58 protein-coding genes (2 of these 58 cut by a window edge) are annotated in these 57,671 nt (G+C 32.8%); 34 read left to right on the forward strand and 24 right to left on the reverse strand.

All coding sequences use genetic code 11. The features are described from left to right. A protein-coding gene (gene gldA / locus P8K68_RS05065) for a gliding motility-associated ABC transporter ATP-binding subunit GldA (protein ID WP_300248584.1) crosses the window boundary here: on the reverse strand, positions 1–172 show its beginning. Its footprint begins 725 nt before the window's first position; only the first 172 of its 897 coding nucleotides appear in the window; its start codon is at positions 170–172; the stop codon falls past the left edge of the window. Between the two features lie 338 nt (positions 173–510). Between gldA and P8K68_RS05070 the strand changes: the two genes are divergently transcribed. The 4 genes from P8K68_RS05070 to P8K68_RS05085 all read left to right on the forward strand — a co-directional run bounded on the left by P8K68_RS05070 (position 511) and on the right by P8K68_RS05085 (position 4,782). Further along, entirely contained in the window at positions 511–1,338 is an 828-nt protein-coding gene (locus P8K68_RS05070) for a prephenate dehydratase (protein WP_300248585.1), read from the forward strand. Next, complete coding sequence (locus tag P8K68_RS05075) at positions 1,335–2,480, forward strand: aminotransferase class I/II-fold pyridoxal phosphate-dependent enzyme (RefSeq protein ID WP_300248586.1); 1,146 nt, start codon at positions 1,335–1,337, stop codon at positions 2,478–2,480. The genes P8K68_RS05070 and P8K68_RS05075 overlap by 4 nt, the downstream gene beginning before the upstream one ends. Positions 2,481–2,581: 101 nt before the next feature. Further along, on the forward strand, positions 2,582–3,433 hold the full coding sequence (locus P8K68_RS05080; RefSeq protein ID WP_300248587.1) for a prephenate dehydrogenase: 852 nt from the start codon (positions 2,582–2,584) through the stop codon (positions 3,431–3,433). Positions 3,434–3,699: 266 nt separating this feature from the next. Continuing rightward, on the forward strand, positions 3,700–4,782 hold the full coding sequence (locus tag P8K68_RS05085; RefSeq protein ID WP_300248588.1) for a bifunctional 3-deoxy-7-phosphoheptulonate synthase/chorismate mutase type II: 1,083 nt from the start codon (positions 3,700–3,702) through the stop codon (positions 4,780–4,782). A gap of 70 nt (positions 4,783–4,852) precedes the next feature. Here P8K68_RS05085 and P8K68_RS05090 read toward each other — a convergent pair whose 3' ends face one another. Next, positions 4,853–5,305 (reverse strand): hypothetical protein, encoded by a 453-nt coding sequence (locus tag P8K68_RS05090; RefSeq protein ID WP_300248589.1) that lies wholly within the window; start codon positions 5,303–5,305, stop codon positions 4,853–4,855. Between the two features lie 86 nt (positions 5,306–5,391). On the opposite strand from P8K68_RS05090, the gene rsgA reads away from it, so the two are divergent. The 7 genes from rsgA to rlmN all read left to right on the forward strand — a co-directional run bounded on the left by rsgA (position 5,392) and on the right by rlmN (position 11,646). Next, the gene (gene rsgA, locus P8K68_RS05095) at positions 5,392–6,342 is read left to right on the forward strand and encodes a ribosome small subunit-dependent GTPase A (protein ID WP_300248590.1); all 951 of its coding nucleotides are present in this window, start codon (positions 5,392–5,394) and stop codon (positions 6,340–6,342) included. Between the two features lie 123 nt (positions 6,343–6,465). Continuing rightward, positions 6,466–6,918, forward strand: a complete 453-nt coding sequence (gene dtd / locus P8K68_RS05100) for a D-aminoacyl-tRNA deacylase (RefSeq protein WP_300248591.1) — start codon at positions 6,466–6,468, stop codon at positions 6,916–6,918. Beyond that, positions 6,918–7,433, forward strand: coding sequence for a metal-dependent hydrolase (locus P8K68_RS05105; RefSeq protein WP_300248592.1), 516 nt, complete (start codon positions 6,918–6,920; stop codon positions 7,431–7,433). Before dtd ends, P8K68_RS05105 begins: the two co-directional genes overlap by 1 nt. Continuing rightward, positions 7,430–7,756: a nucleotide pyrophosphohydrolase gene (locus P8K68_RS05110; protein ID WP_300248593.1), complete on the forward strand. Its 327-nt coding sequence runs from the start codon at positions 7,430–7,432 to the stop codon at positions 7,754–7,756. Before P8K68_RS05105 ends, P8K68_RS05110 begins: the two co-directional genes overlap by 4 nt. Before the next feature lie 123 nt (positions 7,757–7,879). Then, positions 7,880–9,103, forward strand: a complete 1,224-nt coding sequence (locus P8K68_RS05115) for a 3-phosphoshikimate 1-carboxyvinyltransferase (protein ID WP_300248594.1) — start codon at positions 7,880–7,882, stop codon at positions 9,101–9,103. 90 nt (positions 9,104–9,193) lie between these two features. Then, on the forward strand, positions 9,194–10,243 hold the full coding sequence (gene queA, locus P8K68_RS05120; protein ID WP_300248596.1) for a tRNA preQ1(34) S-adenosylmethionine ribosyltransferase-isomerase QueA: 1,050 nt from the start codon (positions 9,194–9,196) through the stop codon (positions 10,241–10,243). 362 nt (positions 10,244–10,605) lie between these two features. Then, positions 10,606–11,646 (forward strand): 23S rRNA (adenine(2503)-C(2))-methyltransferase RlmN, encoded by a 1,041-nt coding sequence (gene rlmN, locus P8K68_RS05125; RefSeq protein WP_300248597.1) that lies wholly within the window; start codon positions 10,606–10,608, stop codon positions 11,644–11,646. 51 nt (positions 11,647–11,697) lie between these two features. Here the strand turns inward: rlmN and P8K68_RS05130 are convergent, their stop codons facing one another. Beyond that, positions 11,698–12,729, reverse strand: coding sequence for a T9SS type A sorting domain-containing protein (locus P8K68_RS05130; protein WP_300248598.1), 1,032 nt, complete (start codon positions 12,727–12,729; stop codon positions 11,698–11,700). A 178-nt stretch (positions 12,730–12,907) separates the two neighbouring features. Here P8K68_RS05130 and P8K68_RS05135 point away from each other — a divergent pair, with 178 nt between their 5' ends. After that, positions 12,908–13,885: a polyprenyl synthetase family protein gene (locus P8K68_RS05135; RefSeq protein WP_300248599.1), complete on the forward strand. Its 978-nt coding sequence runs from the start codon at positions 12,908–12,910 to the stop codon at positions 13,883–13,885. A 78-nt stretch (positions 13,886–13,963) separates the two neighbouring features. On the opposite strand, the gene P8K68_RS05140 is transcribed toward P8K68_RS05135, so the two are convergent. Genes P8K68_RS05140 through P8K68_RS05150 form a run of 3 tightly spaced genes read right to left on the reverse strand, consistent with a single transcriptional unit; the run spans position 13,964 to position 17,282 of the window. Further along, complete coding sequence (locus P8K68_RS05140) at positions 13,964–14,920, reverse strand: transglutaminase family protein (RefSeq protein WP_300248600.1); 957 nt, start codon at positions 14,918–14,920, stop codon at positions 13,964–13,966. Between the two features lie 12 nt (positions 14,921–14,932). Further along, on the reverse strand, positions 14,933–15,856 hold the full coding sequence (locus P8K68_RS05145) for an alpha-E domain-containing protein (RefSeq protein WP_300248602.1): 924 nt from the start codon (positions 15,854–15,856) through the stop codon (positions 14,933–14,935). A gap of 16 nt (positions 15,857–15,872) precedes the next feature. Further along, positions 15,873–17,282 (reverse strand): circularly permuted type 2 ATP-grasp protein, encoded by a 1,410-nt coding sequence (locus P8K68_RS05150; protein WP_366143729.1) that lies wholly within the window; start codon positions 17,280–17,282, stop codon positions 15,873–15,875. Positions 17,283–17,566: 284 nt separating this feature from the next. Here P8K68_RS05150 and P8K68_RS05155 point away from each other — a divergent pair, with 284 nt between their 5' ends. From P8K68_RS05155 to dnaG, 4 genes are all read left to right on the forward strand, one after another. Further along, positions 17,567–18,142, forward strand: coding sequence for a sigma-70 family RNA polymerase sigma factor (locus P8K68_RS05155; protein ID WP_300248604.1), 576 nt, complete (start codon positions 17,567–17,569; stop codon positions 18,140–18,142). Further along, on the forward strand, positions 18,129–18,878 hold the full coding sequence (locus P8K68_RS05160) for a hypothetical protein (RefSeq protein WP_300248605.1): 750 nt from the start codon (positions 18,129–18,131) through the stop codon (positions 18,876–18,878). The genes P8K68_RS05155 and P8K68_RS05160 overlap by 14 nt, the downstream gene beginning before the upstream one ends. A gap of 55 nt (positions 18,879–18,933) precedes the next feature. Beyond that, complete coding sequence (locus tag P8K68_RS05165) at positions 18,934–20,013, forward strand: hypothetical protein (protein ID WP_300248606.1); 1,080 nt, start codon at positions 18,934–18,936, stop codon at positions 20,011–20,013. A gap of 159 nt (positions 20,014–20,172) precedes the next feature. Next, positions 20,173–22,131: a DNA primase gene (gene dnaG, locus P8K68_RS05170; RefSeq protein ID WP_300248607.1), complete on the forward strand. Its 1,959-nt coding sequence runs from the start codon at positions 20,173–20,175 to the stop codon at positions 22,129–22,131. 3 nt (positions 22,132–22,134) lie between these two features. Here the strand turns inward: dnaG and P8K68_RS05175 are convergent, their stop codons facing one another. Then, on the reverse strand, positions 22,135–22,764 hold the full coding sequence (locus tag P8K68_RS05175; RefSeq protein WP_300248608.1) for a response regulator transcription factor: 630 nt from the start codon (positions 22,762–22,764) through the stop codon (positions 22,135–22,137). Positions 22,765–22,862: 98 nt separating this feature from the next. Next, positions 22,863–23,651: an NAD(+) synthase gene (gene nadE / locus P8K68_RS05180; protein WP_300248610.1), complete on the reverse strand. Its 789-nt coding sequence runs from the start codon at positions 23,649–23,651 to the stop codon at positions 22,863–22,865. A 93-nt stretch (positions 23,652–23,744) separates the two neighbouring features. Here nadE and gldB point away from each other — a divergent pair, with 93 nt between their 5' ends. Both gldB and gldC read left to right on the forward strand, forming a co-directional pair. Continuing rightward, entirely contained in the window at positions 23,745–24,713 is a 969-nt protein-coding gene (gene gldB / locus P8K68_RS05185) for a gliding motility lipoprotein GldB (protein ID WP_300248612.1), read from the forward strand. Further along, positions 24,713–25,051, forward strand: a complete 339-nt coding sequence (gene gldC / locus P8K68_RS05190) for a gliding motility protein GldC (RefSeq protein WP_300248613.1) — start codon at positions 24,713–24,715, stop codon at positions 25,049–25,051. Before gldB ends, gldC begins: the two co-directional genes overlap by 1 nt. A 13-nt stretch (positions 25,052–25,064) precedes the next feature. Here gldC and P8K68_RS05195 read toward each other — a convergent pair whose 3' ends face one another. The 8 genes from P8K68_RS05195 to purH form a co-directional block, all read right to left on the reverse strand. Then, positions 25,065–25,541, reverse strand: coding sequence for a hypothetical protein (locus tag P8K68_RS05195; RefSeq protein ID WP_300248615.1), 477 nt, complete (start codon positions 25,539–25,541; stop codon positions 25,065–25,067). 81 nt (positions 25,542–25,622) lie between these two features. Then, positions 25,623–26,249, reverse strand: coding sequence for a peptide deformylase (gene def / locus P8K68_RS05200; RefSeq protein WP_300248616.1), 627 nt, complete (start codon positions 26,247–26,249; stop codon positions 25,623–25,625). Positions 26,250–26,286: 37 nt separating this feature from the next. Beyond that, positions 26,287–27,564: a rod shape-determining protein RodA gene (gene rodA / locus P8K68_RS05205; protein ID WP_300248617.1), complete on the reverse strand. Its 1,278-nt coding sequence runs from the start codon at positions 27,562–27,564 to the stop codon at positions 26,287–26,289. Then, positions 27,564–29,501, reverse strand: a complete 1,938-nt coding sequence (mrdA, locus tag P8K68_RS05210; RefSeq protein WP_300248618.1) for a penicillin-binding protein 2 — start codon at positions 29,499–29,501, stop codon at positions 27,564–27,566. The genes rodA and mrdA overlap by 1 nt, the downstream gene beginning before the upstream one ends. Then, the gene (locus tag P8K68_RS05215; protein WP_300248619.1) at positions 29,498–30,004 is read right to left on the reverse strand and encodes a rod shape-determining protein MreD; all 507 of its coding nucleotides are present in this window, start codon (positions 30,002–30,004) and stop codon (positions 29,498–29,500) included. The genes mrdA and P8K68_RS05215 overlap by 4 nt, the downstream gene beginning before the upstream one ends. Then, positions 30,005–30,820 carry a rod shape-determining protein MreC gene (gene mreC, locus P8K68_RS05220; protein WP_300248620.1) on the reverse strand — a complete coding sequence of 272 codons (816 nt, stop codon included), beginning with the start codon at positions 30,818–30,820 and terminating at the stop codon, positions 30,005–30,007. It lies immediately after the preceding gene. A 17-nt stretch (positions 30,821–30,837) separates the two neighbouring features. Further along, positions 30,838–31,866 carry a rod shape-determining protein gene (locus P8K68_RS05225; protein WP_019388210.1) on the reverse strand — a complete coding sequence of 343 codons (1,029 nt, stop codon included), beginning with the start codon at positions 31,864–31,866 and terminating at the stop codon, positions 30,838–30,840. 351 nt (positions 31,867–32,217) lie between these two features. Further along, on the reverse strand, positions 32,218–33,750 hold the full coding sequence (gene purH / locus P8K68_RS05230; RefSeq protein ID WP_300248621.1) for a bifunctional phosphoribosylaminoimidazolecarboxamide formyltransferase/IMP cyclohydrolase: 1,533 nt from the start codon (positions 33,748–33,750) through the stop codon (positions 32,218–32,220). 275 nt (positions 33,751–34,025) lie between these two features. On the opposite strand from purH, the gene P8K68_RS05235 reads away from it, so the two are divergent. After that, positions 34,026–34,454 carry a UPF0158 family protein gene (locus P8K68_RS05235; protein WP_300248622.1) on the forward strand — a complete coding sequence of 143 codons (429 nt, stop codon included), beginning with the start codon at positions 34,026–34,028 and terminating at the stop codon, positions 34,452–34,454. 81 nt (positions 34,455–34,535) lie between these two features. Here P8K68_RS05235 and P8K68_RS05240 read toward each other — a convergent pair whose 3' ends face one another. After that, entirely contained in the window at positions 34,536–34,991 is a 456-nt protein-coding gene (locus P8K68_RS05240; protein WP_300248623.1) for a GAF domain-containing protein, read from the reverse strand. Between the two features lie 68 nt (positions 34,992–35,059). Here P8K68_RS05240 and xrtF point away from each other — a divergent pair, with 68 nt between their 5' ends. The 7 genes from xrtF to P8K68_RS05275 all read left to right on the forward strand — a co-directional run bounded on the left by xrtF (position 35,060) and on the right by P8K68_RS05275 (position 40,383). Continuing rightward, positions 35,060–35,611, forward strand: coding sequence for an exosortase family protein XrtF (gene xrtF / locus P8K68_RS05245; RefSeq protein WP_300248624.1), 552 nt, complete (start codon positions 35,060–35,062; stop codon positions 35,609–35,611). Beyond that, complete coding sequence (locus P8K68_RS05250) at positions 35,604–36,032, forward strand: exosortase F system-associated protein (protein WP_300248625.1); 429 nt, start codon at positions 35,604–35,606, stop codon at positions 36,030–36,032. The genes xrtF and P8K68_RS05250 overlap by 8 nt, the downstream gene beginning before the upstream one ends. A 108-nt stretch (positions 36,033–36,140) precedes the next feature. Further along, positions 36,141–36,491, forward strand: a complete 351-nt coding sequence (locus P8K68_RS05255; RefSeq protein ID WP_366143730.1) for a hypothetical protein — start codon at positions 36,141–36,143, stop codon at positions 36,489–36,491. Between the two features lie 67 nt (positions 36,492–36,558). Next, positions 36,559–37,281, forward strand: a complete 723-nt coding sequence (locus P8K68_RS05260; protein ID WP_300248627.1) for a MauE/DoxX family redox-associated membrane protein — start codon at positions 36,559–36,561, stop codon at positions 37,279–37,281. Continuing rightward, positions 37,282–39,555 carry a TonB-dependent receptor gene (locus P8K68_RS05265; protein WP_300248628.1) on the forward strand — a complete coding sequence of 758 codons (2,274 nt, stop codon included), beginning with the start codon at positions 37,282–37,284 and terminating at the stop codon, positions 39,553–39,555. An 83-nt stretch (positions 39,556–39,638) separates the two neighbouring features. Continuing rightward, the gene (locus P8K68_RS05270) at positions 39,639–39,992 is read left to right on the forward strand and encodes a heavy-metal-associated domain-containing protein (RefSeq protein ID WP_300248629.1); all 354 of its coding nucleotides are present in this window, start codon (positions 39,639–39,641) and stop codon (positions 39,990–39,992) included. Between the two features lie 40 nt (positions 39,993–40,032). Next, positions 40,033–40,383, forward strand: a complete 351-nt coding sequence (locus P8K68_RS05275; RefSeq protein WP_300248630.1) for a ribose-5-phosphate isomerase — start codon at positions 40,033–40,035, stop codon at positions 40,381–40,383. A gap of 137 nt (positions 40,384–40,520) precedes the next feature. Here P8K68_RS05275 and groL read toward each other — a convergent pair whose 3' ends face one another. The 7 genes from groL to miaB all read right to left on the reverse strand — a co-directional run bounded on the left by groL (position 40,521) and on the right by miaB (position 47,500). Continuing rightward, a complete protein-coding gene (gene groL, locus P8K68_RS05280) occupies positions 40,521–42,152 on the reverse strand; it encodes a chaperonin GroEL (RefSeq protein WP_300248631.1) in 1,632 nt (543 codons plus the stop codon). 104 nt (positions 42,153–42,256) lie between these two features. Then, entirely contained in the window at positions 42,257–42,532 is a 276-nt protein-coding gene (locus P8K68_RS05285; RefSeq protein ID WP_271560433.1) for a co-chaperone GroES, read from the reverse strand. A 145-nt stretch (positions 42,533–42,677) separates the two neighbouring features. Then, complete coding sequence (gene secG / locus P8K68_RS05290) at positions 42,678–43,040, reverse strand: preprotein translocase subunit SecG (RefSeq protein ID WP_300248632.1); 363 nt, start codon at positions 43,038–43,040, stop codon at positions 42,678–42,680. A 2-nt stretch (positions 43,041–43,042) separates the two neighbouring features. Then, positions 43,043–43,984, reverse strand: coding sequence for a hypothetical protein (locus P8K68_RS05295; RefSeq protein WP_300248633.1), 942 nt, complete (start codon positions 43,982–43,984; stop codon positions 43,043–43,045). Between the two features lie 16 nt (positions 43,985–44,000). Next, positions 44,001–44,510 carry an LptE family protein gene (locus tag P8K68_RS05300; protein ID WP_300248634.1) on the reverse strand — a complete coding sequence of 170 codons (510 nt, stop codon included), beginning with the start codon at positions 44,508–44,510 and terminating at the stop codon, positions 44,001–44,003. Between the two features lie 130 nt (positions 44,511–44,640). Then, a complete protein-coding gene (locus P8K68_RS05305) occupies positions 44,641–45,912 on the reverse strand; it encodes a sigma-54 dependent transcriptional regulator (protein ID WP_300248636.1) in 1,272 nt (423 codons plus the stop codon). A gap of 142 nt (positions 45,913–46,054) precedes the next feature. Further along, positions 46,055–47,500, reverse strand: coding sequence for a tRNA (N6-isopentenyl adenosine(37)-C2)-methylthiotransferase MiaB (gene miaB, locus P8K68_RS05310; RefSeq protein ID WP_300248637.1), 1,446 nt, complete (start codon positions 47,498–47,500; stop codon positions 46,055–46,057). Positions 47,501–47,807: 307 nt separating this feature from the next. Here miaB and P8K68_RS05315 point away from each other — a divergent pair, with 307 nt between their 5' ends. The 8 genes from P8K68_RS05315 to gldM form a co-directional block, all read left to right on the forward strand. Further along, complete coding sequence (locus tag P8K68_RS05315) at positions 47,808–49,043, forward strand: hypothetical protein (RefSeq protein ID WP_300248638.1); 1,236 nt, start codon at positions 47,808–47,810, stop codon at positions 49,041–49,043. A gap of 107 nt (positions 49,044–49,150) precedes the next feature. After that, entirely contained in the window at positions 49,151–49,921 is a 771-nt protein-coding gene (locus tag P8K68_RS05320; RefSeq protein ID WP_300248639.1) for a hypothetical protein, read from the forward strand. 28 nt (positions 49,922–49,949) lie between these two features. Continuing rightward, positions 49,950–50,708, forward strand: coding sequence for a hypothetical protein (locus tag P8K68_RS05325; protein ID WP_300248640.1), 759 nt, complete (start codon positions 49,950–49,952; stop codon positions 50,706–50,708). 135 nt (positions 50,709–50,843) lie between these two features. Next, positions 50,844–53,372 (forward strand): type I DNA topoisomerase, encoded by a 2,529-nt coding sequence (gene topA / locus P8K68_RS05330; RefSeq protein WP_300248641.1) that lies wholly within the window; start codon positions 50,844–50,846, stop codon positions 53,370–53,372. A gap of 3 nt (positions 53,373–53,375) precedes the next feature. Then, complete coding sequence (locus P8K68_RS05335) at positions 53,376–54,542, forward strand: formimidoylglutamase (protein WP_300248642.1); 1,167 nt, start codon at positions 53,376–53,378, stop codon at positions 54,540–54,542. A 158-nt stretch (positions 54,543–54,700) separates the two neighbouring features. Next, entirely contained in the window at positions 54,701–56,071 is a 1,371-nt protein-coding gene (gene gldK, locus P8K68_RS05340; protein ID WP_300248658.1) for a gliding motility lipoprotein GldK, read from the forward strand. Positions 56,072–56,157: 86 nt separating this feature from the next. After that, complete coding sequence (gene gldL, locus P8K68_RS05345) at positions 56,158–56,796, forward strand: gliding motility protein GldL (RefSeq protein WP_300248643.1); 639 nt, start codon at positions 56,158–56,160, stop codon at positions 56,794–56,796. Between the two features lie 61 nt (positions 56,797–56,857). Further along, positions 56,858–57,671: the 5' portion of a gliding motility protein GldM gene (gene gldM, locus P8K68_RS05350; protein WP_300248644.1), read on the forward strand. It continues 749 nt past the right edge of the window; only the first 814 of its 1,563 coding nucleotides appear in the window; the start codon lies at positions 56,858–56,860; its stop codon lies beyond the right edge, outside the window.

The raw sequence follows: 57,671 nt of genomic DNA on the forward strand, positions 1-57,671 counted from the left end.
GTCCTTCATTAACCTTTAAGTAGGTGGTTAAAATCTTCATCATTGTTGATTTTCCTGCACCATTCGGACCTAAAAAACCAACAATTTCTGGTTTGTCAATTTTAAAAGATACCTTGTTTAAGGCTCTTTGATTGCCATAAATTTTTGATACCCCTTCAACTTCAATAGACATATTTAAAATAATTTGTTCAAAAATAAATGATTATCCAATGTAATATAAGATTTACTATAGAATCTTTAAAACTTTTCAGAAAATAAAAAAAAAGGTTTTATTGTATTTTGATTTCTTAAAATAATAATTACTTTAGCCACTCAATTATTACAATGACAAAAGGTTATACATATTTTAGCAATTGGTTTTATTTCTTTTTTAGCAAAAGGATCGAGACATTGTATGTGTAATTTATAACTATAAATTAAAATATGAGTCTCGATGAAAATCGAGACTTTTTTTGTTTTACTGGTAATACATTGAATTTATATATAAAAAATAGGATTAAAAGTTAAATTTTGATAAAAACAGTAGCTATACAAGGTGTAAAAGGATCATTCCATCACATAGTGTCTCAGGAGTTTTTTAATAAACCTGTTGATTTTATTGAGTGTATGACGTTTGATAGGGTTGTAGATTCTTTAATTACTAAAGAGTGTGATGCTGCTATTATGGCTTTAGAGAATTCTATTGCCGGTTCTATAATCCCTAACTATGCATTAATTGATAAATACGATTTACATATTGTAGGGGAACATTATTTAGATATCCAGCATAATTTAATGGTATTACCAAATCAAAGTATTGCGGATATTAAGGAAGTGTATTCGCACCCCATGGCGTTATTGCAATGTAAAGAGTTTTTTAAATTGCACCCGCACATTAAATTAGTTGAAGATAAAGATACTGCCGAAGTAGCACAACGGATTCAACAGAAACAACTTAATGGTATTGGCGCTATTGCTAGTGTTGCTGCTGCTGAGATTTTTGAGTTAGATATTTTGGCTCGCAGTATTCAGACGATTAAGCATAATGAAACCCGTTTTGTAATCGTTAAACGTACAAATTCTGAAGTACCAGAAAATGAAATAAATAAGGCTTCAATGAAATTTGAAGCGAACCATAAACGCGGAAGTCTCGCTACTATTTTAAATGTAATGAGCGATTGTAAGTTGAATTTAACAAAAATTCAATCGTTGCCAATTGTTGAAACACCATGGAAGTATGCCTTTTTTGTTGATGTTACTTTTGAAAGGTATGAAGATTTTAAAAAAGCAAAATCGATTATTGAAATTATGGGAGAAGGTTTTAAAGTTTTAGGAGAATATAAAAATGCAAAGTTATGATTGAGGCAGCTAACAGATTGCAAACGGTGGAAGAATACTACTTTTCAAAAAAATTAAGAGAAGTAAATTTGCTTATTGCAAGTGGTAAGCCTGTTATTAATTTAGGTATTGGTAGTCCAGATATGCAACCACCAAAAAAGGTGTTATCTGCTATTTCAGCAAGTTTTGAGAATCCTATTGCTCATAAATATCAGAGTTATCAGGGGCTTCCAGAACTTAGAAATGCTATTGCTCGTTTTTATAAAACACATTTTTCTGTAAACCTAAGTGCAGGTACAGAGATTTTACCTTTAATGGGAAGTAAGGAAGGTATTATGCATATTTCTATGGCTTACTTAAATGAAGGCGACGAAGTGCTAATTCCAAACCCAGGATATCCAACATATCAATCGGTAACCAAATTGGTTGGTGCAAAAGGAGTACTTTATGAATTGGATGCCGCGAACAATTGGATGCCAGATTTTAATGCTTTAGAAAAATTAGATTTAAGTAAAGTTAAGTTAATGTGGGTTAATTATCCGCATATGCCAACAGGAGCAAAACCTAATAAATTTGTGTTTGAAGAATTGGTTGCTTTTGGAAAACGTCATAATATTTTAATTGTAAATGATAATCCATATAGTTTTATATTAAACGATGCGCCTAAAAGTATTTTAAGTGTTGCAGGTGCTAAAGATGTGTGTTTAGAATTGAATTCTTTAAGCAAAACGTTTAATATGGCAGGTTGGCGTGTAGGCATGGTAGTGGGAGCAAGCGAGCATATTAATAATATTTTAAAAGTAAAAAGTAATATGGATTCGGGTATGTTTTATGGCATACAAAAAGGCGCTATTGAAGCTTTAAAATGTTCAAACATGTGGTTTGCTACATTAAATAATGTGTATCAAGAACGCAGAAAATTAGTATGGCAATTAGCCGATGCACTAAATTGTACTTACGATAAGGAAGCTTCGGGACTTTTTGTTTGGGCAAAATTACCAGCATATTTAAAGTCTGAAGAGTTTATAGATTTAGTACTGAAAGAGAACCATATTTTTATTACACCTGGAACCATTTTTGGAACTAAAGGTGAAGGTTATATTAGGTTTTCTTTATGCGCATCAACAGAAGCTTTGGAGGAAGCGATAGCAAGAGTTACATAGAGTTGGCAGTTTCAGTTTTCTGTAGTTATGAATAAAAAAGTAAAAAAACATTAAAAACACCCGAGTAAGAGTTTTCCCTTTTGGGGGGCTAGGGGCTTGTTATGAAAAATATATACGCCATAGGAGTTGGATTAATAGGAGGAAGTCTTGCTATTGATATCAAAAAGAATAATCCGGATGTTATTATTCATGGTATTAGTAGAAAAGATGCTACGCTTAATACGGCTTTGGAGTTAGGTTTAATTGACAAAAAGGCGACTTTAGATGATCTTGGACAAGCTGATTTGGTGATTGTTTCCATTCCTGTTGATGCAACGGTGAAATTATTGCCAACTATTTTAGATAAAATATCTGATACAGGTTTGGTGGTTGATGCAGGGTCGACTAAAGAAGCTATTTGTAAGGCTGTTGAAAATCATCCTAAAAGAAGAAATTTTTTAGCGATGCATCCTATTGCTGGAACAGAACATTCTGGACCAACAGCGGCTATTGAAGGTTTGTTTAAAGGCAAAACGAATATTATTTGTGAGGTTGAAAAAACAACATTTAAGCTTCAAGAAAAGGCATTAAAGTTGTTTACAGATATTGGGATGCGTATTCGTTATATGAATCCTGTAGACCATGATAAGCATATTGCTTATGTTTCCCATTTATCACACATTAGTGCATTTATGCTAGGAAAAACGGTAATTGAAAAGGAGCGAAACGAACGTGATATTTTTGATATGGCTGGTAGTGGATTTGCTTCTACGGTGCGTTTGGCTAAGAGTTCGCCCGAAATGTGGACACCAATTTTTAAGCAGAATAAGGCTAATGTTGTTGAAACCTTAGAAGAATATATTAGTAATCTTACTCATTTTAAGGAGTTAATGAAAAATGATAACTTTGACGCGATTTTTAATGAGATGAAAAACACCAACCATATAAAAGATATTTTGAATGGTATAATATAGAAGGCTCCACCTAACCTCTCCAAAGGGGAGGAATGGTTTGCGCAAAATTACTCTGAATATGTTTGGAGTATGAGTTCCCCTCCTTGGAGGGGTTAGGGGTGGGTTTTTGCGTTAGGGATTGAACGGCATGTTTGAGCTCCCCGACTTTTTAGGAGGGAGCGAGTAGTGAAAGCCCGACCCTTGTGGTAACGCCCAAATTAAGAGAAATAAATAGTAAAAAATAAATAGTAAACGTAATAGCTTTAGTGGCTTAATATTAAGTAAAAATGGAAAACACAAAAAAAATGAGAACCTGGTTAGATGATTTAAACTTAGATCATCCGTTAGTAATAGCAGGTCCGTGTAGCGCAGAAACTGAAGAGCAAGTATTAAAAATTGCTCACGAATTGAAGGATACCGATGTAAGCTATTTTAGAGCTGGGATTTGGAAACCAAGAACACGTCCAGGGAATTTTGAAGGTGTTGGAGCATTAGGCTTAAAATGGTTGCAAAAAGTAAAGGCAGAAACGGGAATGAAAGTGTGCACGGAAGTTGCCAATGCCGCCCACGTAAAATTAGCTTTAGAGCATGATATTGATTTATTATGGATTGGTGCACGTTCTACAGTGTCTCCTTTTATCATGCAAGAGATTGCTGAAGCTTTAAAAGGTACAGATAAACCTGTTTTAGTTAAAAATCCAGTGAATCCAGATTTAGCCTTATGGTTAGGTGGTATTGAAAGAATTTATAGTTCTGGAGTTAAAAATATAGGGGCTATCCATAGAGGGTTTTCTACTTATGCAAAAACAAAGTATCGTAATACTCCAGAATGGCAATTAGCAATTGAGTTTCAAAATAAATATCCTGATATTCCTTTAATTAACGATCCGTCGCATATTACTGGTAAGAGAGATATGATTCACGAAGTGTCTCAGGAGGCTTTAGATTTAAATTTTGATGGCTTGATGATTGAAACACATTACGATCCGGATAATGCTTGGAGTGATGCTGCACAACAGGTTACACCTGCTACTTTAGTTCAAATTATGAAAGATTTAAAAATTAGAAAAGAAAGTAATTCTGAGGAGGAATATACAAAAACGTTGAATACCTTAAGAGCTCAGATTGATGTAGTAGATAATCAGATTATCGATTTACTAGGTAAGCGTATGCAAGCTGCTGATGGAATTGGCGAACTCAAGAAAAGTAAAAATGTTGCTGTTTTACAATCTAAACGTTGGAACGAGATATTAGGTAAAATGGTTTTAGAGGGAGAGCAACATGGCTTAAGTGAAGAGTTTATCTTGAGAATGTTTAAAGCGGTTCATCAAGAATCGATTAATCATCAAGAGAAAGTAATTAATGGATAGTAGCTATTAATTTTTTGACATAAAAAAGCCTCGCAATTGCGAGGTTTTTTTTATTTCAGAATAAGAAAAACTATTGCTTATTTCTTTTAAAAAGGTAACGTGTTATAAAAATACCTTGTCCGTCTCCTTTTCCACCTTCGCTTTCAACACCGCTCGTTACAAAAGCTAATTCCCAGCCTTCTTCAATCATGGTATTTATTTTGGATTCTATTATCGCATCATTTGCTGCAATATTTTGAAAACGGATACCGCCAATATTATAAAAGTTTAATAATTTGGTTTCGTCAAAACCTTTAACTCTTATTTCTCCACGTTTAGATTTGTTACGTCCATTATCATCTTCGGTTTGGGTAGATGTAAACTCTTTGTAATCTTTCTGATCATTGGCACTAATAATTCTAGAGCGTCCTAATCCATTAGGAACAATAGATTCTACACTTGTTACTACTTTGTACTCTACTTGAGCGTTTGTATCAATGAAAGTCAATAAAGAAATGGCTAATACAATAAATAATTTTTTCATGTTGTTGATGTTTTTATAATTTGACAACTAATATACCTATTCTTACGTTTAAAATAATTTTTTTAAGTTATTTTTGGAGAATTGTTATGACAGGACACGTTTACAAATCTACAGGGAGTTGGTACACAGTTAAAACCGAATTAGGGCAAACTTACGAATGCCGTATCAAAGGGAAATTCCGTTTAAAAGGCATTAAAAGTACCAACCCTATTTCTGTTGGTGATGTTGTAGATTTTGAATTAGAAACAGATAATAATACAGAAACAGGTGTTATTAATACTATTCATGATAGAAAAAACTACATTGTTAGAAAGTCTGTAAACCTCTCCAAGCAAACTCATATTATTGCTGCTAATTTAGATCAGGTTTTTTTAATGATTACCATTAATAATCCGCCAACGCTAACTAGCTTTATTGATCGGTTTTTAGTAACTGCGGAAGCCTATTCTATAAAAACGATTTTATTATTTAACAAGATTGATACTTATGACGAAGAGACTTTAAACGAAGTTAAATTTCTAGCTCATATTTATAGAGAAATTGGCTATGAATGTATTGGGGTTTCTGCTAAAACTGGAAAAAATGTAGATAAAGTAAAATCGCTAATGATTGGTAAAACAAGTATGTTTTCTGGTCATTCTGGAGTTGGTAAATCAACACTTGTAAATACCATTGAGCCTTCATTAAATATTAAAACTAAAGAAATATCAACACAACATAGCCAAGGGCAACATACCACTACTTTTGCAGAAATGTTCGATTTAAGCTTCGGTGCAAAAATTATTGATACGCCAGGAATAAAGGGTTTTGGTATTGTTGATATGGAACCAGAAGAAATAGGGGATTATTTTCCTGAAATTTTCAAATTAAAACAAGATTGCAAATTCAATAATTGTTTGCATGTGCAAGAACCTAAATGCGCTGTAAAAGAAGCTTTAGATAGAGAAGAGATTGCATATTCACGCTATAGAAGTTATTTGCAAATGTTAGAAGGTGAAGATGAGCATTACCGTACCGATATTTGGGATAATCAGTAGGCATTTTTTAGTCATCAGTCACAGTTTGTATTATTAAAATAAAAAGTTAATTGTAAAAATTTAAGCAATACTCCGCAACGGTTCCCTATCTTTTGGAGAGGGCTAGGAGAGTTTTTTTAGTTTATGAAAGCAGTTATTCAAAGAGTTTCAAAAGCAAGTGTAACCATTGAAGGTGAAAAAGTAGCTTCAATTGAAAGTGGGCTTTTAATTTTTTTAGGAATCGTTGATGAAGATACTCATGAAGATATCAAATGGCTTTCCAACAAAATCGTGAATCTTAGAATTTTTGGAGATGAAAATGGCGTTATGAATAACGCCTTAAAAGATGCACATGGTGATGCCATTGTAGTAAGCCAATTTACTCTGCATGCTTCCACTAAAAAAGGAAACCGCCCAAGTTATATTAAAGCAGCAAAACCAGATGTTGCCATTCCGCTATATGAAAATTTTGTATATCAACTTGAAAAAGATTTAGGAAAAAAAGTACAAACAGGACAGTTTGGAGCCGATATGAAAGTGGAATTACTTAATGATGGTCCAGTAACTATTATAATTGATACTAAAAATAAAGTGTAATGGCATCTGTTTTTGGACACGGGGTTATTGGTTATACTCTAACAAAAGTAATTGATAATAAGAACACCAAGTGGTTAGTGTTAGCAGCCATATCTTCTGCAATATTACCTGATTTTGATGTTATTGCTTTTAAACTTGGAATAGCTTACCAGCACCCTTTAGGTCATCGTGGATTTTCACATTCCATTCTTTTTGCTATCCTTTGGGCATTAGGTTTAATGCTAACAGTAGGCAGAAAGTATAAGCTAATTTGGTTTTTAGTTATTTTTCTGTCAACTATATCACACGGAATTTTAGATGCTATGACTTCTGGTGGTGAAGGTGTTGGGTTTCTTATACCATACAATAATGAAAGATTCTTCTTTTCATTTAGAGAAATATTAGTATCACCGTTAGGTATTAAAAACTTTTTTTCCGCTTGGGGGATGCAAGTTATATTAAGCGAATTAAAATATATTTTTATGCCATGCTTAGTTATTTTGTTAATTTTAGGTACTTTAAAAAAATATAAATGAATATTCAAAACGCACAAAAAGAAGTAGATAATTGGATAAATGAACACGGCGTTCGTTATTTTAATGAGCTTACTAATATGGCACAACTTACAGAAGAAGTAGGTGAGGTAGCACGAATTATTGCCAGACGTTACGGCGAACAAAGTGAAAAGGAAAGCGATAAGGATAAAGATTTAGGTGAAGAATTAGCAGATGTCATGTTTGTTGTGTTATGTTTAGCAAATCAAACAGGTGTAGACTTACAAAAAGCTTTTGATAAAAGAATGGATAAGAAAGGAAAACGAGACCACGATAGGCATCATAATAACGAAAAATTGAAATAACAATTTTAGAATGGGATGTGCATAGCGTTTCGTTAAAACCCAGAAAAAAACATTAAATTACTTAGTATTAATCTCGATTATCGAGTAAGTTTGCGACTTCTTTAAATAGAAATTCACAAGAATATGCACTTTACACTTCAGAAATCTAAAATAGCTAAACAATCTTCTATTCAAATAACAGGTTCAAAAAGCGAATCTAATAGGCTGTTGTTATTGCAAGCATTATATCCTGAATTTAAACTTGAAAACGTTTCAAATTCTGATGATAGTAATTTAATGACCAACGCATTAAATTCAAAATCAGAAATTATTGATATCCACCATGCGGGAACCGCTATGCGTTTTTTAACAGCATACTTTTCAATTCAAGAAAATAGAGAAACCATTCTTACTGGCTCAAAACGCATGAAAGAGCGACCAATTAAAATTTTGGTTGAAGCGTTGCAAGACCTAGGAGCAGAAATAAGTTATGAAGAAAACGAAGGCTTTCCTCCAATAAAAATAAAAGGGAAGAAGCTTACTAAAAATAAAGTATCGTTAAAGGCAAATGTTAGTAGCCAGTATATTTCAGCATTACTTTTAATTGCTTCAAAACTTGAAAATGGTTTAGAATTAACGCTTGAAGGTGAAATTACTTCCATTCCATATATAAATATGACATTAAGTTTATTGGATGAAATTGGAATAGAAACCAGTTTTATTGGGAATACAATTACGGTGAAACCAACAACCAATAACCACCAACCAGCAACTCTAGTAGTAGAATCAGATTGGTCATCGGCATCCTATTATTTCAGCATTGCTGCTTTAAGTGAGGTTGGAACAGAAATAACCTTATCATCTTATAAAGAAAACTCATTACAAGGCGACTCTGCCTTAGTAGAGATTTATAAACACTTTGGAGTGTCAACTATTTTTAATGAAAATTCACTGACTTTAAAAAAGCAACATTCAAATTCAGAATCCCTTTCTCTAGATTTAAAAAACGCACCAGACATTGCGCAAACCATAGTATTAACCTGTTTTGCTTTAGGTATGCCGTGTGATTTAATTGGCTTACATACGCTTAAGATTAAAGAAACGGACAGACTAGTCGCTTTAAAAACCGAAATTGAAAAATTAGGAGGCGAAGTAAGAATTACAGATAAATCATTACACCTCTTAGCATCCAAAAAAATCAAAGCAATGGTTTCAATTGCAACCTATAACGACCACAGAATGGCTATGGCATTTGCGCCATTAGCATTAAAAACCTCAATTGTAATAGAAGATGCTATGGTCGTTTCAAAATCATATCCAACCTTTTGGGAAGACTTGAAATCTGTTGGTTTTCAGATTATTAAATAATAATCACTCATTTACTTGACAACCCCTATCCTCAGATTGTATATTTGCAACCTTGCGAAAAATAAACACGCCTAATAAAACAAATAATACATGAAATTATCACACTTCGGCTTCGAATTACCAGAAGAATTATTAGCAGAATACCCTGCAGAAAATAGAGATGAGTCTCGTTTAATGGTTCTTAATAGAAAAGAGCAAACCATTGAGCATAAAATGTTTAAAGACGTTATTGACTACTTTAACGAGGATGATGTTTTAGTTTTAAATAACACCAAAGTATTCCCAGCAAGACTTTTTGGAAACAAAGAGAAAACAGGAGCAAGAATTGAAGTGTTTTTATTAAGAGAATTGAACGAAGAACAACGCCTTTGGGATGTTTTAGTTGATCCAGCACGTAAAATTAGAATTGGAAATAAACTTTATTTTGGTGAAGACGAATCTTTGGTTGCAGAGGTTATCGATAATACAACATCAAGAGGACGTACATTACGCTTTTTATATGACGGATCGTACAGAGAATTCCGTATAAAATTAAACGAATTAGGGCAAACACCACTGCCTAAATATATAAAAAGAGATGTAGAGCCAGAAGATGAAGCGCGCTACCAAACTATCTTTGCAAAAAACGAAGGTGCAGTAGCAGCTCCAACAGCAGGTCTACACTTTTCAAAACACCTATTAAAGCGTTTAGAAATTAAAGGAGTGAATTTTGCTGAGGTTACATTACACGTAGGTTTAGGGACTTTTAATCCCGTAGAAGTAGAAGATTTGTCTAAGCATAAAATGGATAGCGAAGAGCTAACCATTGGAAGCGAAGCAGTAAAAATTGTAAATACAGCACTTAAAGAAAAACGACGTATTTGTGCCGTAGGGACTACTGCGATTCGTGCCATAGAAAGTGCCGTATCTACAGGTGGGCAGCTAAATGAGTACGATGGTTGGACCAATAAATTCATTTTTCCGCCCTATGAGTTTACTATACCTAACGCTATGATAACTAATTTCCACACGCCAAAATCAACTCTATTAATGATGGTTTCAGCCTTTGCAGGTCACGATTTTATAAAGCGTGCTTATGATGAGGCAATCAAAGAAGGCTACAAATTCTATAGCTACGGCGATGCCATGTTAATCATATAATCAAAATACATCCAAAGTAATAATGAGCCTCTTTTCGAAGAGGCTTTTTTTTACAAATTATTTGGGCATTCCTCAAGGGTCGGGCTTTCGGCAGTCGCTTTTTTGTGTTGCATAGGTGCAACAACACAAAAAGAGCTTCAACAATGCCTCAATCCCTAATGCGAATTACTACTCCAATTCACAATTTGTAACATAACTAGAATAATTCCTCCACTTTTTTTTCAAGGGGAGAGCTTGTGCCGAATTTATTTCGGTATGCATAAAGGCGAAGAGGGTTTTTGAAGTTTATTTAATCATTTATAAAAAGTAATTATCTCTCATAATTAACAATTAGCAAATCCTTTCCTTATTTTTGCATTCAAATGGAAATCAAGAAAAAAGACATACGCGCATTAACCAAAGAGCAATTAAGAACGTTCTTTGAAAAAAACGGAGATAAAGCCTTTCGTGGCAATCAAGTTTACGAATGGCTGTGGCAAAAATCGGCACATACTTTTGAGGATATGACGAATGTCTCAAAAGAAACCCGCCAAATGCTCGAAGATAACTTTGTTATCAACCACATTAAGGTCGACCAAATGCAACGTAGTAATGACGGGACTATTAAAAATGCTGTACGACTTCATGACGATTTAATTGTAGAATCTGTTTTAATACCAACAAAAACAAGAACCACAGCATGTGTGTCAAGTCAAGTAGGTTGTAGTTTAGATTGTAAGTTTTGTGCAACCTCACGCTTAAAACGCATGCGAAATCTAAACCCAGACGAAATTTACGACCAAGTGGTTGCTATAGATAACGAAAGTAGATTATATCATAACAGACCTCTAAGCAATATTGTATTTATGGGTATGGGCGAACCGCTAATGAATTACAATAACGTTATAAAGGCTATCGATAAAATCACATCACCAGAAGGTTTAGGAATGTCTCCAAAACGTATTGTGGTATCCACATCAGGCGTGCCAAAAATGATTAAAAAAATGGCTGATGATGAGGTTAAATTTAAATTAGCAGTATCATTACATTCTGCAATTGATGAAGTTAGGACCTCAATTATGCCCTTCAATGCTACCTTTCCGCTTAACGATTTAAGAGAAGCTTTGGAGTATTGGTATGCAAAAACCAAAAATAGAATTACTTACGAATATGTAGTTTGGGATGGTATTAACGACAAAAGAAAAGATATAGATGCACTTGTTGAGTTTTGTAAATTCGCACCCAGTAAAGTAAATATTATTGAGTATAATCCCATAGATGATGGCGAGTTTCAGCAAGCCCAATCTAGTGCCATAGATATGTATGTGCAAGTGCTAGAGAGTAACCATATTACAGTTACTGTAAGACGGAGCAGGGGTAAAGATATTGATGCTGCTTGCGGGCAATTAGCTAATAAAAGTTAAAAAAGAGCTGCACGATACAACTCTTTTTTAAGATTATCAGTTAAAATTTATTTACTGTTTTATAATTCTTTTAGTAACCTTACCATCTGTAGAGTATATATTTATTAAATATAAACCACTACGCAACTCTGAAATATTAATTTCTTTTTTACTAATATTTTCGATTGGAATAGATTTCACTATTCTACCGTTAATATCAACTATTTCTAATTTTGTAAGATTTAAACGATTTGCTGCAGATAAGTATATAACGTCAGTAGCTGGGTTTGGATAGAGTTTTATAGATTCTGATAGTGAATTATCTATGTCATTTACGCCTAATAAACTTTCAGTTGCAGTTGCTCTAATTCTTAATGCATCAAATTTTGAAACTGAAGCTACAGTGTTTCCTGTGTCGGTAAAAACTGCAAAATCAACTTCGAAAGGATTAATACCTGTAGCTGAACTATTAAATCCAGTATAAAATCCTGAACCTTTCCAGATAACCTCTCCAGTTACTGGATTAAATGCGAAACCAATCCTGTACCATGTGTCTGCGTTTAATGTGATAACTGTGTTACTTAATCCTAAGTTAATAAGATAAGTGCCAATAGGTACTGATCCTCCTCCATCAGTGTAAACAATACCACTTAACGCTTTTGTTTCAGGTGAATATTGAAATCCAGTTATTGCTATAGAATAATCTGAATTGTATATTTGAATTGCAGTAGTATTTTTACTAGTTGTAGCTGGCCCCGAAAAAAAGTCAAATTCAATTTCAATGAAGTCATTTCCAAATGTGCGTGATCCCCAAAATGTATCTAATCCGTTTACCCATAAAAATCTTGAACCAGTATCAGTAGCTGGACCTGTAATTTGTAGTATATTGGCCTGACTTCCACCTTCATTTACAATTTGATAATCTGAATTAGCACCATTAAATGTAAACATGCCGCCTTGTCCAGCCAGCGCTCCTGATGGATCTGTGCCTACGTTTCCTATTGTTAAAGCATCATAATTTTCATTTTGAAAATCTTGTGATAAGCCTTGGTTGAAAAAACCTAAGCACAGTAAAAAAGATAATAATAAAGTAATTTTTTTCATAGTAATTCTTTTAAGGTTAAGACTTTAAAGTAGTGTTTTTTAGTTAATTGAATGTAAGTTTATCGATTAATAACATTTATTTTTGTTGTACTGTTAAATTTATTAATCGCTGTTTTGCCTCAAGATTATAGCATAAATATAACTTAATCAGTAAATTTGTGAAAATTGAATATTTTAATTGAAAGTAGTAGAGCAAATAAAGCAACCCATAGCCTATGAAATGGATCTTTTCGAGCAAAAGTTCCAGCTTTCTATGTCTAGTAAAGTGGCTTTATTAAACAGGATTACACATTATATTGTAAATCGTAAGGGCAAACAAATGCGACCCATGTTTGTGTTTTTAGTCTCAAAAATGGTTTCTAATGGCGAGGTAAGTGAGCGTACATATAGAGGCGCATCAGTTATAGAATTGATTCACACTGCAACTTTAGTTCATGATGATGTTGTGGATGATAGTAACCGTAGAAGAGGTTTTTTCTCAGTAAATGCCCTTTGGAAAAATAAAATTGCAGTTTTAATTGGCGATTTCTTACTGTCAAAAGGCTTATTGTTGTCCATTGATAATAACGACTTCGATTTGCTTAAAATTATTTCAATCGCTGTACGCGAAATGAGTGAAGGTGAGTTACTTCAAATTGAAAAAGCCCGTAAATTAGATATTACAGAAGCTATTTACTATGAAATTATTCGCCAAAAAACAGCAACCTTAATTGCGGCGTGTTGTAGTTTAGGAGCAGCCTCAGTAAAACCAGAATCACAGCATGTAGAGACTATGCGTAAGTTTGGAGAGTTAATAGGTATGGCATTCCAAATAAAAGATGATTTGTTTGATTATGGCAATGCGCAAATTGGTAAGCCAACAGGTATTGATATTAAAGAACAAAAAATGACATTGCCTTTAATTTACGTATTAAATCAAGCGTCTAAGAAAGATAAAAAGTGGCTTATAAATTCCGTTAAAAATCATAACAAAGACACGAAACGCGTTAAAGAAGTTATTGCATTTGTAAAAGATAGTGGTGGTTTAGATTATGCTGTAACTAAAATGAAACAATTTCAATCTGAAGCCTTACATTTATTAGAAAGTTATCCAGAATCAGATTTTAAAAACTCATTAGTACTTATGGTGAATTATGTCATCGATAGGAAGAAATAATACCTTTTCATTTTTTTATTTTAGTAATCATATAAAAAGCCGTTTTATTACGGTTATTTTAAATAAGACATATAGTAGTTACTGCTGTTGTTGATATTGTTGCATTAATTCTAAATTACGCTTATAGCTATTATTTGTTTCAGAAGCGGAAGTTTTAGTAATATATTCTGTTTTATTTACCTCTGTATTTTTGGAATTTTTTACTTCAACTTTCACCTGCATTTCGGCTTCAACTTGACCTTTAAAAACACCTTTTACAGGAGAACAGTCATCATAATGTCTTCCCACTGCTAGTCGTACATGGTTTTCGTTAGCAATTGCATTATTAGTAGGGTCAATTCCTAGCCATCCATAAAAAGGAATATAAGCTTCTACCCAAGCATGAGTAGCGCCTTCACCTCTAGTTATATCTTCGTTAGGGCAGATATATCCACTAACATAGCGTGCTGGAATATCAAGCATTTTAATCATTCGTAAAAGGACGTTAGTGAAATCTTGACATACACCTGCTTTTAATTCCCATGCTTTTTCTAAAGGCGTATTTACATCGGTAACACCAGATTTATATTCAAAATTGTTATGTACATATTCGCAAAGTTCAAGTACCGCTTTATATGGCGATTTGGTTTTTAACTTTTTGTTTAAAATAATATCATGAATATCTTGACTACCTTTAAATGTTTTGATATTGGTAAAATCAATAAAAGTAGTCGTATTTTTTATTTGTTTTAATTCATTCCATTGTGAAACTATATCAACACTATCATCTGGGAATATTCTATCACTAGTATTTACTTCAATTTCTGATACTATATTTAACGCGTTGTGAGGTTCTGTAACCATAAAGGTACCCACGCGATTATCAAAAAAATCAGTAAAAGTTTCGATGAAAGAATTATTAGTGACAGATATTAAATGCGATACCACTTTTTGATAGTTGTCGTTTATAGGATGCAGTCTTATAAGAGTAGCTCCGTCTATTACAGGGTTACTATAGCTGTATTTTGTAATATGTTTAATGAAAAATGTAGCCATAAAGTGTATAAATCAATTATTTTGTGAAAAGTAAACAGCATTGATATTTAATGAGATATTTCTAATATCTTCCTTAATATCACTAATAAAATTATTTAAGCCTTGATTATTAATGTTTTCAATAGTAGTGTATTTAATTGTGCTTTCTAGCTTTCCTAATAAAAACTCTATATTATTTTTTTCAAGCTCATTAGTTTCTATAAGTTCATTAATGTGCCTACTAAGCTTATTAATACAATAATAAACAGATCTTGGAAATAACTTATCTTGAAAAACCATCCTTATAACATGTTCTTCGTTAAAGGTAGATTTGTGTTTTTTTAGATATAATTGATATCCACCAATAGATAGAAGTAAATTTTTCCAATAGAAACTCTTTTCTAAAGCATCTGATGTATTTCCAATATCAATAAGTTTAAGAGATGTGAAATCTGAAATAAGAATAACACGCTCTAAAAACTTACCTACATTCATAAAATAGAAGGAAGCTCCACGCTCTTGTGTAATGTCTGATGTTCCATAATAAATGAGGTGATATTTTCTTAAATCTTCTAAAAAATGAACAGGGTCTTCTTCTAATTTTTTGTGTAAATCTTTGTTTGTAAGGTATAGATAATAATTGTTAATACATAGCCAAAGCTCTCTAGAAATATGTTCTTGAACACTTCTGGCGTTTTCCCTTGCTTTTGTTATAATATTTAAAATTGAATTAGAATTTTTGGTATTTAACACCATAAAATCAATACATGCTATGGGATCTTCAGTATAAAAATCATTGTCATAGTTTGTAAACGTTTTCATAATAGGGGTCCACGAAAATAGCTCTGGAGAGTCTTGATTGGCGTAATAGTTTACCTTTAGTAAACTTAATATACCGTTTCCGCGTTCCATATATCTGTCTAACCAAATAAGATTATTTGCTACTCTACTTAACATATATAATTTTTTTATTTTATTCTAAAACCCAAGTGTCTTTGCTTCCTCCACCCTGTGAGCTATTAACAACTAAAGATCCTTTTTTTAAAGCAACTCGTGTTAGTCCGCCCGGGCAAATGTCTATACCATCTCTTCCTGAAAGGGCAAATGGTCTTAAATCAATACACCGCGGAGATAATTTACCATCAATATAACAAGGAGCCGTAGAGAGTCGTAAAATAGGTTGGGCTATAAAGTTTTCAGGTTTTTTACTTACGTTATCAAGGTAATCTTGTATTTCTGCATCAGAAGCTTCGTGGCCCATTAACATGCCATAACCACCACTACCATCGGTCTTTTTTATAACCATATCCTTAACATTTTTGGTTACATAATCAAGTTCTTCTGGTCTTCCTAATTGGTAAGTTTCAATATTTTTTAAAATAGGCTCTTCATCTAAATAATATTTTATCATGTCTGGAACATAAATATATACCGCTTTATCATCGGCAATACCCGTGCCTGGAGCATTTACAATATTTACATGTCCTTTTCTATAAGCAGCCATAATACCTGCAACACCCAAAACACTTTTGGCATTAAACTCTAGAGGGTCTAAGAAATCATCATCTACACGTCGGTAAATCACATCCACTTGTTTTAAGCCGTTAGTAGTTTTCATGTAAACAAAATGATTTTTAACAACTAAGTCGCTACCTTCTACCAATTCAATACCCATTAACCTAGCTAAAGTGGTATGCTCATAATAAGCTGAGTTGTAAATACCAGGGGTTAGTAATACAATATTTGGGTCTGCTTTGTCAGATAATTCTTTTAGTTTTTTATAAAGCATATTAGGGTAATTGGATACCGATCTAACATTCGCTTTAGGTAAAATACCAGGAAATAACCGCTTGGAGATTTCTCTGTTTTCAAGCATGTAGCTTACACCAGAAGGAGTTCTTAAATTATCTTCAAGCACATAAAATTCTCCATCGCTATTACGAATTAAATCTACACCAGAAATATGTACGTAAACATCATAAGGTACTTTTACGCCTTTCATTTCACGCAGAAAACTTGGACAAGAGTAAATTAATTCACCAGGAATAACACCATCTCTTATAATAAACTGTTCGTTATAAATATCTTTAATAAATAGATTTAATGCTTTAAGACGTTGCTTAATACCAGTTTCAATTTTATTCCATTCTTCACCAGTAATTATTCTTGGAACAATATCAAAAGGAAATATTTTTTCGATACCTTCATTGTCGTTATAAACAGTAAAAGTAACACCTTGGCTCATAAATAATTGTTTAGATAAATCTTCTTTTTTTGTAAGCTTTTCTGGAGAGGTTTTTTCTAAATATTTTATAAATTCTTCGTATTGAGATCTAAACACAGAACTATTGTTATACATCTCATCCCAAGTCTTAGGAAGCAAGTCATATGAAGAAAATAAATGTTTATTTGACATAGATTAACGTTTTCATAAATGTAATAATATTTTGAATAAAATTCAATAAATTACAGTAACGGTTATAAATAAATCAATGATTTGTAATTTTTACTGAAAATATTTTTAAATTTTATTATTTTTAGCCTTAAAAATTATGATTCTTGTTGTTTAATTGATTTTAAAGTATTGATTTTTATGTTTTCAATAAAAAATTGAAGCTTCAGACAACCATTTGCATAAATTTTGCGTCTTTATAAATAGAAGACTATATGAAACGATTTTTGAAAGTTATTCAATTACATAGAAACGAATCGGATTTGATAAAGAAAGCGGTTAAAAATAATCGCGAAGCACAACATTTGTTGTTTGAAATGTATGGGCCAAAAATGTTGAGTGTTTGTAGGTGTTATATTAAAGATATTCAAAAATCGGAAGAAGCGATGCTGAATGGTTTTTTTAAAGTGTTTTCAAATTTAAAAAGTTTTAAAAATGAAGGTAGTTTTGAAGGCTGGATAAGACGTATTATTGTTAGAGCATCCATTTCTTATTTAAGACAACAAAAACATATTGAATTCCCTGTTGACTTCATTGAATTTGAAAATGAGTCTTTTAATAACATAAAAACAGATATTGAAGTTGCCGAAATCCAGCAATTAATAGATGAGTTGCCAGAAGGTTATAAAATGGTTTTTATAATGTATGCCATTGAAGGTTATAAACACCACGAAATAGCAGATTTACTGAATATTACAGAAGGGACATCAAAATCTCAATTATTTAAAGCTCGTAAAATGCTTCAAGAAAAAATAAAAAAGTTAAATAAAGTAAGCTATGGCTCCAATTAAATTTGAAGAAAAAATAAAGAATAAGCTTGATAAACGAACTATAAAACCATCTGCTGATGCTTGGAATAATTTATCAGAGCGTTTAGATGCTCAAGATAAAAAGAGTAATAAACCATATTGGTGGTTTGGTATTGCTGCCAGTGTTATAGGGGTTTTATTTGTTATTTCTCAATTTTTAAATAATGATTTAGAAGTTTACGATACACCAATAATTGTTGAAACGCCTGAAATTATTAAGAATAACGAAAATATAACGGTAGCTATTCAAGAGGAAACGCCCGAAACTATTGAAGAGGCTCAAATAACAAATAAGAAAGAATCCTTTAAAGTTACAACTAATAAAAAGCGCGTTGCTAGTAAAGAAGCGTTTATAGCTGTTACTAAAGAAGACAAAATTTCTTCGGATAAAAAAACAAATCCTATTGCAGCTGAATTGCCAAAGCAAAATTTGACTTTTGAAGAACAAAAAATACAAGATGTGGTTGCTCAAGTTCAGTCTATGAAACTAGAAAATAAGGTAATTACAGATGCTGATATTGATGCGTTACTAAAAGAAGCACAAAAAGAAATTATACGTAATAGACTATATAATGAAACTACCAATGTGGTTGATGCCAATGCTTTACTTCAAGACGTTGAAGCAGAGTTAGATCAGTCCTTTAGAGCTAAGGTTTTTGAAGCCTTAAAATCAAGTTATAATTCAGTTAAAACTGCAGTTGCTCAGCGCAACGAGTAATCAAAATTTAAAACATTCATCAAATCAATTAATTATAATCAAAAAACGAACAGTTATGCAAACAATTACAAAACACATAATGATGCTCATTCTTGCTTTGAGTATTCAATTTATTTATGCTCAAGACACGATAAGTAACAGAAATAATAAGTACAAAATAGAAACATTAAAAGATATTAAAGAGCGTATTAAAGAAGAGGAACGTAATTTTTTAAAAGCAGAAGTAGAGGCTATAAACTTGCGTTTAAATAGCGGTGAAATCAACAATGATGAGGCTGAAAGTCTTAAAAAACAACTGGCAAAAAGGCGTGCCTTAAATATTGAAAATCGTTTAGCTATAATAAACAATAAAATTTCTTTATTAGAACGAAATGATGAGGGATATCGCATAAATAATGAGGAAGATTTGTCTAGAGTTGGTATGAGTATAGGCGGTAACGATGATAGTTTTGCAGGTATAAAAATCAACTATAGAAACAAACCCAAAAAGTACGATTTGCGAACCTCAAGCGATTTTGTTCTTGCTTTTGGATTGAATAATGCCATAATTGAAGGTGAAAATTTAGATGACTCACCTTATAAATTTGGAGGTTCTCGTTTTTTTGAAATTGGTTGGGCTTGGAAAACGCGAGTGTTCAAAAACTCAAATGTCTTAAGATTAAAATATGGGTATTCTCTTCAAATAAATGGGTTAAAGCCTCAGGATAATCGGTACTTTGTTCAACAAGGTGATCAAACTGTTTTGGAAGAGTTTCCAGAAAGCCTTAAAAAATCTAAACTGTCTATTACAAATTTGGTATTTCCGTTACATTTTGAATTTGGTCCATCAAAAAGAATTGATAAAGACACTTATTTTAGATATTCAACCGATAATAAATTCAAAATAGGTATTGGTGGTTATGCTGGTTTCAATATTGGGACACGACAAAAGCTAAAATATGAATTAGACGGCGAGCGTATCAAAGACAAACAAAAACGTGGATTTAATACCACAAATTTAGTTTACGGATTAAGTAGCTATATCGCTTTTGACGATGTAGCACTTTATGTGAAATATGATTTATCTCCAATATTTAAAGATCAAATAGTTAATCAAAATAATATTTCTATTGGTGTTAGATTTGATATGGATTAGAAGATTTTTTAAATCAATTAAAAAAAAATTAAACCTGCATAAGCTACTAAAAAACTCGAATTTTTTCGGGTTTTTTAGTTTTTAAAATAACTGCTTGATTTAGCTATTGAACCATGTATTATTTTATCTTACTTTTACATACACTAAAAATCTTATTTTTTGATATCACCATCATCCATTGATCAAGTATTTGAAACCGCCCGAGTAGAGGAGGTAATTGGTGATTTTGTTCAACTTAAAAAAGCGGGAAGTAACTTTAAAGGCTTAAGCCCTTTTAGTGATGAGCGTTCGCCAAGTTTTATGGTATCGCCAGTAAAGCAAATCTGGAAAGATTTTTCAACTGGTAAAGGAGGGACTGCCGTATCGTTTTTAATGGAACACGAGCACTTTACATATCCTGAAGCTATTAAATATCTAGCTAAAAAGTATAATATTGAAATAGAAGAAACTGAGCAGTCAAACGAGCAAAAAGAGAAAGCAAATGAGCGTGAAAGTTTATATTTAGTAAGTGAGTTTGCAAATACTTATTTTCAAAACATATTACATAAAACGGATCAAGGAAAATCTATAGGATTAAGTTATTTTAAACAACGTGGTTTTACTGAAGAAACGATTAAAAAATTCGATTTAGGATATTCGCTCAATGAATGGCAAGCCTTTACAGATGAAGCTTTAAAACAAGGTTATAATATTGATTTTTTATCAAAAACAGGACTTACCATAGTTAAAGAAGATAAACGCTTTGATAGGTTTAAAGGGCGTGTTATGTTTCCTATAAAAAGCATGAGTGGTCGCGTATTAGGTTATGGTGGCCGTATTCTTGTAGCAGATAAAAAAGCGGCGAAGTATGTGAACTCTCCAGAAAGTGATATTTACCATAAAAGTAAAGTGTTATATGGTATTTATCATGCAAAGCAAAGTATAGCTAAGGAAGATAATTGTTATTTAGTTGAAGGTTATACCGATGTTATTCAGTTTCATCAAACAGGTATCCAAAACGTTGTTTCTTCTTCTGGAACAGCCTTAACATCTGAGCAAATAAGGCTAATAAACCGACTTACAAAAAATATTACCGTACTTTTTGATGGCGATGCTGCGGGTATGCGTGCATCACTTCGTGGAATCGATTTAATTTTGGAACAAGGAATGAATGTTAAGGTTTGTACTTTCCCTGAAGGTGAAGATCCTGATAGTTTTTCAAGACAAAACACATTAGAAGAACTTACATTATATCTAAATGAAAATGCCAAAGATTTTATTCAATTTAAGGCCTCTATATTATTTGAAGAATCTAAAAACGACCCCATAAAAAAGGCAGATACCGTTAGAGATATTGTAAATAGTATATCTAAAATTCCAGACCGTATTAAAAAAGAAATTTACATTCAGGAATGTGCTAGAATAATGGATATTAGTGAAGAGGTTTTGTTTAGTACATTGGCTCAAATCGATAAAAAAGAATTTCAAGAAACGCACAAAAAAAATAAAACTGAACAAAAAGCTTTTGATGTTATAAAGCATCAGCAACCTGTTGAAAAAGTTAATATTCAATACGTTTTAGAACGAAAAATAATAGAAATATTATTGCTTTATGGAAATAAAACCGAGCATTTTGAAGACTTAGTTTTAAAAGAAAATGATAAGTCAGAATTGGTTTTAGAGCCCGTAATTCATGAAGCAAAAGTATTTGAAAAAGTATTTTTAGACTTGCAGGATGATGAAATGCAATTTACTAATGAGCAGTTTAAAACACTTTATTATACCATTATAGACCGATTAAATCAAGACCAAGAATTTGAATTAAAAACATTTGTTAATTCTGTAAATCAAGAGATGGCTAATGAAATTACGACTATCTTGATGGAGGATGAACGTTATGCTTTAGACGATTGGAATAGAATGAATATTTTTCCTAGAGGAAAAATGCAATCTATAGCACAATTGGTTAGCGAAACCATTTTAAGTTTACGATGCTTTTTAATTGACCAAAAGGTAAAAGAGTTTCAGCAAGAAACACTGCAAAACAAAATAGACTCGAATAGAAATATACTTGAAGAAGTAAAAGACTATTCGGGTCTAAAAATGTTGTTGTCTAGAAAACTAAACAGAGTATTGTAAAAACTATACTTGTTGGCTAAGCTTCGCTTGATTAACTAGGTCAACTAAATTAGTAACTTTTAACTTTCGCATTAATCGAGCTTTATAAGTACTAACTGTTTTTTCGTTAATGTCTAATTCCTTAGATATTTCTTTGTTTTTTCTACCAATAGTCAGAAGTTTTAAAACTTCAGATTCTCTAGTAGAAAGTTTTTTGTAGAAATTTCCACTCTTATTTACTCTTGTGCCAAAAGCAAGTTGTTGCGTTAAATCATTACTTAAATGAATACCACCTTCATGTACTTTCATGATGGCTTCGTTAATAGTAATTACATTCACAGATTTGTTTAAGTAACCTGCTGCACCAGCTTTAATGGCGTTAATGGCGTAAACCTCTTCAGGTTGCGCACTAAGAATAATGGTTTTAATGTCTGGAAAATCATTCTTCAAATAACGTAAAACCGTCAATCCATTTAATTTTGGAAAATCGGCTTCAGTTAAAATAATGTCTACAGGATTTTTCTTTACAAAATCCAAAATGGCTTCGCCATCATCTACACTACCAACAATTTTAATGTTGGGTGAGGCAGAAAAAAGAACTTCTAGTCCTTTTCTCGTAATTGGGTGGTTGTCTGCTATTAATAATTTTATCATAATAAAAAAGCTTTTTTTAAATAACTAGTTGAGAGATAGTTAAGTTGAGAGATTAAGCTTGCTGTAAATGTAATACTTTTTTAAATAATCTGCAATTCTTACAGCAGATTACTAGGAATTTCGCAAATCGGAATAGGAATCATCTTATGTTTGTTTGAGGTATTATAGCGTTTATATATTTCAAATACGGCTTTTTCTCGTCCTGAAAAGTCCTTAGCCGTTTTTCCTTCATCATCCTTTTTCATAGCCCACTCTAATTCTGGGTATGAAGCACCAATTTGATCTTCGTCACTTCTACTATCACCAAATAAACCATCACTAGGGGCTGCTTTCATTATAGATTCTGGTACTTTTAAAAATTCGCCTATTCGATAAACTTCAGACTTCATTAAATCTGCAATCGGACTTAAATCTACGCCACCATCACCATACTTGGTGTAAAAACCCACACCAAAATCTTCTACTTTATTTCCAGTCCCTGCAACTAATAATCCGTATAATCCTGCATAATAATAGAGCGTAGTCATTCTTAACCTAGCACGTGTATTTGCTAAGGCCATATCTACTGTAGCTTGGTCACCATCCAAAAACACTTCCGTTTTAAACGCTTCAAAAACAGGGGTTAAGTCAGTACGCGTTTCATCTACATTATCAAAACGGTCTAAAAGCTGTGCAATATGCTCTTTGGCTCTGCTTACATGACTCTTAGCCTGATGTATAGGCATTTCAACACATAAAACGTTAAGTCCTGTTTTTGCGCAAAGTGTAGAGGTTACTGCAGAATCAATTCCACCAGAAACTCCTACAACAAAGCCATTTATTCCTGCTTTTGTAGCATAATCTTTTAACCAATTAACAATATAATCTACAACTTTTTCTGTTTGCATTTTGAATGAATTTATTATGTAATAATAGTACCTTTGTAAACAAAAATAAACCTTACACTCAATTTATAAAAATTTATGACGTTTAAGTTTTCTATGAAATCTAAAATACTGTATTTATTTGTTTTTATGAGTGCTTTTTCTTGTAGAAAAGAAAGCGCTTTGGAGTATGAAATAGCTAAGGTAAATACAGATGTTAAGATAGAGCGTTTTGAGAAGCTATTTGCTAAAGTTACTGAAGAAGACTTTCCAAATTTAAAAAAGGAATATCCTTTCATGTTTTCTGAAAAGTATCTTGATTCATTTTGGTTAGCAAAAAAAACAGATACTTTACAAATTCAGTTATTTGATGAAGTTGATAAAACCTTTTCAAATTTTGATGATACTGAAAATGAGATAGAATTGCTATTCAACCATTTAAAATATTACTTTCTAGAGTTTAATCCGCCTCGAATTATAACCACCACTAACGATGTGGATTATAGAAATAGAGTCATTGTAACAGATACTATTGCGATAATTGCATTAGATTCTTATCTAGGTAGCGAGCATGAGTTTTATGTGTATTCAAACATCCAAAAATTTATAAGAAGAAATTTAAGCAAAGAGCATATAGTAGTTGACCTCGCAAATGAATATGCGAAAAAATATATCTATCACCCTAATAGAAAACGTTTATTAGATGAAATGATTTATTTCGGGAAACTATTGTATTTTAAAGATGTGATGCTTCCATTTAAAACTGAAGCAGAACGTATTGGGTATACACAATCTGAACTAGATTGGGCCATTACAAATGAAAATTATATCTGGCGTTTTTTTGTAAGTCGCGAATTATTGTTTAGTACAGATTCTAAATTACCAAGACGATTTATTAACCCAGCACCGTTTTCTAAGTTCTATTTAGAAAGTATTGATTCAGATTCCCCAGGGCGACTAGGGCAGTATATAGGTTGGCAAATTGTAAGAGCTTATATGGATCAAAATGATGTGACTTTAAAAGATCTGCTCATAAAAAGTACCGACGATATTTTTAATAACTCAAAATTTAAACCACGCAAATAATGGCAAATAAAATAACATCAAAAATAGAGCTTAATATTGAATTGGATGAAAACCGTGTGCCAGAAAAATTACATTGGACGGCACAAGATGGAGGGATAACTAATGAAGAAGCTAAAGCCATGATGCTTGCAGTTTGGGATGCTAAAACGCAAGAAACACTTCGTATAGATTTATGGACAAAAGATATGCCTGTAGATGAGATGAAAGTGTTTTTTCATCAAACCTTAGTGGCTATGAGTGATACTTTTCATAGAGCAACTCAAGATGACAAAATGAGTGCAACCATGAAAGATTTTTGTGATTATTTTGCTGAAAAATTAGAATTGAAAAAAGAATAATTTATTGTTTTTTTTAAAAATTCATGGCTAACCCAAAACCGTTTCCGTTTGCTATGATTTTAAATTCTGGTTTAAATTCATTGTAAGATGTTGCATTTAATGATGCATTATAAGTCGCTACAGCTTCATTAATTTTTTTGTTTGCACTTGAAGAAATTGGAATTCCAATAATTACTAGTCCAGTACCAATACCTGCTAACGCCCAATTGGCTTTACCTCCGCCTAATGCGGTTCCTAATGGCCATCCTATTAAGCCACCACCTGCAAAACCTAATACAGCTGCAAGACTTCGGTTTGTGCGACCTTTTTTTATTAATTCAAAAGCACTGGTATTAGATTCCATAATGGATGCTAAGTCACCAATAGAAATCAGTTCATCATTTTGTGTGTATTTATAACCTCCAAATACTTTTTCGGTATCAATTTTTTGTGCGTTGCAAAGCGTTAAAGTTGCTATAAAAAAAGTTAGTATTAAGATGTTTTTTTTCATTTTTTTAGGATTTAAATCTAGGTTAATGAAGTCTATATTATGAGTTTAAATATAATATTTTATTTGGTTTATTAAAATGGATTAAGGTTTAGTTTCTTTCATTTCTTTTGATAAGTGATCCAAATATAAAATACCATTTAGATGATCTATTTCATGCTGAAAAACAACGGATGTAAAACCATTTACAGTTTCAGATTTGTGTTCTGCATTCATAGTGTCATATTCAATGGTAATAGAATAGGAGCGACTATTAAGGGTGTCCGTTCTATTAGGAATCGACAAACAACCTTCTTTTACTGTTTGTTTTTTCGTAGAATAAGACACGATTTTAGGATTTAAATACACTTCAAAAGGGAGGTTTTCTTTATCAAAACGTTGTGCCCAAATAATATTTTTTAATATACCAACTTGTGGAGCTGCAATACCAACACCCATAGACATGCTGTCTCTAACTGTTGCATAAAGGCGTTTTACAAAATTTTGTAAAATAGGATTTTTTGGATTTGGTTTTATATATGTGCTTTTTGTTCTGAGTAATAGCGAATCTCTCTTGTTATTTATTTTATAAACACGCATAGGTTTTAAGCTATCAGCATTCATAATTAACTTAACCTCTTCCGCAGAAAAAGAATTTTTAATGAGCTTTTTTGAGCTAGAACACCCAATAATGAATAAGCATAAAACAAGAAGCGTAATTATTTTTTTCATCTGAGTGATATAATTAAAAGTGGATTATCGACCGGAGCTACCATTCGTTTATTTTGTTTGAGTCTAACTTTATAAAAATAAAGATTAAAATAGTAAAAGCCCAGAGGCCAGAGCCTCCGTAGCTAAACATAGGTAAAGGAATACCAATGGTTGGAATTAAGCCCATAACCATCCCAATATTTATAAAGAAATGGATAAAAATGACAGCCGCTACGCCATAACCATAAACCCTGCTAAATTGTGATTTTTGTAATTCTGCTAAATGTAAAATACGTAGCAAAAGCAATACGAAAACAATCACAACAAAGGCACTTCCTAAAAACCCCCATTCTTCGCCAACGGTACTAAAAATATAATCAGTGTGTTGTTCTGGAACAAATTTTCCAGTAGTTCGTGTGCCTTCCATAAACCCTCTTCCTGAAAAACCTCCCGAGCTAATGGCTTTCTCAGACTCATTGAGGTTATAGGCAAAAGTACGTTTCATTTGTTCTAGCTTTTCAGGATCTTTTTCTAAACGTAACCAAAGGCTTATTCGATCTTGTTGATGAGGTTTTAAAATACTTTGGTAAAAGAATTTCACTCCAAAAGTTACAGTAAAAGCAACTATTAATATAAAAGCAGATTGAAAAATTCTAAGTTTTTTTTTGCTTAAAAAATGAAAACTAACTACAAGTATTAAGGCAATAATGGATGTTATAATAGCTCCAAATTTTAAAGATAATATAGATAGTAAAATTATTGAAATACCAATAGTTAAATAATATTTTGGTAAGCCTTCTCGGTACAAAACAAAAAAGAAAGCACCGTAGACAATGGTACTCCCTGTATCATTTTGAAGTAATACCAAAATGGCAGGAATAGCAATAATAATGAATGTTTGTATCTGGTCTTTAAGGGTCTTAATATTCGTATTTAAATCACTAACATATTTGGCTACAGCAAGTGCTGTTGCGGTTTTAGCAAACTCACTGGGTTGGATAGTCATGCCGCCAATAGCGTACCAAGATGTGGCACCATTTACATTTTTACCAAAAATAAAAAGTCCCACTAAAGAGAGCATAGAGAGGATGTAAATAATACTTGAAAATCGTTCGTAAAACTTAGCGTCTACAGCTAGTAAAAGGATAATTAATCCGAAGGTTAAAAAAATAAAAATGAGTTGTTTACCAAAAGGTTGAGAGATATCAAAATAATTTATGGTAGTTCCTGTATGTGATGCCGACAAAATATTCAACCACCCAAAACCAACTAATAGCATGAAAAGAAAAATGGTAATCCAATCGAATTTAAAATGCCTATTGGTATCTCTAACCATCAATTTTTGGATTTATTAATTCGATTCAATTCTTTTTTTAATGTATGGTACTCTTGTTCTTCAACAATCTGTAAAGTAGTGTATCTATTAATTTTAAAAGGTTTGCCAGAATAAGGTTTAGCATACTCATTTTCTAAGCTATGTTTTAAAAGCCATTCTTCTAGATCTTTTCTTGTAGTGTGACCTTTTATGTGTTTTTCAATCATTAAACTTGCTACTTTACCTGCAAATCTGCTTCCCCAATATCCGTTTTCAACAAAAACGGCTATGGCTATTTTAGGGTTTTCTTTAGGTGCAAAAGCGACAAATATAGAATGGTCTGTTAATTGGGTTTTAACACTGTCAATTTTCGCAAAGTTTTCAACTGTTCCTGTTTTTCCGCAAATTTCTATATCTTTTACTTGTAATGAAGCTGCTGTTCCTTTTTTGTAAACTTGCAACATGCCTTCTATAACAGGTTCGAAGTTTACTTTATCTATGGTAGTGTATTTAGGTTTTGTAAACTGTTCTGGCAATATTTCGCCTTCAATGTTTTTTACAATATGTGGTGTATAATAATATCCTCTGTTAGCTATCGCCGCAGTCATATTAGCTAATTGTATTGGTGTAGTAGCTACTTCGCCTTGTCCAATCGCATTGGAAATCGTATATGTAGAATAAAATGTTTTGGGATAAATGCGTTTGTAATAAGCTCTGTCTGGAATTCTGCCTTTTGCTCCAACAAATAAATCGTTATTTAAATAATTGCCTAAACCAAAACTTTGTGCGTGTTTACTCCAGGCGTCAATACCATCAGAAGAACTGCCATTCTTGTCCAGAATTTTTCTGTAAGTTGTTGCAAAATAAGCATTACAAGAGCGTTGAATACCAGTAACCATGTTATTTCTAGTACCTCTGTTACAGTGGCATTTCATAAACCTATTTCCATATTTGTAACCTGCATAGCAAGTAACGGTTTCATCAGGCGTTAATACCCCTTCTTGGAGCGCAATTAATGCATTCATTAATTTAAAAGGAGAACCGGGTTCATATTCCCCTTTCAAACTTCTATTGAAAAGTGGTTTTGCAATATTGTCTTGGTATAGTTTTGTGAAGTTTTTTGAGCGCTCTCTTCCCACTAAAATGCTGGGGTCGTAGCTTGGTGCGGTTACCATGGCTAATATTTCTCCTGTAGCGGGCTCAATGGCTATAACACCACCACGTTTATTTTTCATAAGCAATTCGCCATAAGCTTGAAGTTGCGCATCAATAGTTATGGTAATATCTTTACCTTGCTTAGGAATAGTGTCAAACGCACCGTCTTTGTATGGACCAATATTTCTATTAAATCTATCTTTTTGAATAAATTTAATGCCTTTGGTGCCTCTAAGGGTCTTTTCGTAAGATGCTTCAACGCCTTGTTTTCCTATTAAATCGCCCATTTTATAATAGGGGTCTTTTCTAATATTAGCATTATTTACCTCACCAATATCTCCAAGAACATTGGCGCCAATAGTAGTCTCGTAATTTCTAAGGGAACGTTTTTGGATATAAAAACCATGAAACTTTCGCATTTTTTCTTGTAAAACTGCATAGTCTTCTTTTGATAAGTGCGATACAAAAACAGAGGGTAGCCTGGGCGAATAGTGTTTGGCTTTTTCGTATTTTTTTATAAAACGTACCTTGTCAATTTTTAAAAGATTACAAAACTCAAGTGTATCTAAAGGATCTACTTCTCGAGGAATAACCATTACATCATATGATGGCTGATTGGCTACAAGTAATTGGCCGTTTCTATCATAAACAAAACCGCGTTTCGGGTAGTCATAAACCTTTCTAATGGCGTTGTCTTCAAACAAGTCATTTCCACTAGAATTATAAACCTGAAGGTAGAATAACCTAGAAATAAATAAAACGCCAACAGCAATTATAGTAATGAAGAGTAAAAATTGTCTCATTTAGATTCTTTACTAAAAATTATAGTTACAATAACACTTAATAAAATAGTGAATATACTTGAGAATAACGTTTTTTGAAGTATTAAAATTATGTTAGAAATGCTAAATATTTCTAAAGAAAACAAAACAATATGATGCAACACTGTTAATAGTGTGAAATAGGTGAGTTTTGAGCCAAATTCTACAGTATTAAATCTAATGGTTTGGTGCTCGTAAATCGTTCCGAAAGAAAATTTTAGAATTATTGGACGTATGTATGCTATAAATACGCATGCAGCTGCATGTATACCTCCTGTATCTAAAAACAGGTCTATGGTTAAACCAAGCAGGAAGCTTAATAGTATTAATGCAATTCGGTTGTTTTTAATAGGAAATAATCCAATAAATAGAATGTATATATAAGGGTTTATGTATCCAAAAAAATTAATATGATTTAAGATTAAAACCTGGATAAACACTAAGGTAATAAAACGGATGGTATGTACAGAAAAAATACTATTCATTTAATTATTACTTAGTAAATTGGTTATCTCTTGTTTGTCTGCATTTTCAATAATATAAACGTGCTCAATGTTAGTCATATCATTAAAGAGTCTCACATTAATTTCATAGTAATTTTCAGCTTGGTCTAGTTTAAAATCTTCTATAACACCAACACGAACACCTTTAGGAAATATAGACGAACGACCAGAAGTAATTATAGTATCACCAATACTTACAGGTGAAATTTTAGGAATATCTATAAGTTGAGTGAATTTTGGATCTTTTCCATTCCAGGTTAAAGTTCCAAAATGATTGGTTTTTTTTAATTGCGCACTAATTCTACTTGTGGTATTTAAAATAGAAATTACAGTAGAATAATTACGGCTAGTTTTATCTATAATACCAATAATACCTTTTGAAGAAATAACGCCAAAATCTTGTTTGATACTGTCGTTAGTACCTTTATTTAGAGTTAAGATATTATTGTTTAATGAATAACTATTTTTTATAATATTAGAGCTAAAAAAACGATACGATTCCCCGAAAGTTAGGCTGTCAATAAAAATAGAATCTATTTCTACTTCAGAATTGTGTAGTATGGAACGTAGTCTTTTGTTTTCTTCAGCTAATAACTGATTTTGAGATTTTAAATTGAAATAACTACTAACATTATTTACAGAATTGTAAACACCTCCAGTTAAAAAATTAGCCGAATTAATAAACTTGCTTTTATGATAGGAATGCGATTGAATAGTAAATACCAGCGAAACACAAAACAGCAACAAGAACAACAAAAAGTTTTTGTTTCTTATTATAAAATTAATAATCTGTTGCATGATTTAGTAGGTATTCTCTATTTTATCAATACACTTTTATATTTAGGTAAATTTTTAAGTGTAATACCAGTCCCTCTTACTACGGCGCGTAATGGGTCTTCTGCTATATAAACAGGTAAATCTGTTTTCTGAGATAAACGTTTGTCTAAACCACGTAGCATAGAGCCACCACCCGCTAAATAAATACCAGTATTGTAAATATCGGCAGCTAATTCTGGAGGCGTTTGCGATAAGGTTTCCATAACGGCATCTTCAATACGAAGTATAGATTTATCTAAAGCTTTAGCAATTTCTCTGTACGATATAGATACTTGTTTTGGTTTTCCTGTTAATAAATCACGTCCTTGAACACTCATGTCTTCAGGCGGTAATTCTAAATCTTCAGTAGCTGCGCCAATTTGTATTTTTATTTTTTCCGCAGTACGCTCACCAACATATAAATTGTGTTGTGTACGCATGTAATACACAATATCGTTAGTAAATACATCACCTGCAATTTTAACAGATTTGTCGCAAACAATACCACCCAAAGCAATAACTGCAATTTCTGTAGTACCACCACCTATATCAACCACCATGTTTCCTTTAGGTTGCATGATGTCAACGCCAATACCAATAGCCGCAGCCATAGGTTCGTGAATCAAATACACTTCTTTTCCATTAACACGCTCCGCACTTTCCTTAACCGCGCGCATCTCCACTTCGGTAATCCCCGAAGGAATACAAATAACCATACGTAAGGCAGGCGTAAAGAATTTCTTTTTTAAAGCAGGTATGTTTTTAATAAACATACTTATCATTTGTTCCGAGGCGTCAAAATCTGCAATAACACCATCTTTGAGAGGGCGAATGGTTTTAATGTTTTCATGAGTTTTTCCTTGCATTAAACTGGCTTCTTGACCAACAGCAATTATTTTGCCAGAAATCCTATCGCGTGCTACAATTGAAGGTGCATCAACAACAACTTTATCGTTGTGAATTATAAGTGTATTTGCAGTACCTAAATCTATTGCAATTTCTTCTGTTAAGAAATCAAAAAATCCCATGTGTTATTAAATGTTTTAAGTGGTTTAAAAACGAATCCCGTAAATGTAATAAAAGTTACTAAATATATGACTTTTAAGGGGTTCAAATTCTTGTTAAAATAATGTATACGTTTGTTATACGTTATTTATCGATTTTTAGACTATAAAATTATAATTTGAGCGTTACCCAAAAGGGTCGGGCTTTCACTACTCAATCCCTCCTTCGTCGGGGATTTCAAACATTTAGCCTGCGGTAAGCGCAGTCCAACCGTTTAATCCCTAACGCAGTACTCACTACTTCTATTAAACAGCTTTAGTTGTAATTGATAATCTAGAATTAATTCATGAGATTCCTGCTTTCGCAGGAATTTGTTAGTGTTTAAAATGACGTGTACCCGTCATCACCATAGCAACGCCATTATCATTACAATAATCAATACTTAATTGATCTTTTATAGACCCACCAGGTTGGATTACCGCAGAAACACCAGCATTATTTGCTATTTCTACACAATCCGGAAACGGAAAAAAGGCATCACTCGCCATAACCGAGCCTTTTAAATCGAACTTAAAAGTCCCTGCTTTATGAATGGCCTGTTCTAGAGCATCAACACGACTTGTTTGTCCTGTTCCGCTAGCACATAATTGTTTGTTTTTAGCTAAAACAATCGTGTTCGATTTAGTATGCTTACAAATCTTAGAAGCAAATATTAAATCATCAATTTGAGCTTGGGTAGGGGCGGTATTCGTTACATTCTTTAAATCTTCAGCTTTATCCGTAATATTATTTCTGTCTTGAACTAAAACACCATTTAAACAACTTCTAACGTTTGTTTTTGGCATGTCAATTTCATGGATAACCAGTAAAATTCTATTCTTTTTACCTTTTAAAACGTCTAACGCTTCCGCGGAAAAAGAAGGAGCAATAACCACTTCGCAGAATAATTTGTGAATCTCTTCCGCCGTTGTTAAATCAATTTCTGTATTACTAATCAACACGCCACCAAAAGCAGAAACAGGATCGCCAGCTAAAGCATCAACATAAGCTTGGTGCAAATTATCGCGCTGTGCTAATCCACAAGCGTTATTGTGTTTTAAAATGGCAAATGTTGGCGCATCGTTTTTAAATTCTAACATTAAATTAACCGCTGCATCAACGTCTAAAAGGTTGTTGTAACTTAATTCTTTACCATGAAGTTTTGTAAATAATTCATCAAAATTTCCAAAGAAAAACCCCTTTTGATGTGGGTTTTCACCGTAGCGCAAAACCTTACCATTCGTTTCACTAATTTTTAAAACAGCTTCATCATGATTTTTATTGAAGTAGTTAAAAATAGCCGTATCGTAATGCGAAGACACATTAAATGCTTTTCCAGCAAAACGCTTTCTGTTTTCTTCAGAAATCACACCATTGTTTTCAGAAATCAGTTCTAAAAACTCCCCATAATCATCAACAGACGATACGCAAATCACATCAGCATAATTTTTAGCTGCGGCTCTAATTAAAGAAATTCCACCAATGTCTATTTTTTCAATGATATCTTGATTACTAGCTCCAGAAGCAACCGTTTTTTCAAACGGATATAAATCAACAATTACCACATCTATTTGGGGAATCTCATATTCAACTAACTCTGCAACATCACCATCATGGTTTTGTCTGTTTAAAATACCACCAAATACTTTTGGGTGTAATGTTTTTACACGTCCACCAAGAATAGAAGGGTAAGATGTTACATCTTCAACAGGAACAACTTTAATCCCTAAATCGTTTATAAATTTCTCTGTTCCACCAGTAGAATAAATGGTTACACCTTGTTTGTCTAGTTCTTTTACTATAGGTTCTAAACCGTCTTTACTGAATACTGAAATCAATGCCGATTTAATAGTTTTTTCGTTGCTCATTGCCTTGTTAGTGTTTGGTTATCAAACCTGTCAGGTTTTTAAAACCTGACAGGTTTTTTTATTAAAGTGCAAAAGTACTTATTTCATCTAATAAAATAAGCTCAAGATTCTTAAAAAAGAATGCGTTTTTTTAACGAAAACGTGAAGTTGTTAACAAGAAAATGAAATTCCAAAAAAATAAGCACAAATCCCAATAATTCATTATTTTTAAAATGTGATATTTAGAGTAATCGTTATTAATATTGCAAGCAAAATTGACCAAAAACGTATATTTTATGGAGCATACAAACACAAAATTAATTAAAGAAATTGCAGAAAACTTGGAAATTGGTTGTAATAGTTATTACAATAAAAAAACATATGAACTGATTGCTATACCTAACAATTCGCTAATTATGGATGATGAATCATTCGACGAAACTTTTGGCGAAGATTTCAAAAGAGTAACCAAAAAAAACTCTGGGTTTATTAAAATCGAGGTTTTGGAAAGTTTTGACTCCTTTAAAATTATGGAATATTTTACCGAACAACTTGAGGATAACATATTAAAACAAGCCTTGTTGAGCGCTTTGGAAAGAAAAAAACCATTTCAAAATTTTAACCATATCATTCATAATTCTAACAAGCGTCAAAATTGGTTTGATTTTAAACAAAAAGAGATGGGGAAAATTGTAGAAAAAATTTTAGATATCGAGCGGTTATAAACACATGAAGTTTAACCTTTGTCGACTGGAATATGATTATTAGAATATAGTTTTTGGAATTTTGTTTTTGTTTTGAATTGGCTACATATGCTTCGAAACTTGCGCACAAACAAACTCTAAAAAGCGTTCATCGGCTTCAGAAAATGGGTCTTGCGTGTTAGAATCTATATCAATTTGCCCAATATTAGCACCATTAACAAAAATAGGGACTACAATTTCTGCTTTAACCGTTATACTGCAAGCAATGTAATTATCTTGAGCAGCCACATCGGGCACTACAAAGTTTTCATTACTAACTGCCACCTGTCCGCAAATACCTTTTCCAAAAGGAATCACGTTATGTTCTGTAGGTTCGCCTACGTACGGACCTAAAATTAATTCTTCTTTTTTGCCATTTCTAAAATAAAAACCTACCCAATTGTAATGTTTAACAGAGGCTTCAAGTAATTCACAAATTTCTAAAAGGCGCTCATCATCAGTTTTATTGGTGTTTGTAACAATAGCATTTACTTGCGGTTTAAGTTCTTCAAAATTCATAAATAAAAAAGTTTTGGTAAAAGTATTTAAAAAGGTGTAATTTCGATATCCAGTTTTAGATAAAGTTTTTGAAATCACTTCTTATAAAATACAAGTCGGTAATTAAATTCATCCTTACGTTTTTGTTGGTGTATGCGGTCTTATCTGTGATTTATAAATTGTATTTACAATATTCTGATGGCTCAAAATTTTATCCAGATTATGTTACTCATTTAGTTTCTTTACAGAGTGAATCTATACTTAATTCATTTGGTTATCCAACGCAAGTCTTACCGCATCCCGGTGAACCATCAATGAAAATAATTTTAAATGGTGAATTTATAGGAAGAATCATTGAAGGCTGTAATTCCATAAGTGTGATTATTTTATTTCTATCATTTATCGTGGTCTTTTCGGGAAACTTAAAAACTACGTTTTTCTATATTTTATTAGGCAGTGTTTTGATATATGTTGTGAATTTGTTGCGGATCGTTGTTTTAACACTAGGACTATACCACTACCCTAAATACGGTGATCTTTTACACACCGTTATTTTTCCTGGTATTATTTATGGCATGGTGTTTTTATTATGGATTTTTTGGGTGAATAGATTTTCAAAATTGAATAAAACCAATGCATAAAGTCACTAAATACATATTACTCGCCATATTAGTGTTGATTTTGATATTGATTCGCTTTTATGAAGGCATTTTGTTTTATGATCCGTATTTAGAGTTCTTTCAAAATGATTACCTATATATCGATAGTCCTAGGCGCGAAGTGGCTAAATTAGTTGGTTTTACAACATTGCGTTATCTTCTAAATACAATTATTTCATTGGCTATTTTGTTTGTTGTTTTTAGAGATAAAAGCATTATTAAATTCTCTGTATTCATTTATGCAATTGCTTTTATCGTGCTTATGCTCTTCTATATGTATTTTGTGGTTAATCCGAAGCAAGAAGACTATTATTTGTTTTTTAATATCCGTAGGTTTTTAATTCAGCCTATTATTTTAATTCTTCTATTGCCTGCATTTTACTACCATAAACTAAAAAATTGAATGTTAAACATTCGATAAAAGTCATATTAAGGCTAAGGATTTTTGTAATTTTGTATGGTGATAAACTCTTTTCTACATAAAACACTATCAATAAGTTTATCTTTATTGGTGTTATTTTCAACGGTATCTTTTACTATTGAAAAGCATTATTGTGGAGATATTTTAGTAGATGCTTCTATGTTCGCTGAAGTTGAAAAGTGTGCTATGGAATCTATGGAAATACTTCAAAAGAAGTCGTGTTGCAAAGATGAAATAGATGTTATTCAAGGTCAAGATGAATTAAAATTTTCATCGTTTGAAGATTTAGATTTTGAACAACAACAATTTGTTGCCGCATTTACTTTTTCTTATGTTGGTATGTTTGAAAGCTTAACAAAACAAATTATTCCTCACAAAGATTATTCTCCTCCTAATTTGGTCGCCGACATACACGTTTTAGACCAAGTCTTCATTATTTGATTTTTAGTTTTTATGTTTTCGCTTTCGCGGAATTTATAAAGAATTATTAATCAAATTATTTTTCAAAATGAAACATACATATTCAATTGCAGGCATGACCTGTAGTAGTTGTAAAACATCTGTAGAAGATAAATTAAATGCACTTCCAGATGTTATTAAAGCATCAGTTGATTTAGAATCTTCTGAAGCTATTATCGAAATGTCAAATCACATTTCAACTGAAACATTTCAAAAAAGCTTACAGGATAAATACTTGATTTCAAAAAAAAACATTTTTAATTCATCTACAGAGATTAATTCTGAGGAGAAAAGTGATCTAAAACAATTATTCCCGTTGTTTTTAATTTTTGGCTATGTCATTATAGCTTCTGTTTTGCTTAATATAAAACCTTGGGATTTAAGCGGATTTATGCTCGATTTTATGGGTTTATTCTATATTGTTTTTAGCTTCTTTAAGTTGCTAGATTTAAAAGGTTTTCCTGAGTCATTCAAAATGTACGATCCGTTGGCTAAAGTCATGCCTTTGTATGGTTGGATGTATCCTTTTATTGAAGTGGCATTAGGTGTTATGTTTTTAATGCGTATTGAAATCCCAATAGCATTAGTTACAACACTTGTTGTTTTAGGAATTACAACCATTGGTGTTACTAAAACATTGTTGGATAAAAAATCCATTCAATGTGCGTGTTTAGGAACGGTATTAAAACTACCCATGACCAAAGCCACATTTATTGAGAATACTATTATGATTGTTATGGCAATTGTAATGCTAATTAAAACCTACAGTTAAATGAAGCGATTAATATTTATAATCATAATGCTTCCGATAATTGTTTTTTCACAAGAACATATTTCTGGAAAAATATTGGAAGCGAATGCTGAAAATCAAGAGATAGGTTTAGCTGGTGCGAATGTGTATTGGTTAAATACCGAGGTTGGAACGGTTACCGATGTTGACGGTAGCTTTACACTCGCGTATAAGCCACAATATAATAAATTAGTGATTAGTTATGTTGGTTTTAAAACGGACACACTAACTATTAATGAACCAAAAAGAATAAAACATTGGCTACAATCTACAGATAATTTAGATGCTGTTATGGTGACGTCAAGAAAACAAACCACGGCAAAATCATATTATAAAGCTACAAATGTAATAAATGTGAGTAGTGATGAATTGTTAAAAGCAGCCTGTTGTAACCTATCTGAAAGTTTTGAAACGAATCCATCTATAGATGTTAATTTTGCCGATGCTATTTCAGGTACACGTCAAATAAAAATGTTGGGATTAACGAGTCCGTATATTTTAATAGCAACTGAAAATATCCCTTCCATTCGGGGTGCATCTCAAGCATATGGCTTAAGTTTTATTCCTGGTACTTGGGTAGAAAGTATTCAAATCACTAAAGGTGCGGGAAGTGTGGTTAATGGTTTTGAAAGTATCGCAGGTCAGATTAATGCAGAATTGGTAAAACCTTCATCAGATGATGCTTTATTTGTTAATTTGTACGGTGCATCGAGTGAGCGTTTGGAACTAAATACGCATATTAACACAAAGGTGAATGATAAATGGTCTAGTGGATTGTATATACACGGAAATAAGCATAACAAAGAACATGATGTGAATAGTGATGGGTTTATGGATATGCCAAAATTTAACCAAATTAATGTGATGAATCGTTGGCAATATATAGATACTGAAAAAGGCTTTGTGAGCTTTATTAATTTGAAGTTTTTAAATGATGAAAAGCAAACAGGTCAACTTGATTTTAATCCAGATACAAATAAATTAACCACTAATGCGCTTGTACTGAGCGGAGACGAAGTATGGGGAAGTGAAATTGACACTAGACGTTATGAAATATCTACCAAATTTGGGTATGTAAATCCAGAAATCCCATGGCAAAGTCTTGGGGTGCAAACAGCATTTAGTAGTCATAAGCAAGAGTCATATTTCGGATTGAATGTATACGATATTGAGCATAATAGTTTATACACCAATGCCATATACAATTCAATAATTAGCGATTCTAGGCATAAAATAAAAACGGGAATAAGTTATACTTACGATCATTATGATGAGCAGCTTGATGCAGGAAATTTAGATTCAAATTTTGAAAGAACTGAAAATTCAGTAGGTGTTTTTTTTGAATATAGTTTTGATAATTTAGAATTGTTTAATCTTACCGCAGGTATACGGATAGATCATCATAATTTATTAGGAACATTTGTAACGCCTCGAGTGCATGCTAGATATTCTCCTTGGAGTAAATCGGCTTTTAGAGCGTCTTTTGGAAGAGGAAAACGAAGCGCTAATATTTTTACTGAAAATCAACAATTGTTTTCAACATCAAGGCAAATCAATATTTTGAATTCTGGCGGTAATATTTTTGGATTAGATCCAGAAATTGCTTGGAATTATGGGTTTTCATATTTACAAGGTTTTAATCTTTTTGGACGGAAAGGAGATGTCACTTTAGATTATTATAAAACGGATTTCAAAAATCAAGTGGTTGTGGATTGGGAAAATCCTGGCGAAATAAGTTTTTATAACCTTGATGGAAAAAGTTATTCCAACAGTTTTCAAGTCGAATTTAGTTATAACCCTTTTGAATATTTCGATTTACGCATGGCGTATAAATTTTATGATGTAAAGACGGATTATAATTCAGGCAGGCTAGAGAGACCTTTAACTCCCAAACACCGTGTGTTTGCTAATTTAGGTTACGAAACTGGTATTCAGGAAAATGGAGCGCATTGGAAATTTGATACCACTTTTAATTGGTTAAGCGACCAACGTTATGCCTCCACAAGTAGTAATCCATCGGAATATCAATTACCAGAGAGAACACCAACTGTCGCTACTTTAAACGCTCAAATAACTAAAGTATTTTCTCCAAAATTTGAAGTATATTTAGGAGGTGAAAACATTACAAATCTTAGGCAGTCAAACCCGATTTTAGGGGCCGATGATCCTTTTGGAGCGAATTTTGATAGTACATTTGTATATGGTCCCATTTTTGGAAGTATGTATTATACCGGATTGCGATATAAATTAAAATAAATCTATTCTGTCATGCTGAGTGCAGTCGAAGCATCTCAAAAAGATGTTTGATTTTGGTTCAGATAAAATAAAAAAATGATAACATGAAAAAAATAATAACAGTATTAATAGTCTTAATAACAGCAACCACCTTTGCGCAAAACAAAAATGCTAAAGCCTCTATGGAAGTTGATGGTGTTTGTGGAATGTGTAAAGCACGAATTGAAAAAGCGTGTTTAAATACTAAGGGTGTGAAATTTGCAACATGGAATATCGATTCTCATGAATTAAAATTAATTTATGATGAACGAAAGACTAATGTCGAAACTATTCAAAAACAAGTTTTAGCCGCAGGACATGATGTTGAAGAGGTAAAAGCAACAGATGAAGCTTACGCTACGGTACATGATTGTTGTAAGTATAGAGATGATAAGGTTGTTGATGACCATAATGACTAAAGCAAAAAACTGAATATGATTTTAGAGTTTACTTTTAGTTATGCCTAAAACACAATATCGAATTTATGTTATCGAATTATCAAAACGTGTATTTACTGAAAATGCAAAGTTTCGGGCTGCTAATCCACAATTTAATGGCGTCTTAGAATGTCTGTATGTTGGTATGACAAGTAAAACACCAAAAGAACGATTCGTGCAACATAAAACAGGTTTTATAAACAAGAAAGGATATAAACTATCTTCTGGTATTGTTGAAAAATATGGCTCTTATTTAAGACCTAGTTTATACAATCATATTGATCCAATAGCCACAAGACAAGAAGCACTTAAAATGGAGAAAAACTTAGCTTTGGAATTACGCAGACAACGCTATGCGGTTTGGTTTAATTGAATATAAATTGTCATATTAAAATAAAAAAACGCTTCCAAATTCTGGAAGCGTTTTTTGTTTATAATTTGAGTGCCAAGTTTCTTTTCAAACACGTAATTTCACGTATGAGTAAGTAATCTGTCAGCAGCGTCTCACTGCTACATCATTCCTGGCATGCCACCGCCACCCATTGGAGGCATTGCAGGAGCGTCTTCTTTAATATCAATTAAAGCACATTCCGTAGTAAGAATCATTCCTGATACAGAAGCTGCGTTTTCTAAAGCAATACGCGTTACCTTCTTAGGGTCGATAATACCAGCTTTAAGCATATCAACATATTGTTCAGATTTGGCATCGTAACCAAAGTCTTTTTTGCCTTCTAATACTTTATTGATAACTACAGAACCTTCACCGCCTGCATTTTCAACGATGGTTCTTAAAGGCGCTTCAATGGCTTTGTTTACAATTTGAACACCTGTTGTTTCATCTAAATTATCGGTAGTAATTTTAGCTAAAACGGCTTTTGCTCTTACTAAGGCAACACCACCACCAGCAACAATACCTTCTTCTACAGCAGCTCTAGTTGCATGTAAAGCATCATCAACACGGTCTTTTTTCTCTTTCATCTCTACTTCACTTGCAGCACCAACATAAAGTACAGCAACACCACCAGCTAATTTAGCTAAGCGCTCTTGTAGTTTTTCTTTATCGTAATCAGATGTTGTAGTCTCAATTTGAGATTTTATTTGGTTTACTCGAGCTTTAATGTCAGAGGCATTTCCAGAACCGTTTACAATCGTCGTATTGTCTTTATCAACAGTTACGGTTTCAGCACTTCCTAACATGCTTAAATCTGCATTTTCCAATGTAAATCCTCTTTCTTCAGAAATAACAGTTCCACCAGTTAAGATAGCAATATCTTCAAGCATGGCTTTACGTCTGTCTCCAAATCCAGGAGCTTTAACAGCTGCGATTTTTAATCCACCACGTAATTTGTTTACTACTAAGGTGGCTAATGCTTGACCATCAACATCTTCAGCAATAATTAATAATGGGCGACCAGATTGTGCAACAGGTTCTAGAATTGGAAGAATTTCTTGTAAGTTAGAAATCTTTTTATCGAACAATAAAATGTATGGATTTTCTAAATCTGCAATCATTTTATCAGCATCAGTTACAAAGTAAGGTGATAAGTACCCTCTGTCAAACTGCATACCTTCAACCACATCTACGTATGTTTCCATACCTTTTGCTTCTTCAACAGTAATCACACCTTCTTTTCCAACTTTTCCAAAAGCTTGTGCAATTAACTCTCCAATAGTATCATCGTTGTTTGCAGAAATAGAAGCAACTTGTTTTATTTTTTCAGAAGAATTACCAACTTTTTGAGCTTGCTTTTCAAGATCTTTAGTAATCGCTTCAACAGCTTTATCAATACCACGCTTTAAATCCATTGGGTTCGCACCAGATGCTACATTCTTTAAGCCTTCTTTTACGATAGCTTGAGCTAAAACGGTTGCAGTAGTCGTACCGTCACCAGCTAAATCATTGGTTTTAGAAGCGACTTCTTTTACCATTTGAGCGCCCATGTTTTCATGTTCGTCTCCTAACTCAATTTCTTTAGCTACAGTTACACCATCTTTAGTGACTTGTGGGGCACCAAAAGATTTACTTATAATTACGTTACGCCCTTTAGGACCTAATGTTACTTTTACTGCATTTGCTAATGCATCAACGCCACGTTTTAATCCGTCGCGTGCTTCAATATCGAATTTTATATTTTTTGCCATTTTTTAAGGTTTTTGCTTTAAGCCTTTAGCTGTTTGCTATTGGCCAAGAATTAATATTAATTTTAGTTGGAGCTAAAAGCTAAAGGCTAATAGCAAATAGCTATTTAAATAATAGCTAGTATATCACTCTCGCGCATGATTAAATAATCATTGCCTTCAAGCTTTAGTTCTGTTCCAGCGTATTTCCCATATAAAACAGTATCGCCAACTTTAACTGTAATAGGTTCGTCTTTTGTGCCTGGGCCAGCAGCAACAACAGTTCCTTTTTGTGGTTTTTCTTTTGCGTTATCCGGAATAATAATTCCTGAGGCTGTTTTGGTTTCAGCAGCAGCTGGTTCTATAAGAACTCTGTCTGCTAATGGTTTAATGTTTAATGCCATTTGTTTTATATTTTTGATTTTTATAATTTAAATTAACGCTTAAGCGTTGTACTAAAAATGTGCCAATACTTAGAAACTGACAAACTTGCAGAAACAAAAAATGCCAACTCTTGAAGTTGGCATTTTTTGTTTATTTAATAACTAATTATTCTTCTGTTGAAGCTTCAGGGGCATCTGTTGGTGTCTCAGTGCTAGTCTCCGTTGGAAGCACAGGTAATGGTTGTGTTGTTTGAGCGTCAGGATCTAAAGCTTTAGATTCTGTACCAGCGGTACCTCTGTCAATAGCAACGTTAGATATTAGTATTAAAACTAATAAAAGTGTTGCTAACGTCCATGTGCTTTTGTCTAAAAAGTCTGTTGTTTTTTTTACACCACCTAATTGTTGTGTTCCACCACCACCAAAAGATGATGATAATCCGCCACCTTTAGGATTTTGTACCATGATTACTACGATTAGTAAAAATGCTACAACTACGATAAGGACTAAAAATATTGTAAACGTACTCATTATTATTTATTATTTTGTTCTTGTAATTGCTCTACTGCTTTAATTTGGTTTGCAAAGAAACTACTTTTTTCTGGATATTTCAAACTTAAAATTTTATAAGATTGGATAGCCTTTTTGTAGTTTTTCTGTTCTACATAGATACGTGCTAAAGTCTCCGTCATCAAAGACTCAGGTTGTATCATTTGGGCTTTAGCTAAATTGCCTTTTGAAGAGGTTGTTTTAACGGGACTTATTTTTGGGTTTTGAGTTATAAATTTATCAATAAGTTCAAACTTTTTTTCTTTATCTAGAGTTTCTGAAGTTTTGGTTTCAATTAGATTTTCTTCCTTTTTGGTTTCTCTTTTAATAGGTTTAAAGCGTGTTAATTTTAGCCATTCATTAAAAGAGTGAGTTTCTTTTTTATCAAACTGAAGCGGTTTTCCTAGATGCAATATATCCTCAGCTGTAGCTTCTTGAGTCTTTGTTTCGTCAGTTACAAGCTCTATAGATTCAGATTCATCTAAAACAAAATTTGATATTTTTTTAGGGCGCACTTTTTTGGGTTGAAATAAAGCTGGGTCTAAAACGCCATCTGTATCTTTTATTTGTTGTTTTAGTGCATCATCAATAGTTACGCTTTTATGAATTGAAATGTCTTCAATATGAACATCTATATCTTTAAGATTTTCAGTATTTTTTTTAATAAATTTTGAAATTTCATTTTGAATAAAAGCTTCTGAAGTTATAAAATCAAATAAAATACTCCTATCTGTGGTATAAGCAGCGGTAGTTTTAAGTTCTTGATTGTATGTAATACTGCTTTGGTCTTTTAAGCCTTTTAAGTGTATAGCGCGAGCTGGCTGAAAATAAGGAAACTCATTAATAATAGATTTTACGCCCTCCGTTTGCTCATGTGATATAGCTTTAGGGTTTTGTAATATTGATGTAAAATCTGTTTGTTCCATTGGTTTTAATTAAAAACTACCATTTGGCCAATGTAGCGTTAAAAATATCTTGTGTAATACGTTCAAAAATTTCTTCGTGAGCTGTTGTTTTTTGAGCCCCTGTTAATTCTCCTGTTGCCGGATAATCATAGAAAAATGAAAAGTTTTGATCTAGATCATCTTCTGCTTTTTTTCTATTGAAGAATCTCAGTTTAACGCTAATTGTAAGTCTGTTTTGTGCAGCTCTGTTGTCTGATGTCGCTGTGGTTGGTGAAATTCTATAATCCGTTATTTCGCCTTCATAAACTAAATCTCCTTTTGAAGGAACAAGTGTTAAATTAGTTTGATTTTGTATTAAATCTTCGAGCGCTATTTTGAAATCACGCTCTAAACCTGGCTCAATTAATAACGATGTATTTTCAAAACGATTAACTTGGTAAGTTTCGGTCCCAGCAGGGATTGATGCTCCAGTAAACGAGTAAGCCCCACAAGCAATAAGTGTAAAGCTAAAAGCTAAAAGTAAAAAGTAAAAAAAATAGTTTTTCATATTAAATGTAATACTTCGACTTTAGTTTATCTTGAGCGCAGTCGAAAGGCTCAGTGTAACATTTAGTTAAAAATTGTATAACGAGCAGTTACTCGCTATGTTGCTTTATTAAAATGCCGATTGTCTGTTTTTAAAGATCATATTGTTTAATCTTTCGGTATAATGTACGTTCACTGATGCCTAATTCAGCAGCTGCTAATTTACGTTTTCCGTTGTGACGTTCAAGCGATTTTTTAATTAATTCTAATTCTTTATCATGTAAAGATAAGGTCTCTTCTTCCTCGATTTCTTCTGCAAAGTAATATTTATCTTGAATAGGAGTTGCTTCCTCTTCAATAGATTTGTGCTCAGGAATGGCTATTATATCGTTGTTTTCTAAGTTTTCTTCAAAATCAACATCGTCTTTTTCGTCATTTCCATAGATTTTTTGAATGAGACTTTCGTTATTTTTTTCAACATCTTTAACATTGCCATGCTTCATGAGTTCCATAGTTAACTTTTTCAAGTCGTTAAGATCGGCTTTCATATCAAAAAGGACTTTATATAAAATCTCACGTTCGCTACTAAAATCACTTTCAGATTTTGAAGTTTTTATCACTGCAGGTAAATTGGTTCCCGCAGTTGCAGGTAAATAACTTCTTAAAACTTCGGCTGTAATAGTTCTATTTTGTTCTAAAACAGAAAGCTGTTCTGCTATATTTCTTAATTGACGAATATTTCCGCCCCAGCGGTGTTTTAGTAAAACCTGAATCGCATTATCAGTTAGTTTTATGGTTGGCATTTTATATTTTAATGCAAAGTCGCTGGCAAATTTTCTAAACAGTAAATGTATATCTTCTTGACGCTCTCTAAGTGGTGGTAAGTTAATATCTACAGTACTTAATCTGTAAAATAAATCCTCTCGAAATTTTTCTTTTTCGATAGCTTCAAACATGTTTACGTTTGTGGCTGCAACAATGCGTACATCCGTTTTTTGTACCTTACTAGAGCCTACTTTTAAGAATTCGCCATTTTCTAAAACACGGAGTAAACGTACTTGAGTAGTGAGTGGTAATTCACCAACTTCATCTAGAAAAATAGTTCCACCGTCTGCCACTTCAAAATAACCTTCACGTGTTTGTGATGCGCCAGTAAATGCGCCTTTTTCATGTCCGAATAACTCACTATCAATGGTGCCTTCTGGTATAGCGCCACAGTTAACGGCAATATATTTATTGTGTTTTCTATGAGATAGCTGATGAATGATTTTCGGAATACTTTCTTTACCAACACCACTTTCTCCAGTTACTAAAACTGAAATATCGGTTGGTGACACCTGTATAGCCTTTTCAATAGCACGATTAAGTGATGGAGAATTTCCAATAATACCAAATCGTTGTTTTATAGATTGAACGGATTCCATAGCCCCCTAGCTCCCAAAGTGGGAATTTAAAAGCCCCCTAGCCCCCAAAGTGGGAACTAAAAAACTTAGATTAATATTATTTTGAGTTTTCATTATTTTTATTTTTTTTCATCTGAATAAGAGTTCCTCCCTTTTGGGGAGGTTAGGAGGGGCTTAGCCCCACTGCCTCTCCTATAAGTGTAGCACTCGTGCAATCTGTAACTTTTACATTTACAAAATCGCCTACTTCATAAATACCTTTTGGAAACACACAAACAATACTTTGAGGTGTTCGGCCAGACCATTGTGCATCTGATTTTTTTGATTGCTTTTCAATCAATACTTCAACAGTTTTACCTAGCCATTCCTTGGTTTTGATTTCGCTGTGAATTCTCTGTAAATCAACTATATCTTGCAATCTTCGTTTTTTTGTTTCTTCAGGCACATCATCTTTCATATTTCTGCCAGCCATGGTTCCTGGGCGTTCAGAATATTTGTACATATATCCAAAATTGTATTTTACGTATGCCATAAGGGATACGGTGTCTTGGAAATCGGCTTCAGTTTCGGTTGGAAAACCGACTATGATATCTTGACTGATAGCGCAATTTGGGATTATTCTTCTAATATTATCAATCAAACCCATGTATTCTTCTCGCGTGTGTAAACGATTCATTTCTTTCAGAATACGATTGCTTCCACTTTGTACTGGTAAATGAATATGATTACAAATATTATTGTATTTAGCCATAGTTTCAACAACATCCAAAGTTAAATCTTGTGGGTTTGATGTTGAAAAACGAATACGCATTTTAGGCTGTGCTTTGGCACAAAGTTGTAATAATTTCGAGAAGTTAACCGAAGTGGCTTTTTGTATAGGGGAGGCTTTTTCAAAATCTTTTTTAAGACCGCCACCATACCAAAGGTAACTATCTACATTCTGCCCAAGTAAGGTAATGTCTTTATAGCCTCTGTTCCATAAATCATTTACTTCTTCTATAATACTTTGTGGATCTCTGCTACGTTCTCGTCCGCGAGTAAAAGGAACCACACAAAACGTACACATATTATCGCACCCACGAGTAATGGAAACAAATGCGGTAACGCCGTTTGAATTTAAACGCACAGGTGAAATATCGCCATAAGTTTCTTCTTTTGATAGGATAACATTTATAGCATCTCTACCTTCATCAACTTCGGCTAAAAGGTTTGGTAAATCTTTGTAGGCATCTGGACCAACAACTAAATCGACAATTTTTTCTTCTTCAAGAAATTTTGTTTTTAAGCGCTCAGCCATACAACCTAAAACACCCACTTTCATTTTTGGATTATGGTCGCGTTTTACGGCATTATATTTTTGAAGGCGTTTACGAACGGTTTGTTCTGCTTTATCACGGATAGAACAGGTATTTACCAAAACCAAATCTGCCTCTTCTAGCTTTTGAGTGGTGTTAAAACCTTGATTTGCCATGATGGAAGCAACGATTTCGCTATCGCTAAAATTCATGGCGCAACCGTAACTCTCAATAAAAAGTTTGCGTTTGTTGCCTTCTTTTTGTTCTACAACTAAAGTTTCGCCTTGTTTATTTTCGTCTATTATCTTTTCCATAGTGTATCGATATTCCTATCGGTCAATAAGTGTGCAAAGATACGATTAATTTATGTTTTGTGACAAAGTGGCAGTTTGATTTTTTCTTAATTTTGTCGCTAATAGTTGAGAATTCAAAGGGCTTCTAAGAATTGCTCTAGCGGGTAGGTGCGCAAGGGATAGTAGTGGAAAGCCCACAGCGACGAAGGTGTGAGGACTTGTAGCGGATAGCCCGACCCTTTAGGGTTGCGCCAAAAAAAACAAAAGATTTAATACTTTTTTACGCAACCAATTTTTCTTTTTTGTATCTTCAATAAGACAACCTACAATGAAATTGAAATACCTTTTTTTGTCCTTCGTTATTTTAGGCGTCTTAGCTTGTGATAAAAATGATGATTATGAATTTGTACAAGTAGCAACGCCGCAGTTAATGAGTAAATCTGCTTTTCGGAGCGCGGTTGAAGTTAGTGTGCCTAAAACTATTGATACTCCTGGTAAAATTTATGTGTACCAAGATTATATTTTTGTTGGTGATGTGAATTCTGGGATTCATGTTATTGATAATTCTAAACCTGAATCGCCAAAACCCATTAAGTTTATTGAGATTCCTGGGAATGAAGATATATCTGTAAAAGACAATTTTTTATATGCTGATAGTGCTACGGATTTAGTAGTTTTTGATATTTCGGATATTAATAATGTGTCGTTTGTAGAGCGGTTGGAAGATGTGTTTAATGTGTATGATTATAATATTCCTACTGAGGCCGAAGATGTTGATTTTGGTGGATTTAATTTTGAGGATGATATTATTGTGGGATGGACACTCACAACTGAAAGAAGAAAAAAAGAAGATAATAACCTAATTGATATTGCTTTAGATGATAGTGTTGTTTTAAATACGGCCGAATCTGCAACAGGCACGGGAGGTTCATTAGCACGATTTCAGGTAGTAGATAACTATTTGTATGCCGTTGGGAATTATGAAATGGCAATTTTTAATATTCAAAATTTAGCTGAACCAGTTTATGAAGATACACAATATGCAGGATGGAATATAGAAACCATGTTTCAGGCAGAAGAGTATTTATATCTTGGTAGCACAAATGGGATGTATATCTATAATTTGGTTAATCCGGCAGCGCCTGCGTTTGTTTCTGAGTTTACACATTGGGAAGGTTGCGACCCTGTTGTGGTAGATGGAGATTATGCGTATTTAACCTTAAGAGGCGGTAATCTTTGTTGGCAACTAGAAAGCGTTTTAGAGGTTATTGATATTAGTGATAAAACAAAGCCGACTTTGGCAGCTAGATATGATTTGGAAAACCCTTATGGTTTGGGAATTAAAAATAATATGCTATACGTTTGCGATGGTACTGCTGGACTCAAGCTATTTGAGCGAGAAACGCCTAAGGATTTAAAGCTGGTGAATGCTTTAAAAGGTATTCAAGCTAAAGATGTTATTCCCTTAGAAAATAGTTTGATTTTAATTGGAGGGAATACCTTGTATCAATTCGAATATATAGAAAACAACGTTGAGCTGATTAGCTCATATATACTAAACTAAACTAAATAAATGTTGTTTGAAAATCTGCCTTCGGGCAGATTTTTTTTGTGTATAATTGTAGCTAATTCCGAAAATAATCACTTAATTTATAAATTACCATACCATAAATGCATACATACGAAAGTTTAGAAAAAAAGATTGAGAATGCTAAAGATTTAAACTTTAGTAACCTTTTAGATAGTGTTATTGAGTTATTTAAACGATTATGGCTTAAAGGCTTAATCCTTGTTTTACTTGTAGTTTCTTTTGCTATTGTTGTAAATATTTTGTTTTCTATAATAGGCTTAGCCCCCAAAAATAATCTTGATATTGAAGGTCTTGATTTTGATGGGTTTTTTAGTTTTTATTCGGACACCATAATTGCTAGTATTCCACAAACGATATTGGTTAGCACTTTAACTATGGCTTTTGTGGCAGCATTTTACAGAATGTGTAAGCAACATGTTTTAGGAGAACAAGTAGTAGATGATTATTTCTATTTTTTAAAGAAGGAATACTTTTCTAAATTATTGATGCTTGGAATCATTCATACAGGGATTGCGGCAGTAACACAATACCTGTTTATGATACCCTATATTTATGCGTTTGTGCGACTGGCTTATTTTACTATTATTTTTGCTAATAATCCAGATTTAAGCGAAGGGGAAATTGTTAAAGCAAGTTTCAAAATAGGGAATAAAAAATGGCTTATTTCTTTCGGCACCTTGTTTGTAGCAGGGCTATTAGGAATGTTAGGTATTATAGGTTGTGGTATTGGGGTTTTGTTAACTATATCCATAGTTTATTTGCCAGTGTTTTTTATTTACAAAGAGGTTATAGGTTTTGAAGACACCAATGAAATAGAGCAAATTGGTGTTGGAAACGATTCAGATTATTAATATTTAAATAGGTTTTAAAATGAACACCATGGAAACATTACTTCGGAAAATTGAAAATGCTAAAGATTTAGATTTTGGAGATATTTTTAGCAAATCTGTCGAGCTTTTTAAAAAAGTTTGGGTACAAGGGTTAGTTATAATTTTATTAACTATACTATTAATGCTTCCGTTCTATATTATTATGTATTTGCCTTTAATAGCAATGGGTGTTTTAGATCCTGAAACCATGCAGCAAGGAGGCGAACCTAATATGGCTATTTTAATCCCGTTTTATTTGTTAATGATTGTATTTGGGTTTTTTGCAACGGTTATAGGATTAGCTTTAAAAGCCGCTTTTTTTAGAATATGCAAGACAAAAGATTTTAATGAAGCCACAAAAGATGATTATTTTTATTTTCTCAAAAAACCTTATTTAGGTAAATCTATAAAGCTGGGAGCAATGATGTTTGGTGTTACTTTAGTTGCCACATTACTATGCTTTTTACCTTTAATATATGCTATGGTTCCACTTTCATTAATGTATGTAATTTATGCTTTAAACCCAGATATGTCTGAATCGGATATTGTAAAAGCGGGGTTTAAATTAGGGAACAAAAAGTGGCTAATAACTTTTGGGTTAATGATTGTTGCTGGATTGTTGGCACAAATAGTAGGGATGATTATGTGTTTTGTAGGCGTATTTGTAACAGCATCATTTGCATCAATACCAATATATTTTATTTATAAAGACGCTTTAGGTATTGAGGAACAAACCGCGATTGAAGAAATAGGGACAAGGACCGAATAAAAAATATTCAATAGAGAAAGCCTGCTTTTAGCATATAAAAAGCAGGCTTTTTTGGTTAAATAAAACACAGATAATCCATAAAATGCTACAGATAAACTTTTTTTCATATACATTTGTAGCTTCAAAAAATGAAGTATGGCGAAGAATTTAGTGATAGTAGAGTCACCTGCTAAGGCAAAAACCATTGAGAAATTTCTAGGAAAAGATTTTAAAGTAGAATCTAGTTTTGGGCATATTGCCGATTTACCTTCCAAGGAATTAGGAGTGGATGTTGATGGTGATTTTAAACCAAAATATGAAGTATCTAGCGATAAAAAATCGGTTGTAAAAAAACTGAAAGACTTAGCTAAAAAAGCAGAAATGGTTTGGTTGGCAAGTGATGAAGACCGAGAGGGAGAGGCAATTGCATGGCATTTAGCCGAAACTTTAAAATTAGATAATGACAAAACAAAACGTATTGTTTTTCATGAAATTACTAAAGGGGCGATTTTAAAAGCTATTGAAAACCCTAGGGGTATTGATTACGATTTAGTAGATGCGCAACAAGCACGTCGCGTTCTAGATAGAATTGTGGGTTACGAGTTGTCTCCAGTGCTTTGGCGAAAAGTTAAAGGCGGATTATCTGCTGGTCGTGTACAATCAGTTTCTGTAAGACTAATTGTAGAAAAGGAAAGAGATATTCAAGGGTTTACACCTGTTGGCTCATATAGAATTGATGCTGAATTCTCAAATGAAGACGGGCAAACCTTTAAAGCAAAACTTCCTAAGAATTTTTCAACTAAAGACGAAGCACAAAAATTCTTAGAACAAAATGCTTCAGCCGATTTTAAAGTTGCAGATTTACAAAAAAAACCTGCAAAGAAATCACCGGCTGCACCATTTACAACATCAACTTTACAACAGGAAGCATCTCGTAAATTATATTTTTCAGTAAGTAAAACCATGACGATGGCACAACGCCTTTATGAAGCAGGTTTAATTACTTATATGAGAACAGATAGTGTCAATTTATCTGATCAGGCCAGAAAAGGCGCAGAAGCAGAAATTAAAAATGCCTTCGGAGATAAATATAGCAAACCAAGAAATTATAAAGGAAAGGCTAAAGGTGCTCAAGAAGCGCATGAGGCTATCAGACCTACAAATTTTTCTACACATTCAGTAGATATTGATAGAGATCAAGCGCGTTTGTATGATTTAATTTGGAAACGTGCTATTGCATCGCAAATGAGTGAAGCAGAATTAGAGCGTACCAATGTTAAGATTAGTGCTTCAACACATAATGAAACGTTTAGTGCTAATGGAGAAGTTATCACGTTTGATGGGTTTTTAAAAGTGTATTTAGAAGGTACTGATGATGAAGATGTGGAGCAAGATGGTATGTTGCCCGCTATGAAAACTAATGAAACATTGCTTAATAATTACATCACAGCAACGGAACGTTATACGCGTCCACCGGCACGATATACTGAGGCTTCATTAGTAAAAAAATTAGAAGAATTAGGTATTGGTCGTCCGTCAACTTATGCACCAACAATTTCAACCATTCAAAACAGAAATTATGTTGAAAAAGGTACTGTTGAAGGCTTAGAGCGAAGCTATTCGCAACTTACTTTGCAATTAGGTGTTGTAAAAGATAAAATGTTAAGTGAAAAAGTTGGTTCTGATAAAGGAAAATTGGTTCCAACAGATATTGGAATGATTGTGACTGACTTTTTGGTCAATCATTTTGAACAGATTTTAGATTATAATTTTACAGCTAAGGTAGAGGCTGATTTTGATGAAATTGCTGAAGGTAATGTAGATTGGACCGAAATGATGAAATCGTTTTACAAAACTTTTCATCCTGTAGTTGAAGATGTAAAAGAAAATGCAGAACGGGAATCTGGCGAGCGTATTTTAGGTGAAGATCCTAAAACTGGAAAACGTGTTAGTGTACGTTTAGGTAAATTTGGACCTATGGTACAGATAGGTACTGTTGATGATGAAGAGAAACCACAATTTGCAAGTTTAAGTCCAGATCAACAATTAAACACCATAACCTACGAAGAAGCTATGGATTTATTCCAGCTTCCTAAAAATTTAGGGAACTATGAAGGTGAAGAAATTCTTGTAAATAATGGTCGTTTTGGCCCTTATGTGAAATTTGGAGATGCTTTCGTATCACTTCCAAGAGGTACAGACCCTTTAAGTGTTGAGTTGGATGATGCAATTGTTTTAATTAAAGAAAAACAAAAAGCAGACGCCCCTATATATATTTATAAAGATTTACCGGTACAAAAAGGTAAAGGACGTTTTGGACCATTTATAAAATGGAACAACATGTTTATTAACGTAAATAAAAAATATGATTGGGAAAACCTTTCTGATGATGAAATAGTTGAATTAATAGAAACAAAAATTCAGAAAGAGATAGATAAGGTTATTCATAATTGGGAAGATGAAGGTATTCGTGTTGAAAAAGCGCGTTGGGGTAGGCATAACGTTTTAAAAGGCAAAGTAAAAGTGGAGCTTGCTAAAACGGTGGATGTGTCTGAAATGACATTAGAAGAGGCAAAAGCCATTATTGAAGCTAATGCACCAAAGAAAAAAGCAACCAAAAGAAAAACGGCTACAAAAAAGAAAACAACCGCTAAAAAGAAGGCACCAGCAAAAAAGAAATCATAGCTCATGAATTTTAATTTTTTATCCCCTGTTTCAGATTCAGTTTTAGCACATAACGAGCTATTATCTGGTCAAGCGCTAGGGCGAAAACTTAAAATGCACTCTGCACAATATGGAATGCCTGATTTAGATGATATTAATATTGCGATAATAGGTGTTTTAGAAAATAGGAATGATATAAATTATATAGGCGAAGAATTTCAGCTGAATGAAATTAGAAAATCGTTTTACGGTCTCTTTCCAGGAAGTTGGAATACTAACGTAGCAGATTTAGGCGATATAAACAGAGGAGAAAGTGTTGAGGATACTTACTTTGCTCTAAAAGAAGCCATAACTATTCTTGTTAAAAAGAATATTATCCCTATTATTTTAGGAGGCTCACAAGATCTTACCTATGCGAATTATAGAGCTTATGATGCTTTAATACCTATGGTAAATATTGTTAATGTTGACTCTCAGTTTAATTTAGGAGATTCAACAAAACCTATTAAAAACGATAGTTTTGTTGGTAAAATCATTTTGGATCAGCCATACAATTTATTTAATTATGCAACTATTGGTTATCAAACCTATTTTAATTCGCAAGAAGAAATAGATTTGATGGATAATTTATATTTCGAATCTTATAGATTAGGAGCGGTATCAAAAGATATCACTTATGTTGAGCCCGTTTTACGCGATGCTAATATTGTAAGTATAGATTTAACTTCTGTAAAAGGATCAGAGGTCAGTTCAAAACAAAAATATTCGCCAAACGGTTTAGATGGAAAGGAGATTTGTGCTATTGCACGGTATGCAGGTATAAGTAATAAAGTGTCTTCATTTGGTGTTTATGAATATAAACCTTCAAAGGACGACACCCTTACAGCTATGTTAGTTGCGCAAATATTATGGTATTTTATTGAGGGTGTTAATTATAGGGTAAAGGATGATGATTTTTTAGATGACAGAAATTATCAAAAGTATATCGCCTTAGTAGAATCTGAAGAATTAGTATTTTATAAGAGTAATAAAACGGGAAGATGGTGGATTGAAATTCCTTTTTTAGCAGAAGTTAATAATAAATTAAAAAGACATACGTTATTACCTTGCATGCATCAAGATTATTTAGATGCCTGCAATAATAAGGTGCCAGATCGTTGGTATAAAGCGTTGCAGAAGAATAGCGTTTAAAATAAAGAGTATAGTTTAAATACCAATTTCATCGTTGAAATGCTTACTTTCTACGATGAAACGTTATTTTTTTAGATAAAAAGTTGTTTTTTAAATAATATATAAATATGTTTACGCTCTCAAAAATGATGCTTAAAATAATTAACCTCAAGTTTTCTATGGATATTAAGAAGTTTATATTGTTAACCACTGTATTTGCAATGCTAGCAAGTTGCGGTTCTAAAGACAGGGGCGAACTAGTTGGTGTGCAAGGAAAAAAATGGCATCCAGAAAAGCCTTATGGTATGGAGCTTGTTCCTGGGGGTTCATTTATAATGGGTAAAGCAGATGATGATCTTGCTGGTGTTAATGATGCACCTTCAAAAACAGTTACTGTTAGAGCTATTTATATGGATGCAACTGAAATAACAAATAGCGAATATCGCCAATTTGTAAATTGGGTAAGAGATTCAATAGTAAGAATGGAGTTAGCAAAATTAGCTGATGATGTTGGCTTAACTCAAGAAGATGAAGGTACCATAGGTGAGTTTGCTTTTAGTGATGCAAATCCTGAAAACATGTCGGTTTACGAAAAATACATGTATGATAATTATACAGGTTTAGGACCCACCGGATATGAAGGAAGAAAGATAAATAAAGACATTGATTTAATTTTTGATACTTCAGAATATCTAGATGAGTATTATGCTGAGGTTATGGATTCTATGTATTTACCTTTAGAGGAGTCATACAACGGACAACGAACTTGGGATGTTACTAAATTTAAATTTCAGTATAGTCATATGGACATCCAAGAGGCTGCGAAAAATAGAGGGGTTAAGCGAAAAGATGTAATAATAAAAGAAGAGTTAGAAATTTATCCTGATACTACAGTTTGGATTAGAGATTTTGCATATTCATATAACGAGCCTATGCATAACGATTATTTCTGGCATGATGCTTATAGTGATTATCCGGTTGTAGGAGTTACTTGGAAACAAGCAAAAGCATTTTGTGAGTGGAGAACACTATGGAAAAATACGTATCAAAAATCTAAAAAAGGTGGTCAAATGGTAAATACATTTAGGTTGCCATCTGAGGCAGAATGGGAATATGCTGCTAGAGGTGGACTGCAAGCTGCAACATATCCTTGGGGTGGACCTTACACAAAAAGTGATAGAGGTTGTTTTATGGCTAATTTTAAGCCTGTAAGAGGCGATTATGCTGCAGATCAAGCATTATATACAGTTGAAGCTAAATCGTATGAGCCAAATGACTACAACTTGTACAATATGTCAGGGAATGTGTCAGAATGGGTAAATGCATCTTATGATCCTTCATCTTACGAATACACATCTAGCATAAATCCAAGTGTAAACGATGCCAATAATAAACGTAAAGTTGTAAGAGGTGGCTCATGGAAAGATGTGGCGTACTTTTTACAAGTAAGTTCAAGAGATTATGAATATGCAGATTCTGCAAGAAGTTATATAGGATTCAGGACCGTTCAAGATTATATGGGGACAGCAGTAACAAAAAACGGGAATTAAACTTTAAACCAAATCAAGAATAAATACTATTAATTAACCTACTTAAGTAAAAAAGAAAACCTACTTAAAATTAAAAACCGAAAATTATGGCAAAGTCAAAAGCAAGTAAGAAATTCATGAATATGGCATACGGATTAGGAGCAGCAATTGTAATCGTTGGTGCACTATTCAAAATTATTCATTTTGAAATAGGACCTTTAACAGGTAATGTAATGTTAACTATTGGTTTATTAACTGAAGCTATTATATTTGCATTATCAGCATTTGAACCTGTAGATGATGAATTAGATTGGTCTTTAGTGTATCCTGAATTAGCAGGAGGACAATCCATGAGAAAAGATGGGAAAAAAGAAGATGCTCAAGGTTTGTTGTCTCAAAAATTAGATAACTTATTAAAAGAAGCTAAAATTGATGGCGAATTAATCGCTAGTTTAGGAGATAGCATCAAAGGTTTTGAAGGCGCTGCTAAAAACATGTCTTCTACTGTAGATTCAATTGAAGCGTCAAAGAAATATGGTGAGGAATTATCATTAGCAGCAGCTCAAATGGAATCGTTGAACAGCTTATACAAAGTACAATTAGATAATGCAAGTAAGCAGCAAACAATCAACGAGGAATCTGTTGAAAATGCAGCAAAATTAAAAGAACAAATGCAATCTTTAGCATCTAACTTATCATCATTAAATGGTGTATATGGTGGTATGTTATCTGCAATGAATAAATAATTAGGAGCGTTAATAAATAATCCCAAATTACATTAATTAACCAAAAAAAACCTAATTAAACATGGCAGGAAATAATTTATCACCAAGACAAAAGATGATTAATCTGATGTATTTAATATTTATAGCGATGCTAGCTTTAAATATGTCAAAAGAAGTGCTTTCAGCCTTCGGATTAATGAACGAAAAGCTAACCGAATCGAATTTAGTAACTGAAGCAAGAAATAACAGTTTTGTTGCAAGTTTAGAAGTGAAAGCTGAAGGTCAACCAGAAAAATATAAGCCTTTAAAAGCAAAAGCAGACCAAATAGACGAATTAGCACATAATTTTAATGCGTATTTAACAGATTTAAAAGGAAAAATGACTGCTAAAATTGATGATCCAACAGATTATGAGATCATGGATAAAGGCGATTATCTTGACGAACATTTCTTTAAAGGCGATAAAATAAAAGAAGATGGTCAAGAATTTTTAGCGCAAATGAAAACCTTTAGAGAAGGTGTTGCAAACATTTTATCTGGGCAAAAAGGTATGGAGCCCATTATCAAAGAGGTTAATGATAAGTTTAATACTGATGACGTTAAGAATAGAGATAATAGATCTCAAGGGTGGTTAGAATATCACTACAAAGGATTTCCTTTAGTAGCATCTTTAACTAAAATGACGCAACTTCAAGCCGATATTAAAACGACTGAATCGGAAGTATTATCAAATATGCTAGCAGGAACGCTTTCTAGTGAAGTATCTATGACAAACTATACAACCTTAATGGAGACCTCTAAATCGGCTTACTTTAATGGTGAGAAATTTGATGGACAAATTGTTTTAGGTCGTAAAGATGCATCAACCAAACCAAGTAGAGTTGAATTAACTTTAG

The organism is Algibacter sp., from assembly GCF_029245835.1.
Taxonomy (GTDB): domain Bacteria; phylum Bacteroidota; class Bacteroidia; order Flavobacteriales; family Flavobacteriaceae; genus Algibacter_B.

What these genes read in the sequence shown, in the direction of transcription:
- P8K68_RS05215 (WP_300248619.1), bottom strand. Translation starts at nt 30,004, where the DNA reads ATGAATAGTATTTTTTCTGTACATACCATCCGTTTTATTACCTTAGTG.
- P8K68_RS05320 (WP_300248639.1), top strand. Translation starts at nt 49,151, where the DNA reads ATGCATACATACGAAAGTTTAGAAAAAAAGATTGAGAATGCTAAAGAT.
- P8K68_RS05315 (WP_300248638.1), top strand. Translation starts at nt 47,808, where the DNA reads ATGAAATTGAAATACCTTTTTTTGTCCTTCGTTATTTTAGGCGTCTTA.
- gldL (WP_300248643.1), top strand. Translation starts at nt 56,158, where the DNA reads ATGGCAAAGTCAAAAGCAAGTAAGAAATTCATGAATATGGCATACGGA.
- P8K68_RS05115 (WP_300248594.1), top strand. Translation starts at nt 7,880, where the DNA reads ATGCACTTTACACTTCAGAAATCTAAAATAGCTAAACAATCTTCTATT.
- P8K68_RS05145 (WP_300248602.1), bottom strand. Translation starts at nt 15,856, where the DNA reads ATGTTAAGTAGAGTAGCAAATAATCTTATTTGGTTAGACAGATATATG.
- P8K68_RS05270 (WP_300248629.1), top strand. Translation starts at nt 39,639, where the DNA reads ATGAAAAAAATAATAACAGTATTAATAGTCTTAATAACAGCAACCACC.
- P8K68_RS05195 (WP_300248615.1), bottom strand. Translation starts at nt 25,541, where the DNA reads ATGAAAAAAAACATCTTAATACTAACTTTTTTTATAGCAACTTTAACG.
- groL (WP_300248631.1), bottom strand. Translation starts at nt 42,152, where the DNA reads ATGGCAAAAAATATAAAATTCGATATTGAAGCACGCGACGGATTAAAA.
- nadE (WP_300248610.1), bottom strand. Translation starts at nt 23,651, where the DNA reads ATGCAAACAGAAAAAGTTGTAGATTATATTGTTAATTGGTTAAAAGAT.
- P8K68_RS05165 (WP_300248606.1), top strand. Translation starts at nt 18,934, where the DNA reads ATGCAAACAATTACAAAACACATAATGATGCTCATTCTTGCTTTGAGT.
- P8K68_RS05325 (WP_300248640.1), top strand. Translation starts at nt 49,950, where the DNA reads ATGGAAACATTACTTCGGAAAATTGAAAATGCTAAAGATTTAGATTTT.
- rlmN (WP_300248597.1), top strand. Translation starts at nt 10,606, where the DNA reads ATGGAAATCAAGAAAAAAGACATACGCGCATTAACCAAAGAGCAATTA.
- P8K68_RS05295 (WP_300248633.1), bottom strand. Translation starts at nt 43,984, where the DNA reads ATGGAACAAACAGATTTTACATCAATATTACAAAACCCTAAAGCTATA.
- purH (WP_300248621.1), bottom strand. Translation starts at nt 33,750, where the DNA reads ATGAGCAACGAAAAAACTATTAAATCGGCATTGATTTCAGTATTCAGT.
- P8K68_RS05075 (WP_300248586.1), top strand. Translation starts at nt 1,335, where the DNA reads ATGATTGAGGCAGCTAACAGATTGCAAACGGTGGAAGAATACTACTTT.
- mrdA (WP_300248618.1), bottom strand. Translation starts at nt 29,501, where the DNA reads ATGAGACAATTTTTACTCTTCATTACTATAATTGCTGTTGGCGTTTTA.
- P8K68_RS05140 (WP_300248600.1), bottom strand. Translation starts at nt 14,920, where the DNA reads ATGGCTACATTTTTCATTAAACATATTACAAAATACAGCTATAGTAAC.
- P8K68_RS05235 (WP_300248622.1), top strand. Translation starts at nt 34,026, where the DNA reads ATGGAGCATACAAACACAAAATTAATTAAAGAAATTGCAGAAAACTTG.
- topA (WP_300248641.1), top strand. Translation starts at nt 50,844, where the DNA reads ATGGCGAAGAATTTAGTGATAGTAGAGTCACCTGCTAAGGCAAAAACC.
- P8K68_RS05085 (WP_300248588.1), top strand. Translation starts at nt 3,700, where the DNA reads ATGGAAAACACAAAAAAAATGAGAACCTGGTTAGATGATTTAAACTTA.
- P8K68_RS05160 (WP_300248605.1), top strand. Translation starts at nt 18,129, where the DNA reads ATGGCTCCAATTAAATTTGAAGAAAAAATAAAGAATAAGCTTGATAAA.
- miaB (WP_300248637.1), bottom strand. Translation starts at nt 47,500, where the DNA reads ATGGAAAAGATAATAGACGAAAATAAACAAGGCGAAACTTTAGTTGTA.
- dtd (WP_300248591.1), top strand. Translation starts at nt 6,466, where the DNA reads ATGAAAGCAGTTATTCAAAGAGTTTCAAAAGCAAGTGTAACCATTGAA.
- P8K68_RS05275 (WP_300248630.1), top strand. Translation starts at nt 40,033, where the DNA reads ATGCCTAAAACACAATATCGAATTTATGTTATCGAATTATCAAAACGT.
- mreC (WP_300248620.1), bottom strand. Translation starts at nt 30,820, where the DNA reads ATGCAACAGATTATTAATTTTATAATAAGAAACAAAAACTTTTTGTTG.
- secG (WP_300248632.1), bottom strand. Translation starts at nt 43,040, where the DNA reads ATGAGTACGTTTACAATATTTTTAGTCCTTATCGTAGTTGTAGCATTT.
- P8K68_RS05090 (WP_300248589.1), bottom strand. Translation starts at nt 5,305, where the DNA reads ATGAAAAAATTATTTATTGTATTAGCCATTTCTTTATTGACTTTCATT.
- P8K68_RS05175 (WP_300248608.1), bottom strand. Translation starts at nt 22,764, where the DNA reads ATGATAAAATTATTAATAGCAGACAACCACCCAATTACGAGAAAAGGA.
- P8K68_RS05155 (WP_300248604.1), top strand. Translation starts at nt 17,567, where the DNA reads ATGAAACGATTTTTGAAAGTTATTCAATTACATAGAAACGAATCGGAT.
- P8K68_RS05105 (WP_300248592.1), top strand. Translation starts at nt 6,918, where the DNA reads ATGGCATCTGTTTTTGGACACGGGGTTATTGGTTATACTCTAACAAAA.
- def (WP_300248616.1), bottom strand. Translation starts at nt 26,249, where the DNA reads ATGAAAAAAATAATTACGCTTCTTGTTTTATGCTTATTCATTATTGGG.
- gldC (WP_300248613.1), top strand. Translation starts at nt 24,713, where the DNA reads ATGGCAAATAAAATAACATCAAAAATAGAGCTTAATATTGAATTGGAT.
- P8K68_RS05265 (WP_300248628.1), top strand. Translation starts at nt 37,282, where the DNA reads ATGAAGCGATTAATATTTATAATCATAATGCTTCCGATAATTGTTTTT.
- P8K68_RS05260 (WP_300248627.1), top strand. Translation starts at nt 36,559, where the DNA reads ATGAAACATACATATTCAATTGCAGGCATGACCTGTAGTAGTTGTAAA.
- P8K68_RS05335 (WP_300248642.1), top strand. Translation starts at nt 53,376, where the DNA reads ATGAATTTTAATTTTTTATCCCCTGTTTCAGATTCAGTTTTAGCACAT.
- gldK (WP_300248658.1), top strand. Translation starts at nt 54,701, where the DNA reads ATGGATATTAAGAAGTTTATATTGTTAACCACTGTATTTGCAATGCTA.
- P8K68_RS05130 (WP_300248598.1), bottom strand. Translation starts at nt 12,729, where the DNA reads ATGAAAAAAATTACTTTATTATTATCTTTTTTACTGTGCTTAGGTTTT.
- P8K68_RS05305 (WP_300248636.1), bottom strand. Translation starts at nt 45,912, where the DNA reads ATGGAATCCGTTCAATCTATAAAACAACGATTTGGTATTATTGGAAAT.
- P8K68_RS05240 (WP_300248623.1), bottom strand. Translation starts at nt 34,991, where the DNA reads ATGAATTTTGAAGAACTTAAACCGCAAGTAAATGCTATTGTTACAAAC.
- rodA (WP_300248617.1), bottom strand. Translation starts at nt 27,564, where the DNA reads ATGGTTAGAGATACCAATAGGCATTTTAAATTCGATTGGATTACCATT.
- P8K68_RS05250 (WP_300248625.1), top strand. Translation starts at nt 35,604, where the DNA reads ATGCATAAAGTCACTAAATACATATTACTCGCCATATTAGTGTTGATT.
- P8K68_RS05080 (WP_300248587.1), top strand. Translation starts at nt 2,582, where the DNA reads ATGAAAAATATATACGCCATAGGAGTTGGATTAATAGGAGGAAGTCTT.
- rsgA (WP_300248590.1), top strand. Translation starts at nt 5,392, where the DNA reads ATGACAGGACACGTTTACAAATCTACAGGGAGTTGGTACACAGTTAAA.
- P8K68_RS05285 (WP_271560433.1), bottom strand. Translation starts at nt 42,532, where the DNA reads ATGGCATTAAACATTAAACCATTAGCAGACAGAGTTCTTATAGAACCA.
- gldB (WP_300248612.1), top strand. Translation starts at nt 23,745, where the DNA reads ATGAAATCTAAAATACTGTATTTATTTGTTTTTATGAGTGCTTTTTCT.
- P8K68_RS05110 (WP_300248593.1), top strand. Translation starts at nt 7,430, where the DNA reads ATGAATATTCAAAACGCACAAAAAGAAGTAGATAATTGGATAAATGAA.
- queA (WP_300248596.1), top strand. Translation starts at nt 9,194, where the DNA reads ATGAAATTATCACACTTCGGCTTCGAATTACCAGAAGAATTATTAGCA.
- P8K68_RS05225 (WP_019388210.1), bottom strand. Translation starts at nt 31,866, where the DNA reads ATGGGATTTTTTGATTTCTTAACAGAAGAAATTGCAATAGATTTAGGT.
- P8K68_RS05300 (WP_300248634.1), bottom strand. Translation starts at nt 44,510, where the DNA reads ATGAAAAACTATTTTTTTTACTTTTTACTTTTAGCTTTTAGCTTTACA.